The sequence below is a fragment of the Pseudomonas sp. GYB4201 genome, from assembly GCF_056312595.1.
In genome coordinates, this window is sequence record NZ_JBWGIG010000018.1 from 57,400 (window position 1) to 111,192 (window position 53,793).

Here is a 53,793-nt window from a genome sequence, read left to right on the forward strand (position 1 = left end):
TCGCCACCCAGGGCAGCCTCGGTGTAGCTGATCGGTACTTCGCAGTACAGGTGCTTGCCGTCGCGCTGGAAGATGTCGTGCTCGCGCACGTTGATCACCACGTACAGGTCGCCGGTCGGGCCACCCTGGGTGCCGGCCTCGCCTTCGCCCGACAGGCGGATGCGGTCACCGGTGTCGACGCCAGCCGGCACTTTCACCGACAGGGTCTTGTACTCTTCCACGCGGCCTTCGCCACGGCAGGATTCGCACGGGTCGGAAATGATCTTGCCCTGGCCATGGCAGCGCGGGCAGGTCTGCTGTACCGAGAAGAAGCCCTGCTGCATGCGCACCTGGCCGATACCACCACAGGTTGGGCAGGTGACCGGCGCGGAGCCTTTCTTGGCGCCCGAACCGTCGCACGGCTTGCAGTTGACCAGGGTCGGCACGCGAATGCTGACCGTGGTGCCGCGCACCGCTTCTTCCAGGTTCAGTTCCAGGGTGTAGCGCAGGTCGCTGCCGCGCTGGGCGCCGCCGCGGGAGCCGCCACGGCCGCCGCCACCGAAGAAGTCGCTGAATACGTCGCCGAAGATGTCGGAGAAGTTGGCACCGCCGCCGCCAAAGCCGCCACCGCCACCCATGCTTGGGTCGACGCCGGCGTGGCCATACTGGTCGTAGGCTGCGCGTTTGCTGGAGTCGGACAGCACTTCGTAGGCCTCGTTGGCCTCCTTGAACATGTCTTCCGACGCTTTGTCGCCCGGGTTACGGTCCGGGTGGTGCTTCATCGCCAGGCGGCGATAGGCCTTTTTCAGATCGGCTTCGCTGGAGCCGCGCTCGACCCCTAGAACCTCGTAATAGTCACGCTTTGACATAGTTCTATTGTCTCTTCAGGACGTCGGAGCGCACGAGGGCCTCCGACCGTGCCGACAGCATCCGAGTCAGTCGCATGCTGTAAAAATTCGTCTATTCCAGACACGCCAACGCGGGAGCAAGCCCCCGCGCGGCGACATCCTACCAGCGACTGCCAAAGGGCAGTCAACTGGCCGACAACAAGCAGTAATTACTTGTGGTCTTTGACTTCTTCGAACTCGGCGTCGACGACGTCGTCGTGCTTGCCGGCTTCTTCAGCAGGCTGGGCTGCCGCGCCTGCAGGCTGTTCGGCCTGTTCGGCGTACATCTTCTGGGCAACCGGCGCGCTGACTTTCGACAGCTCTTCGACCTTGGCGTCGATGGCAGCCTTGTCGTCGCCTTTGACAGCGGCTTCCAGGGCAACCACGGCCGCTTCGATAGCGGTTTTCTCTTCGGCGGTGACCTTGTCGCCCGCGTCGGTGACCATCTTGCGAGTCGAGTGCACCAGCGCGTCACCCTGGTTGCGGGCAGCGGCCAGTTCTTCGAACTTGCGGTCTTCTTCCGAGTTCGCTTCGGCGTCGCGGATCATCTGTTGAATTTCTTCGTCAGACAGGCCCGAGTTGGCTTTGATCACGATCGACTGGGTCTTGCCGGTAGCCTTGTCTTTCGCGCCTACGTGCAGGATGCCGTTGGCGTCGATGTCGAAGGTAACCTCGATCTGTGGAACACCCCGTGGGGCTGGCGGGATCTCGGACAGGTCGAACTTGCCCAGCGACTTGTTCTGCGCGGCTTGCTTGCGCTCGCCCTGCAGCACGTGGATGGTCACGGCGCTCTGGTTGTCGTCGGCAGTCGAGAACACTTGCGATTTCTTGGTAGGAATCGTGGTGTTTTTCTCGATCAGCGCGGTCATCACGCCACCCATGGTTTCGATACCCAGGGTCAGCGGGCTGACGTCCAGCAGCAGTACGTCTTTCACGTCACCGGCCAGCACGGCGCCCTGGATGGCAGCACCCATGGCAACGGCTTCGTCGGGGTTTACGTCCTTGCGAGCTTCTTTACCGAAGAAGTCGGTAACGGCTTTCTGTACCAGCGGCATGCGGGTCTGGCCGCCGACCAGGATCACGTCGTTGATCGAGCCAACGTCGATACCGGCGTCTTTCAGGGCAATGCGGCAAGGCTCGATGGTGCGCTGAACCAGGTCTTCAACCAGCGATTCCAGCTTGGCACGCGAGATTTTCACGTTCAGGTGCTTAGGACCGGTGGCGTCTGCAGTGATGTACGGCAGGTTGACGTCGGTCGACTGGCTGGAGGACAGCTCGATCTTGGCTTTTTCAGCGGCTTCTTTCAGACGCTGCATGGCCAGGGGGTCGCCCTTCAGGTTCATGCCGGTTTCTTTCTTGAACTCGTCGACGAGGTAGTCGATCAGGCGGATGTCGAAGTCTTCGCCACCCAGGAAAGTGTCGCCGTTGGTAGCCAGTACTTCGAACTGGTGCTCGCCGTCGACTTCAGCGATCTCGATGACCGACACGTCGAAGGTACCGCCACCCAGGTCGTAGACGATCACGGTGTGGTCGCCCTTGGCCTTGTCCATGCCGTAGGCCAGTGCGGCTGCGGTTGGTTCGTTGATGATGCGTTTTACGTCGAGACCTGCGATGCGACCGGCATCCTTGGTGGCCTGGCGCTGGCTGTCGTTGAAGTAGGCAGGCACGGTGATGACCGCTTCAGTCACTGCCTCGCCGAGGTAATCTTCGGCGGTTTTCTTCATTTTCTTCAGGATTTCGGCGGAAATCTGTGGCGGAGCCATTTTCTGGCCGTTCACTTCCACCCAGGCGTCGCTGTTGTCAGCCTTGACGATCTTGTAAGGGACCATCTGGATGTCTTTCTGCACGACTTCTTCGTCGAAACGACGGCCGATCAGACGCTTTACCGCGTACAGGGTGTTGTGCGGGTTGGTGACGGCCTGGCGCTTGGCCGACTGGCCAACCAGGATTTCGCCGTCGTTGGCGTAAGCGATGATCGATGGGGTGGTACGAGCGCCTTCAGCGTTCTCGATAACCTTGGCCTTGCCGTTTTCCAGAATGGAGACGCAGGAGTTGGTGGTCCCCAGGTCGATGCCGATAATCTTGCCCATGTTAACTCTCCCGAAACTTTGGATTTGGATGCCGCAGCAGTAGTGGCTGTCTGCGGTAGCACTTAAACGCTTGACATCAAAATGGGGGCCCTTGGAGGAATTTCAAGGCCACCCATTAACAGAAGTTTCACGCCTGCTCGTCGATCGATGGCGACACCGGCGCCGGGGCCTTGCTGACCACGACCATGGCCGGGCGCAGCAGGCGACCGTTGAGCTGGTAGCCCTTCTGGAACACTTTCAGCACGCTGTTTGGCTCGACGTCAGCGCTTTCCTGCATGGCCATGGCCTGGTGGTGCTCGGCGTTGAACGGCTGGCCGTGCGGGTCGATGGCTTCCAGGTTGTAGCGCTTGAGGGTGTCCTCGAACATCTTCAGCGTCAGCTGCATGCCTTCGCGCATCGGGCGCAGGGCTTCGTCATCGGCGCTGCTCAGCTCAACGCCACGTTCCAGGCTGTCCATGATCGGCAGCAGGTCGGAGGCGAATTTTTCCAGGGCGAACTTGTGCGCCTTTTCCACGTCCTGGTCGGCACGGCGACGCACGTTCTGCAGGTCGGCAGCCACGCGCAGCGACTGGTCCTGGGCGGCAGCCAGCTGCTCCTCGAGGGTTTTCACCCGCGCGGCAAGGTCTTCGGCGCCAGCTTCACCAGCCTGGTTTGCTTCGAGGTTCTGTTCGTCCAGAGTCTGTTCGTCAGCCATAAGGGTTCTCCTTTCAATTTCGTCTGCGAGCTCGACTCGCGCTTCTGCCCGCTATATGGGGTCGCAATTCTCAGCTTCAAGGGCCTTTGTGTTGCCGCGTGCACATTGGCAAATCACCGCTGGCGATTAAAAAAGTCGCCAGGCAAGCCAATGGTGCTAAGCGCAGGCATTGTCAGGGCAAATAAAAACACTGTATAAATAACCAGACCTTTTAGCCCAGGGAGCCGCCCCATGCTGGTGCACCTATCCGTACACAACTACGCCATCGTCGAACACCTGGACCTTGAGCTCGCGCGCGGCATGAGCGTGATCACCGGCGAGACCGGCGCGGGCAAGTCCATCATGCTCGACGCGCTGGGGCTCACCCTAGGTGACCGCGCCGACAGCGGCGTAGTTCGACCGGGTGCCGACAAGGCCGACATCCTCGCCACCTTCGACCTGGGCGACATTCCCGAGGCGCGCACCTGGCTGGCCGAGCGCGACCTGGACAACAACAGCCCGTGCATCCTGCGCCGGGTCATCACCGCCGAAGGCCGTTCACGCGGCTATATCAACGGCACGCCCTGCCCGCTCGGCGACCTCAAGGCGCTGGGCGAGCTGCTGATCGATATCCACAGCCAGCACGAGCACCAGTCCCTGCTGAAAACCGACACCCACCGGCGCCTGCTGGACGAGTACGCCGGCGCCACCGACCTGGCCCGCCAGGTGCAGCTGGCTGCGCAGAAATGGCGCCAGACCCGCCAGGAGCTCGACCGCCTGTCGAACTCCGGCGACGAGCAGCGCGCCCGCCACCAGCTGCTCAGCTACCAGCTGGAAGAGCTGGAAAACCTCAACCTGGGCGACAACGAGCTGGAGCTGCTGGAGCAGGAACACAAGAACCTGACCAACGCCGAGGCGCTGTTCGGCATCTGCCGCCAGGTCATCGACCATTGCAGCGAGAACGACTCGGGCAACGTGCTCAGCGCCCTCACCGCCAGCCTTAACCGCCTGACCGCGGTGCACAACGCCCCGCGCGCCTTGGGCGAGGCGGCCAGCATGCTGTCCAGCGCGCAGATCCAGGTAGAAGAAGCGGTGGGCGAACTGAACCGCTTTCTCGACCACTTCGACGCCGACCCGGCGCGCCTGCAGCAACTGGAAGAGCGCCTGGACACCATCTATACCCTGGCGCGCAAGCACCGCATCCACCCCACCGAGGTGGCGGCGCTGCAACAGAAGCTGCTCGACGAAATCGAGACGCTGAACGCCAACGACGAGGCCATCGAACGCCTGGCCGACGAGCTGAAAGCCTACGCCCGTCATTACCAGGAGCACGCCCGCGAACTCAGCGGCCTGCGCGCGCAAGCCGCCACCCAGCTGGCCGCCGCGGTGGAAGTGGAAATCCAGCGCCTGGGCATGCCGGGCGGGCGCTTCACCATCGAACTGCGCCCCCATGCCGGCGACGAACTGCTGCCCCATGGCCTGGAGCAGGTGGAACTGCTGGTCAGCGCCAACCCCGGCCAGCCGCTCAAGTCCCTGGCCAAGGTGGCCTCGGGGGGCGAGCTGTCGCGCATCAGCCTAGCCATCCAGGTGATCACCGCACAAACCTCGCGGGTGCCGACCCTGGTGTTCGACGAAGTGGACGTGGGCATCGGCGGCCCTACCGCCGAGATCGTCGGCCAGCTGCTGCGCCGCCTGGGCGAGCGCGGCCAGGTGCTGACCGTCACCCACTTGCCGCAAGTAGCAGCGCAGGGCCATCACCACCTGTTCGTGCACAAGCAGCGCGGCAGCGACGAAACCCGCACGGCAGTGGCTAGCCTTAATAAAGGAGAGCGCGTGGAAGAGGTGGCGCGGATGCTGGGCGGCATCGACCTGACCAAGGAATCCCTGGCCCACGCGAAGAAAATGGTAGTCACCGCCCGCTGCGGCTGAGCTGCCGCCGAACATCCTGTAGCCGCTGCCGCCAGGCTGCGCTGGCCCTGTTCCCCACTGAAAATCTCCAGGGTTCACACGGACCAGCGCAGCCTGGCGGCAGCGGCTACGAATCGGTGCGCCACTCCCAAAAAGCACGAAGGCGGCCCTAAGGCCGCCTTCGTTCGTCACGCAGGTCGATTACTTCTTCTTGCGTACGTGCAGTACCAGGTTATGGTCAACCAACTCATAACCATGACGCGCGGCGATGGCGTGTTGCAGTTTCTCGATTTCCTCGTCGACAAACTCGATGACCTCACCGGTATCCGCGTCAACCATGTGGTCGTGGTGGCCATTGTCAGCCAGCTCGAACACGGCATGGCCGCCATCAAAGTTATGGCGTACCACCAGGGAAGCAGCTTCGAATTGGGTCAGTACACGGTAAACCGTGGCCAGGCCCACATCTTCGCCTGCTTCCATCAGTGCCTTGTAGACATCCTCGGCACTCATGTGGCGTTGCTCTGCAGCGTCAAGCATTTGCAGGATCTTGACTCGAGGCAGGGTCACCTTGAGGCCGGCTTTTCGTAACTCGCTATTTTCAACCATGGTCAGCTTTCTCGCCGATGCTGCTTCGCAGCTTCTCTTAATGCGGGTATGATCGGGGTTTACGTTGTCCCAGCCAAGATAGTGGAAGTCGCCCACCGATGCAAAACACCAAGCACTTGCTATTCAGCCTCACCTTCGTGGGACTGCTCGCACTCGCCGGTTGTTCATTCCCCGGGGTTTACAAAATCGACATCCAGCAGGGCAATGTCGTCACGCAGGACATGATAGACCAGTTGCGCCCGGGAATGACCCGCCGGCAAGTACGGTTTATCATGGGCAACCCTCTGCTTGTCGATACGTTTCACGCCAATCGCTGGGATTACCTCTACAGTATCCAACCAGGTGGCGGTGAACGCCAGCAGGAACGGATGAGCGTTTTCTTCAACGAGAACGATCAACTGGCCAGCCTGTCGGGCGACTTCATGCCTGGCGTCAGCAAGGACCAGACCATCCTCGGTACCCCGGCCGCAGCGCCTGCCGAACCTGCCGAAAACGCGCCGCAGCCGGCCAAGGAAGCACCGGCCAAGCCGGGCTCCACCCTGGACCAGATCCAGCGCAGCGTCGACGACGTGAAAGTGGTGCCAGTGCCTACGCCAGCACCGATCGAAGCCAACCCGCAGTAAGCGGTTGGTACAAAAAAGCCCCGGCCAGTGCCGGGGCTTTTTTATTCGCTTGCGCGTAACCTCGCAGCTTCCGCGGCCTTGGCTGCGCGCATACGTCGCACCTCCTTGGGGTCGGCGATCAGCGGGCGGTACAGCTCGATGCGCTCCCCCGCCTCCACCGGGCGGGAGGGGTCCGCCACCACCTTGCCGAATACACCCATGGGGCAGGCCAGTACATCCAGCCCAGGGAAGTGCGCGGCAATGCCCGAACGCTCCACCGCTTCACGCAGCGAGCAACCCACCGGCACCTGCACGCTCAGCAGCACCTGCCGGTCCACGTCGGCAAACACCACTTCCACCTCCAGGCTTGCCTCAGCCATAGAGCTGCTTGGCGCGCTGGCAGAACGCATCGACCATGGTGTTGGCCGCCTGGTTGAACAGCGGGCCCAGGGTGGCGCGCACGATGGAGCCGGCGTAGTCGAAGGACATGTCGAGGCTGATCTTGCAGGCCTTCTCGCCCAGCGGCTTGAACACCCACAGGCCATGCAGCTGGGTGAACGGGCCTTCCTCGAGGTTCATCTCGATGGACCTGCCAGGCACCAGTACATTTCGTGTGACAAATTTCTGCGAGAGCCCGCCCTTGGCCACCTCGAGGCTGGCACGCATCAAGGTGTCAGTGTTTTCCAAAACCGTGCTGGACGAGCACCAGGGCAGGAACTGCGGGTAGTTAGCCACATCGTTGACCAGGTCATACAAGGCCTGCGCAGGGTAAGGCAGCAAGGCCGAACGTTGGATATGAGTAGTCATGAGTGCGTCATTTCCTCCGGTGCCTATCAGTCGACAGCAACCAGGCCCAGGTGATCAAAAAAGATCGCGCATTGTCCGGGATTCACCGCACGGGCTCAAGCACGTAGCTTCACCGTAGCCGACAACGTCGCGACTGCCTATAATGCGCCCCCTATGGCCAAACAAAAGAAACACCCCGAAGGGACTATCGCGCAGAACAAGAAGGCGCGACACGATTACTTCATCGAGCACAAGTTCGAGGCCGGTCTGGTCCTGTCCGGTTGGGAAGTAAAAAGTCTGCGTGCCGGCAAGGCGCAGTTGATCGACAGCTACGTCCTGCTCAAGGATGGCGAAGCCTGGCTGCTGGGCAGCCATATCACGCCCTTGACCGCGGCCAGTACGCACGTCATCGCTGACCCGGTACGTACCCGTAAACTGCTGCTGAACAAGCGCGAGCTGGAAAAACTGTTCACCCTGGTGCAACAGAAAGGCTACGCGTGCGTGGCGCTGTCCATGTACTGGAAGCAGCACCTGATCAAGTGCGAGATCGCGCTGGGCAAGGGCAAGAAGGAATACGACAAGCGCCATACCGAGCGCGAGCGCGATTCCGACCGCGAATTGCACCGCGCCGTGCGCACCAAGGGCAAGGACGAGTAACCAACACCACCCGTAGCAGCGGCCGCAGGCCGCGTCACGGCCGCCGCGCGATCATCAGGTGTATCGCGCGTGGGGGGTGACGCGGCCTGCGGCCGCTGCTACGGGGTGGGGTTACAGGCCTTTGCGCCGCTCGGCCCGCGCCACGCGCTGCACCTGCTGCCTGACTTCATCCAGCACTTCCTGCACATACAGGATATGCCGGCTGGAGATCTCCCGGGCGTCTTCGGCACGCCCCTCGATAATGGCCTCGTACAGCTCGCGGTGCTGGCTGATCAGCATGTCGCGGGTCTCACTGCGCTGCTGGTACATGCCACCAATGTTGATCACCACGTTGCGCTTGAGCAGGTCGAACAGCCCGCGAATGGTGTGCAGCAACACCGCGTTGTGGCTGGCCTCGGCAATGGCCAGGTGGAAATTGGCGTCGGCCGCGCCCTCCTCGGCCCGGGTTACGTTGTCTTCCCGCGCATAGCAATCCAGCAACGCCTCGAACGCTACCTTCAACCGCTCCCGGTCCAGCTCGGTGGCGCGCTTGGCCGCGTAAAACGCGCAGGACGCCTCCAGGGTGTGGCGAAACTCCAGCAAATCGCGCTGGGACTCGGGGTTGCTCTCCAGCAGCTGCATCAGCGGGTCGCTGAAGGTAGACCCCAGCGACTCCACTACATAGTTACCACCCCCCTGCCGGCTCATCAGCATGCCCTTGGCCACCAACTTCTGGATGGCCTCGCGCAACGACGGCCGTGACACGCCAAACTGCTCCGCCAACGCCCGCTCGGCAGGCAGCCGCTCACCGGCACGCAGGGTGCCTTCCAGAATCATCCCTTCCAGCCGCTCGACGATATCGTCGGACAGACGGCGCTGCCGCACCTGATCAAACGCCATGAACCACCTCACCACTCATCCAACTGCGACCAAAGTTTCAGGGTGACAAATTGACACACTGACAGCAGGGCCTCTAACCTAGCACACATGCATTGTAAATTGGTATTACCAATTTGCCAATGCCAGTGCAGTGCCTGACCAACAACAATTAGGGGCCACCCCACATGCAAACCTGGCAACAACTCTACAGCCCGCTCGGCAGCCTCGGTTTATCCGCCCTCGCCGCCGTCATCCCGATCGTCTTCTTCTTCCTCGCCCTGGCCGTGTTGCGCCTCAAAGGCCACGTGGCCGGCAGCATCACCCTGGTGCTGGCGGTGCTGGTGGCGATCTTCGCCTTCGGCATGCCCGCCGACATGGCCCTGGCGGCCGCCGGCTACGGCTTCATCTACGGCCTGTGGCCCATCGCCTGGATCATCGTGGCGGCGGTGTTCCTCTACAAGCTCACCGTGAAGAGCGGCCAGTTCGAAATCATCCGCAGCTCGGTGCTGTCCATCACCGACGACCAGCGCCTGCAGGTGCTGCTGATCGGCTTCTGCTTCGGTGCGTTCCTGGAAGGCGCCGCCGGTTTCGGCGCGCCCGTGGCCATCACCGCGGCGCTGCTGGTGGGCCTGGGCTTCAACCCGCTGTACGCCGCCGGCCTGTGCCTGATCGCCAACACCGCGCCCGTGGCGTTCGGCGCCCTGGGCATCCCGATCATCGTCGCCGGCCAGGTCACGGGCATCGACGCCTTCAAGATCGGCGCCATGGCCGGCCGCCAGCTGCCGCTGCTGTCGGTGTTCGTGCCGTTCTGGCTGGTGTTCATGATGGACGGCATGCGCGGCGTAAGGGAAACCTGGCCAGCCGCCCTGGTGGCCGGCGCCAGCTTCGCCATCACCCAGTACTTCACCTCTAACTTTATCGGCCCGGAACTGCCGGACATCACCTCGGCGCTGGTCAGCCTTGTCGCCCTGACCCTGTTCCTGAAAGTCTGGCAGCCGCACCGCAGCGCCGGCGACCACATTGCCGGCACCGCCGAGGGCGCATCGGCCGTGGCCAGCGTCGGCGGCTTCGGCAAGCCACGCACGCAACTGGTCTCGCCCTACAGCCTGGGCGAGATCTTCAAGGCCTGGTCGCCGTTCCTGATCCTCACCGTGCTGGTGACCATCTGGACCCTGAAACCCTTCAAGGCCCTGTTCGCCGCCGGCGGCGCCATGTACTCGACGGTGTTCAACTTCGCCATCCCGCACCTGGACCAACTGGTGATCAAGATGGCGCCGATTGCCGCCACGCCAACGCCCATCGCCGCGGTGTTCAAGCTGGACCCGATCGCCGCCACCGGCACCGCCATTTTCCTCGCCGCGCTGATCTCCATGGCCGTGCTGAAGATCAAGGCGAAGATTGGTCTGACCACTTTCTTTGAAACCCTGTTCGAGCTGCGCTGGCCCATCCTGTCCATCGGCATGGTGCTGGCCTTCGCCTTCGTCACCAACTACTCGGGCATGTCTTCGACCATGGCCCTGGTGCTGGCGGCCACCGGCGCGGCGTTCCCGTTCTTCTCGCCGTTCCTGGGCTGGCTGGGGGTGTTCCTGACCGGTTCCGACACCTCCTCCAACGCGCTGTTCAGCTCGCTGCAGGCCACCACCGCGCACCAGATCAACGTCAGCGACACCCTGCTGGTGGCCGCCAATACCAGCGGCGGCGTGACCGGCAAGATGATCTCGCCGCAGTCCATCGCCGTGGCCTGCGCCGCCACCGGCCTGGTGGGCAAGGAGTCGGACCTGTTCCGCTTTACGCTCAAGCACAGCCTGTTCTTCGCCACCATCGTCGGCCTGATCACCCTGGCCCAGGCCTACTGGTTCACCGGCATGCTGGTGCATTGATGCAACACGCCCGGCGCTGCCCTGGGCGGCGCCGGTACTGATAACCCCGGCCCTCGCGGCCGGATAACCGGGCCAACCCGGAGACAACGCCTGATGAGCGAGCTTTTCCACAACGCCATGCCCAACGCCACCCGCGTTGCGCCCCCCATTCCGCAGCCGCGCCGCTACCCTGCGGCGAAGCCTGCGCGGGTGTACCTGTTCGGCACCTGCGTGGTCGACCTGTTCTACCCCGAGGCCGGCATGGACGCGATCCGCCTGCTGGAACGCGAAGGCATCCGCGTCGATTTCCCCCAGGGCCAGACCTGCTGCGGCCAGCCGGCCTACACCAGCGGCTACACCGACCAGGCCCGCGAAGTGGCGCGCGCGCAGCTCAAGCTGTTCGCCAACGACCAACCGGTGGTGGTGCCCTCGGGCTCCTGCGCCGGCATGCTGCGCCAGCACTACGCCGACCTGTTCAAGGACGAGCCTGAAATGTTCGAGCAGGTGCAGGCCCTGGCCGAGCGCACCTATGAGCTGGCCGAATTCCTGCTGCACGTGTGCAAGGTGCAGCTCAAGGACCGGGGCCAACCGGTGAAAGTGGCGCTGCACACCTCCTGCTCCGCCCGCCGCGAAATGAACACCCACCTGCACGGCCGCGCGCTGCTGGCGCAGCTCGGCAACGTCGAGCGCGTGGAGCACAGCCATGAAAGCGAATGCTGCGGCTTCGGTGGGACGTTCAGCGTGCGCATGCCGGACATTTCCGGCGCCATGGTGGCCGACAAGACCCGCAACCTGAAGGAATCCGGCGCCCACCAGGTGCTCAGCGCCGACTGCGGCTGCCTGATGAACATCAACGGCGCCCTGGAAAAGCAACGCGAAGCCCTGCGCGGCCAACACCTGGCCACCTTCCTGTGGCAGCGCAGCGGGGGTAGCCAATGACCAGCCAGGCACGCATTCCCGCCGTCGAAATCGAAGACGACTTCCGCGCCCGCGCCCACCAGGCCCTGGGCGACACGCAACTGCGCAACAACTTCCGCACCGCCATGGACTCGCTGATGACCAAGCGCGCCGTGGCCTTCGCCGACCCCGACGAGCGCGAGCAACTGCGCGCCCTGGGCAACGCCATCCGCGCCCGCGCCCTGTCCAAGCTGCCCGACCTGCTGGAAACCCTGGAGCGCAACCTCACCCGCAACGGCGTCAAGGTGCACTGGGCCGAGACCGTGGACCAGGCCAATGCCATCGTCCAAGGCATCATCGACGCCCACGGCGCGCGCCAGGTGATCAAGGGCAAGTCCATGGTCAGCGAAGAAATGGAAATGAACCACGCCTTGGAGGCCCGCGGCATCGAATGCCTGGAGTCCGACATGGGCGAGTACATTGTCCAGCTGGACCACGAGAAGCCGTCCCACATCATCATGCCGGCCATCCACAAGAACGCCGGCCAGGTGGCGTCGCTGTTCCACGACAAACTGGGCGTGGAATACACCAATGACGTCGACCAGCTGATCCAGATCGGCCGCCGCGTGCTGCGGCAGAAATTCTTCGAGGCCGACATCGGCGTGTCCGGCGTCAACTTCGCCGTGGCCGAGACCGGCACCCTGCTGCTGGTGGAAAACGAAGGCAACGGCCGCATGACCACCAGCGTGCCGCCGGTGCACATCGCCGTCACCGGCATCGAGAAGGTGGTGGAAAACCTGCGCGACACCGTGCCCCTGCTGTCGCTGCTGACCCGCTCGGCCCTGGGCATTCCCATCACCACCTACGTCAACATGATCAGCGGCCCGCGCAAGGCCGACGAGCTGGACGGCCCCCAGGAAGTGCACCTGGTGCTACTGGACAACGGCCGCAGCCAGGCCTTCGCCGACAGCGAACTGCGCCAGACCCTCAACTGCATCCGCTGCGGCGCCTGCATGAACCACTGCCCGGTGTACACCCGCGTTGGCGGCCACACCTACGGCGAGGTGTACCCCGGCCCCATCGGCAAAATCATCACCCCGCACCTGGTGGGCCTGGCCAAGGTGCCGGACCACCCCAGCGCCTCGTCGCTGTGCGGCGCCTGCGGTGAAGTGTGCCCGGTGAAAATCCCCATCCCGGCCATCCTGCGGCGCCTGCGCGAGGAAAACGTCAAGGCGCCGGACAGTCCAAACCCAGTGATGCGCGGCCAAGGCAGCAAGTATTCGCGCAAGGAACGCTTCATCTGGAACGCCTGGGCCACGCTCAACCGCTCGCCGCTGCTGTACCGCGCGTTCAGCTTCTGCGCCACGCGCCTGCGCCGCCTGGTGCCGAGCAACGTTGGCCCCTGGACGCAAAACCACAGCGCCCCACAACCCGCCGCGCGCTCACTGCACGACCTGGCCCGCGACCACCTGGGAGACTCGAAATGAGCGCCAAGCAGAACATTCTCGGGAAACTGCGGCAAAGCCTGACCGGCACCACGCCCATTGTGGATAACTTCGACGAAGCCCTGGTCACCCGCCCGTGGACTTATCCACAAGCCGAGCGCCTGGCCCAGCTGCGCAGGCTGATGGAAGCCGTACACACCGAAATCCACCTGACCACCGACGCCGCTTGGCCAGCGTTGCTGGCGCAGCTGCTGCGCGACCGCCAACTGCCCAACCTGCTGATCGCCCCCGGCACGCCCCACGGCCAGCGCGTCAGCGCCCATTGGCAAAGCGAGCCTGGCCTGCCGGCCCTGAAAGCCTACGACCGCCCCGTGGAAGAGTGGAAAGCCGAGCTGTTCAACGACACCAGCGCCGGCCTCACCAGCACCCTGGGCGCCATCGCCGCCACCGGCAGCCTGATCCTGTGGCCAACCCGCGAAGAACCGCGGCTGATGAGCCTGGTGCCGCCGGTGCATTTCGCCCTGCTGAAGGCCAGCCAGATCCACGACAACCTCTACAGCGTGCAACGCCAGTTCAACTGGGCCGCCGGCATGCCCACCAACGCACTGCTAATCTCCGGGCCATCGAAGACTGCCGACATCGAACAGGTGCTGGCCTATGGCGCCCACGGGCCCAAGGACCTGGTGGTACTGATTCTGGAGGACCAATGAGCCTGCCCGCTGCCTTCCTGCGTGACGCCTGCCAGCTGATACCGGCCGCACGCCGTTTCGACGACCCCACCTCCACCCTGGCCTTCGGCACCGACGCCAGCTTCTACCGGCTGATTCCCAAGCTGGTGATTCGCGTCGAGTCCGAAGACGAAGTGGTAGCGTTGCTCAAGCTGGCGCACCAGCACCAGGTGCCCGTCACCTTCCGCGCCGCTGGCACCAGCCTGTCCGGCCAGGCCATCAGCGACTCGGTGCTGCTGGTGCTGGGCGACAACTGGAACGGCCGCGAAATTCGTGGCCAGGGTACGCAGATCCGCCTGCAGCCCGGCGTCATCGGCGCCCAGGCCAACGCCTGGCTGGCACCGTTCGGGCGCAAGATCGGCCCCGACCCGGCCTCGATCAACGCCTGCAAAATCGGCGGCATCGTCGCCAACAACGCCAGCGGCATGTGCTGCGGCACCGCGCAAAACACCTACCACACCCTGGCCGGCATCCGCCTGGTGCTGGCCGACGGCACGCGCCTGGACAGCGAAGACCCGGCCAGCGTCGCCGCCTTCCGCCACAGCCACGGCGCCCTGCTCGACCGTTTGGCGGAACTGGGCCGCGAGACCCGCGCCAACGCCGAACTGGCCGCGCGAATCCGCCACAAATACCGTCTGAAAAACACCACCGGCCTGTCGCTCAACGCCCTGGTGGACTACGACGACCCGCTGGACATCCTCAGCCACCTGCTGGTCGGCTCCGAAGGCACCCTGGGCTTCATCAGCGCCGTCACCTACGACACCGTCATCGACCACCCTTTCAAGGCCTCGGCGCTGATCGTCTTCCCCAGCGTGGAAACCTGCTGCAACGCCGTCACCGTGCTCAAGACCCAACCGGTGGCCGCCGTGGAACTGCTGGACCGCCGCAGCCTGCGGTCGGTGCAGAACATGAAGGGCATGCCCGCGTTCGTCCGCGAATTGTCCGACGGCGCCTGCGCCTTGCTGATCGAAAGCCGCGCCGCCAGCCAGGCCCTGCTGCACGAACAACTCGCGCTGATCATGGCCGCCCTGGCGCCGTTCCCGGTGGAACGCCAGGTCGACTTCAGCGAAGACCCGGTGGAAAACGCCCGCCTGTGGGCCATCCGCAAAGACACCTTCCCGGCCGTGGGCGCCGTGCGCCAGACCGGCACCACGGTGATCATCGAAGACGTGACCTTCCCGGTCGAACAGTTGGCCATCGGCGTCAACCGCCTCATCGCCCTGTTCGACAAACACCGCTACGACGAAGCCATCCTGTTCGGCCACGCCCTGGAGGGCAACCTGCACTTCGTCTTCACCCAGGGCTTCAACAACCCCGCGGAAGTGGCGCGCTACCAGGCCTTCATGGACGACGTGGCGCAGCTGGTGGCGGTGGAGTTCGGCGGCTCGCTGAAAGCCGAGCACGGCACCGGCCGCAACATGGCGCCCTTCGTCGAACTGGAATGGGGCCACGACGCCTACCAGCTGATGTGGCAGCTCAAGCGCCTGCTCGACCCCACCGGCATCCTCAACCCTGACGTGGTGCTCAGCGAAGACCCACAGATTCATCTGAAAAATCTGAAGCCACTGCCCGCCGCCGACGACATCGTCGACAAGTGCATCGAGTGCGGCTTCTGCGAACCGGTGTGCCCGTCCAAAGGCCTGACCCTCAGCCCCCGGCAGCGCATCGTGATGTGGCGCGACATCCAGGCGAAAAAACGCGCAGGCACCGACACCACCGCCCTGGAACAGGACTTCCAATACCAGGGCATCGACACCTGCGCCGCCACCGGCCTGTGCGCCCAGCGCTGCCCGGTGGGCATCAACACCGGCGAACTGGTGAAAAAACTGCGCGCCCGCAACGCCCACAACCTCAAGGCCGCCACCTGGCTGGGCGAACACTTCAGCACCGCACTCAAGGGCGCGCGCTTCACCCTGCACGTGGCCAACGGCGCACGCCTGCTGCTGGGCGCGCCACGCCTGGCCAGCCTGTCCGCCAGCCTCACCCGCGCCTCCAAAGGCCGCGTGCCGCAGTGGACCGCCGCCATGCCGCAACCGGAAAACGCCATCCGCCTCACCCCGCCGGTCACCGACGCCCGCCCCCGCGTGGTGTACCTGGCCGCCTGCGTGTCCCGCGTCATGGGCCCGGCCGCCAGCGACCGCGAACAAATGTCCCTGCTCGACAAAACCCGCGGCCTGCTGGAAAAAGCCGGCTACCAGGTCATATTCCCCGCCAACCAGGACAGCCTCTGCTGCGGCCAGCCCTTCGCCTCCAAAGGCTACCCCGAGCAGGCCGAACACAAACGCCAGGAACTCATCGCCGCCCTGCTCACCGCCAGCCGCGGCGGCCTCGACCCCATCTACTGCGACACCAGCCCCTGCACCCTGCGCCTGGTGCAGGACCTGGCCGACACCCGCCTGGACCTCTACGACCCGGTGCGCTTCATCCGCACCCACCTGCTGGACAAACTGGTGTTCACCCCGCAAGCCACGCCCATTGCCGTGCACGTCACCTGCAGCACCCAGCACCTGGGCGAAAGCCAGGCCCTCATCGACCTGGCGCGGCGCTGCAGCACCCACGTCGTCATCCCCGAAGGCATCCACTGCTGCGGCTTCGCCGGCGACAAAGGCTTCACCACCCCCGAACTCAACGACCACGCCCTGCGCACGCTAAAAGATGCAGTCCAGTACTGCGAAGAAGGCATCTCCACCAGCCGCACCTGCGAAATAGGCCTGAGCAGCCACAGCGGCATCGACTACCACAGCCTGGTCTACCTGGTAGACCGCGTCACCCGCCCACGGGCACTCTGAGGTCTGAACCACGCCGACCCCGTAACCGCTGCCGCCAGGCTGCGCTGGCCCTATGACTCCCTGAAAATCTTCAGGCTTCATACCCAGCGCAGCCTACCGCAGCGGCTACAGAAGTATTCTGTTGCAATTGAAATGGCTTTTTCACACTATCGCCGCGCAAATATTTCGAACCCCTTCCACCCCCCAAAGTCCATCTTTCAAGGCCTGCTAAAAAGGCTCAATCACGCTCGGTGCCTGAGCCTTTCCCGGTCGGCGCTGCCGAGTCTTCCACGTCGAGGAGACTTACCATGAAACGCCTTACCCTGACCGGCCTGTGCATGGCCGCCGCCCTGATGACCTCCCACGCCTTCGCCGCCGACGACCTGTGCGCCGCCAACCTGCAGAAAATCGACGACGCCGACAAAACCGCCGGCAGCGCCTCCGCGCAAATCATGGAAAGCAACAAGGAAGACATCCAAAAGGCCCAGGCCGCCCAAGCCGCCGGCGACAAGAAAACCTGTATCGCCCTGTCCCAGCGCGTGTGGGAAGCCATCGACAAGTCCACCGGCACCGACAGCAAAGGCCAGTGACAGCCAAAGCATGACAGACGGTCGACTCTGGCCACGTTTTGCCGTACACTGAGCGTCCTGCCCGCTAGCGCGGACAGGCAAGAGCAGAAAGCGGGGCCGATTAGGATTCGACGCCGGTAACGAAACTCTAGGTGCATGCCGAGTGGGTAACAGAACTCGTAAATCCACTGTTGCAAACTTTATAATTGCCAATGATGACAATTACGGGGAATTCGCTCTCGCCGCGTAAGCGGTGTTAGCTTTCCCTTCTGGTAGCTTCGGCTCCAGCAATCGTTAGAGGATGTCTGTAAACTCGAAGCGATTGTCATATAGAACAGAATCGTCGCCTAGTACGTTGTGGACGAAGCGCCTAAAACTTACACAACTCGCCTGAAGCACCCTGCCCGTCGGGCGGCCGAGGGTTAACTTAGTAGACACGGCTAAGCATGTAGAACCGACAGCAGAGTACTGGCGGACGGGGGTTCAAATCCCCCCGGCTCCACCAAACAAAGCGTCACGAAAAAGGCACCTCTAGCAGGTGCCTTTTTTTGTTTCCGGGTGATTGTTTTCGCGCCCTTCATCCCGCCAGAGATCACTGCCCATGCTCCAAGAACGACTGGAATTGCTGAAGCTTCCCAAGCCTGCACGCGGGGCGATTGATGACCTGGTGCGGGCGTTGAATGCGGCGAGTACGCGGGAGGATCTTGAACGTGAGGCGGCGTTGCAGATCGACGTGATCGCCGAGCTGGCGAACGGCCGGAAGGTGCGCCCTGCGGATGTCGAGACGCTGTACATCATCTTCGATGATGCCGTGCAAGAGCGCTTGCAAGCGCTCCAGTAATAGACCCGCTCAGCACCATTCCCGTAGGAGCCGAGCTTGCTCGCGATAACTCCCGCCTGACCACCACGCATCCCCGCTACCAACCCTGTGGGAGCGGGCTCTGCCCGCGAAAAACCCACCGCGAACCGTAGCCGCTGCCGCAGGCTGCGCTGGCCTTCGGCTTCCTCACAAATCCTCAGCTAGGAGGCAATGCTCAGGCATTAGAACTGCAGAGCGAAAGCCGCTAACGCTTGCTTCCACCGCACCGCCGCACACCCCGAAACTAGCACCCGTTACATGTTGTTAGCCGCCAGAGCCCTGGAGATCTCCCACCAGACATATCGGTACCGGTAACGAAGCCACCGCACCCGCACGCTATCGCACCAACGCTTCCACCGGCTCAGCTCACGCGCTCTAAGCATCGTGGCAATATCCGCTTCAAGCTCTTCGCGATTGAAGCAGAGCCATACTCCGGGAAGCACGCTTTCCAGGTTGTAATGGCAGACGGGGGCGACCTCGGAGAATAGGACCTCTCTGACATAGGCAGGATCGAATGTCTGGAGCTGCTGGGCCATTGCGGAGTAGTCGACCTCGTTGTCGACAAAGGCGTCCGACAGGATCCACCACAGCTTTGTACGTTGCTGGTCGATCAATTGGGGGCCTTCCTCAAGGTGATCATACATTCCATCGGCAGTGAGGCCTCCTACACCATCCTAAAGATACTGCCCGCCAGCACAACGTTGAAACCTGTCGATCATGTTTCGATGATGGCGTGTAGGCGCCTCAGAGCCATTCCCTCAGCCCAACAGCCACCCCACCCGTAGCCGCTGCCGAAGGCTGCGCTGGCCAGTAGCCCCACCAAAAATCCCCAGCACACCCAACCTTGCGACAAACCCCATCCCCCGTTACCCTTCCTTCCGCCGCTGCCAAATCAGCGACCTGGGCGTAGGAACCCGGAACAAAACTAGGCGCGCACGTGCCAACCGTATCGACTGCAAGCGCTCACGCGCACCTGCAGCACGCTATGGCAGCTGTGCGTGGGCACGCTCGCGCGTGGCCGGTTGCCTAGAGTTCCGGTATTCCTACCCCACGTACAGCTGCCACCCAAAGCCCGTAGGAAGGCCTGTGGCAGCTCCATAACTCTGAGAGCTAGACCATGAATCATGATGTTCAGGAATTGACTGTCGAGCAGCTGCTTTTCGATATTGATGGGATATTGCGGGCTGCGAAGGCTACGGCTTATGAGAATGCTGATGAGCTGGTGGGGGATCGGCGGGATCATGCGTTTGCGGTGGTGCATTTGATTGAGGTGACGCGGGGGAAGGTGGAGGTGGCTTTGCAGGTGCAAAACACTGCAGACATCCAAAATCCTAATTAGCAGACCCACTTAATCATCAACCCAGCCATTCACAAGCAACACATGGCTGGCCGGGCCCATGGATACATTTGTAACTATCTCTTCGTCTTGTTTTCTTACAAAACAGTGCCAGCTCTCACGTTGAATAAAATCGCAGGGGGTTGATGCGCTCACGGACGCTGGATCCAACCGTGTAATTTGTACAAGAGTAGTTAGGATGACCAATGACGGGCCTGGCCTAATGCCAAGAGTGCCCCAGCGGGCACGGAGCAACGCACAAGAAAAAAGACCCCCTCCAGAGCCGAGATCAATCCCCGAGCCAATACGCCAAAATACGGAAAAACCTCTACCCCGTCCTCGGCCTGAAGGATGTGTTTTTGCAAAATCCTGTAACCTGCCTGACTCGGTCTTCAACTATGCCCAACCAGGCGTAATTACTACTGACTACATTACTAAGTATGGCGACATCGCCATTCTGGGCGGCCGCAACACCTCTGCAAATGGTGTCCTGCCGCTCAAAAAGATTTCCCGCGCCCCCATCCCACCAGGTCTGGGCTCCTTTGCACTAAGCGGAGCCTCTATTGCTTCAGTTGGGGCGTCCTGCGGGGGGCTTTGCATGGCTGGGCCCAGTGCTGCCGTGGCCGTCCAGACTGGCGCAGCAAGTACATCGACGCTAGCGGGTACGGCCACAGGAGGCGTCGTTGCGGGGGCCTTGGTTGGAGTGCTCGCTTTGCTATGGCCATCGAGCCTGGGTGACGCTTCCCTGTACTCAGAAAGCCAACTAAGGAATCTGACCAAAGCACGAACGCGGGTTCGGTTGCGTGTAGAAGAACAGCCCCACGGTTCACTCAAAGGCTACGGCTACTACACCGGCTTGAACCGGGATTGGGAAACGGTGGACGTGATTCAGTTCAAGCCCCAAGGCGCCCAGCAGGTCGCAGATTTTGGTGGTGGCGTTGAACTGCTATGGACGCCTGCGGTGAACCCCAACGACACGCTGGGTATTCCCGATTTAGAAGCAGCACCCAACGCGCCGCACATATGGGTTTTTCCGCCGAGTGAAGATTCCGATCGCATCATTGTGAACCCGTTGTACCCGCCGGAGTATAAGGACTTCATCCTGGTGTTCCCTGCTGACTCGGGGTTGAAGCCGCTGTACGTTGTCCTAAGCGTCCGTGATGAGCCTGGCGTTGTAACCGGCCAAGGGCAGCCCGTAACCGGTACGTGGCTTGCCGACGCGGGCCGCGGATTAGGCGCTCCCCTGCCCTCAGCTATCGTGGATACACTTAGGGGGCAGCGTTTTACCAGTTTCGATGCGTTCCGCAAGGCGTTCTGGATCGCGGTGGCACAGAATGAGGAACTGAAGCAGCAGTTTGGCTCTCGGAATCTCGCAAGCATGCTCAAAGGCTTAGCTGCAGCGGCGCCGAAAGCAGAGCATGTTGGAAAAAGAATAGCCTACGAGCTTCACCACGTAGAGTTCATCAAAGATGGCGGAAGTGTTTATGATGCCGACAACCTTCGAGCCGTGACACCCAAGCGCCACATCAACATACACCGAGGCAGTGACCAATGACCTTAAAAAGCAACATTTCCGATTACACTGAACTGGAATTCATTGAGCTTATTTCAGCCATCGACAATGCAACCTCCGAAGAAGCACGCGGCGAACTTGTTGAGCACTTCAATACTTTAGTCCCCCACCCAGCAGGCAGCGACTTATTATTTTACCCAGAAGAAGGCGCTGATGACTCAGCTGAAGGCGTCACTAAGGTAGTACGAGAATGGTTAGCAAGCCATGGGTTGCCGGGTTTCAAACAGCTATAAACCGAGCAGCCTCACAACTAAAACCCTGTAGCCATTGGTACTCCGAAAATGAAAAAACACTTCTCTGACATTACAGAGACCGAATTCAAAGCCTTGATAAAAGAAATCAATATTGCAAATGACAGTGCATCTGACGCCATTCTCAATTGCTTGCTAGAAGAGTTTGAAAGGATTACTCAGCATCCAGCAGGGGCTGACTTATTCTATTACCCGAAGCAAGGAGCAGATCAATCCGATGAAGGGATAGCAAGGGCGGTCATTGAATGGCGAGCGGTTCATGGTTTGCCAGGGCTAAAGGAGCATTGAGGCATTGCACGACAGGACGCATGCTCAGTGAGAGTGGTCGCGAGCCGCACATTAATATTCGAACACCGGATAATGATCAAATTTCTAGCTCGAGCATCTTACGCTTTGCTGTAAGCATTTACGTAGGGGCGTCGAGATTGGGCAAGCACATACTCCCCGGCCTGCAAGGCGGTTGACTAAAAACCAGATCAGCAGAATTATAGTTTAAAACCCACCAAAATACATGCAAGGACACCAATGGACAAGGCAAACAAACTAATTATCGGATCTATTTCTGGATGGGCTGTTCTAATTCTCAGCGGAGTATGGAGCTTCACACAATTCGTCACACCTAAGCTGAATGAGGGTGCCCGGCTTGATGCTGAGAACGCTTACCTCAAGGAGCAGCTTATTCAAATGAAGGAAGATAAAGGCTCATTGCAGAAAACACTGGATGCATTGACAATTTCAAGCGTAGCGAGCGCCAGCCAGGTTGCTAGAAATCAAGACAAATTGGATCAATGTAACGCTCAACTACACGAAGCCAAAGACCAGCTCTCAGTTGTTTCCAGCTTAAACTCGAAGCTCACTGTCGCTGCGGAGAGCACTCAGCGATGCGCCCCGTATCGCAAGGAAATTGATAACCTACAACAAGAAATGGCGGGCAGAACGTTTGAGACTCTTGGTAATCCGCCGGAAGCTGAGCGCAAAGCTGAGTTGAAAGCCTTGATTGCGCAGCATCAGCAGACGTTGCAGACATGCCTGTCTGCCGGTAGGTAGCTACGTCAATGCGGGCCTCCGAGTGTTCGTGCGGTGGTCAGTAGTGGTCTAATAAAACCGGACACCCATTTAGGCGAGAATGTTCGCCATAGAGGGGTGTCCGATGACCAAGCAACGCCGTACCTTTACCCCTGAGTTCAAGCGCGAGGCGGCGTGCCTGGTGCTCGACCAAGGCTACAGCCATACCGAAGCAGCCCGTTCGCTCGGGCTGGTTGAGTCGGCTATGCGTCGTTGGGTGAGCTAGCTCCAGCAGAACGTGGCGGTGTTACTCCGACCAGCAAAGCCCTGACGCCTGAGCAGCAAAAAATCCAGGAACTCGAAGCCCGTATCAATCGGCTAGAACGGAAAAAATCGATCTTAAAAAAGGCCACCGCGCTCTTGATGGCCGAGGAACACAAGCGTTCGCGTTAATCGATCAACTGCGGGCTCACGAGCCTGTTGATCTGTTGTGCTCGGTATTTGATGTCACCCGAGCTTGCTACTACGCGTACTGCCGGAAACGTCGGTATCCGGATGCCGAACGAGTAGTCTTGCGTAGTCGCATGAACGAGTTGTTTACGCAAAGCCAAAGCGCTGCGGGCAGCCGGAGTATCATGCTGATGATGAAAGAGGACGGCATGCAGATCGGGCGATTCAAGGTACGTGGGTTGATGCGCGATCTGAACTTGATCAGCAAACAGCCGGGCTCCCATGCCTACAAAAAGGCTACCGTGGAGCGGCCTGATATCCCGAACTTGCTTGATCGCGGGTTCAGCGTGGCATCCCCGAACAAGGTCTGGTGCGGTGACATTACGTACGTCTGGGCTGGAGGCCAATGGCACTATCTGGCGGCTGTCATCGACCTTTGTGCCCGCCGTGTTGTAGGTTGGGCGTTCTCAGCCAAGCCTGATGCCGACCTGGTGATCAGGGTATTGGATATGGCCTATGAGCAGCGTGGCCGGCCTCAGAATGTGCTGTTTCACAGCGACCAGGGCAGCCAATATGGCAGCCGGAATTTCCGCCAGAGACTTTGGAGATACCGCTTCACGCAGAGCATGAGTCGGCGCGGCAATTGCCACGACAACGCGCCGATTGAGCGGCTGTTTCGCAGCCTGAAGACTGAAGGGATACCGACGGTGGGCTACATGAGCGCTGTGCTGGCACAGCAAGATATCAGTCGGTTTTTGATGGAGCGGTACAACTGGCGGCGACCGCATCAATTCAACGAAGGGCTACCGCCTGCGGTCGCAGAGGAAAAACTCAATTCAGTGTCTGGGATCCGTTGACCACTACATGTCCTTCTCACCAGACGATGTGGAGGCAATTTTTTCTGGATTTATCTACTAAGGCGTAGTCCCAAATGACCGGACCAAAGCGTATCCGTATTGGTTCTGGATGCCCCTGGTAGGCTATTTCACAGGCGCCCGCACTAACGAGATAGCACAACTTGATACGAGCGACATCAAGGAGGTATTTGGCTATCCATGCTTCGACTACTGTGCTGCCGACCCGAAGATCCCCGAAGCAAAGCGGATCAAGACCGACGAGGCCCGGCAAGTGCCGATTCATCCTCGCCTGATTGAGCTTGGCTTCCTTGAGTATGTGGACAGTCAGCGACGAGAGAAACAGAAGAAACTGTTTGGCGATGGCCTCACATACCTTCACTCGCGGAGTGGTGCTACAGAGCACAATAAGGAAGGCTGGGCCAAAGCTGCTGGCAAACTTTTCAATGAGCAACCCAAAGGGTATTTAGTCGCCATTAGCGTCCATGATCCTCACGATGGAAAAAACCTCTACTCATTTAGACATACGCTGGAAAGCACCCTATGTAATGCCAAGCGGGACGGAAAACGACTCGATCAGTCGGTAATCTCATGCCACTGAAACGATCGCTGAAAAGCACTATGACGGCGGTGCCACGGTAGAGCAAATGCTTGCAGCGCTAATGCTCCTCCCAACTCCCCCTCAATGAAAAACATTACAAGCTACAAAATAATTCTTGAAGAACGTTTTGGCAGCACTCTAGTTAAAAGCATACTCACGCACAGAAAATGATACAACCGCTCATTCAAATGACGACAACTCTTATCAACCAATAAATCAGGGGCTATAAAAAGCCCCCCCGATTTTAAGTTACGACCTTTCCTCCTGCTGCTTTATAATTCGCTCTGCGTGTCGTTCATATGAGCCTGCAAGCTCCCGAAGTGATGCGGCAAATCGAGGATACCCTGCATCTTCAACAGCATTTGCCTTCTTGCGCCAATTGTTAGCCAACTCTCTCTCTGGACTACCAGTTGGATTAACCCAATGAGCTCCTCTGGAATTAAAAACCTCCGTACAAAACCCACTTCTGATCGACTCTCCATCCCGAGAGTTCAAAACTCTAGCAACACTCTCTGATATCCAAAGCCCATTGGGGTCGGCAGGACAGTAAAACAAAACTTCACCAAGCTTCACCATTGCCACATCAAGATGGCCCGACTCAACACATTGTTCTTTAACACTACTAAACCAGCTATCAAACTCCGCAGTAGAGAAGCTATTATCGGCGTGCAAACCTGGAGGCCATTCCCACTCGTTTAGAAGGCGCCACGCATTAGTGGCAATGGCTTTCGCCTGCTCCGTCAGCTCCTCGACATCATCGCTCTGATCTTTTTTAGACCTAAATATAAGGCGAATTAACTCACAGAAAAAATTCGGTTGGGTAGCTAATTTTTCCTGAAGCAGCTTTGGTTTTGCTTCACTATAAGCACCAAGCATTGGCAGGTAAGCCCACTCAACACGAAACAGATCATCAGGGTCTGTTGCAGGATCACTCTGCAATGCTTTGATAAGCTCTGCCACATTGTATGAATCCATGCCACTTGATGAGTCTTCCTTGACTGCACTAATGAGAGCTGCGGCAGTTCGTTTACTATCAAATGGAAGCTGCTTGTGAAACCTGGCACTAAGACACTCTATAGCTTGTTGAGGGCGAGACACTCTTAACAAATTATCAACAGCGACTAACAAATCGCTTTCAGTTGGATAAGGATTTACGGGCACAGCCTGCCAATATTTATCTTTTTCCACCCCTAGCCATTGATCTACTAGAATCCAAGTCGTCAACTCAAAGGGCAAATACATTAGAAACTGGCAAGATTGTTCAGCAGTCCAGTCTTGACGGTCGAGACCCTCAATCCAGACGTCCTTACCTAAAAAATTTCTACTCCAAATGTAGGACCCAATAAATTTTTTATAGTTATCATTTTCGGTCATTAGAAAATCCGGAAGCAGTTCCGCATCAACTTCAGCACCAGCGGCAACACCTAAGGCCCATCCAACCAAGGTAGGAGCCTCAATAGAGTCTAAAAATCTCACAACTCCTTCAACGCCATGCTCATCAAGTATTTCTTTTACTGCTTGCTTTCTTCGCTCCTCAAGCTTTTTCCGCTGCCCCTCCCAATCACCTTTTTCTTCATAAAGATCGAAGTCTCTTGCACTAAAAAGTCGACGATACAACACATCCTTACTAATTGGAGCAAGGTAGCCAGCAACCTCATCGATTTTGCATACAACCTCTTCGTCCAAAGACCATTCCGCATCAGAGAAACGGCGGTGCTTTGCCACAAATTCAGTCAATGTACTCCAGATTGTCAGACGCTCAGATTCTGAAAGTCCCCGCACAGCATCTGAGGAGAGGTGAGCTAAAAAACGATCGAAAGACGACTGTGGCAGATTATCTAAATTTTTCACTAGTTCCTTGAGTCGTTCCAAATCACCGAAGGACATCTCGACCGCTATTTCTGCATACGCCGCAACTTGATCTCGATATTCTTGATTAGAAACTTTTGGTTCCCAACCTTCTGGAACCACTTCGAGCCATCTAGGCTTGTATGTGCCAGTTGACGTCTGATGTTGATTTGGCAACAAGCTTTTCAACACATTCCATGCAATATCTGGAAACTCTGCTTTTACCGCCCGGACTGAAACGATTCGCTTTTCAGCACCAGCCATAGTTTGAGGAAACCAAGGTAAAATCATTGTCTTAAGGGTATTTACAGGTCTGTTACCGTGATTACCACCCGGGTCGATTGAGGCCAACTCAGCCAAGATTACAACCACGCGCATAAAATTCTCTTCGGACCATCCCAGAGCCTCCAAAGCCCAAAGAAGACCTGCCATGTAATTCCTACCACCAAACCCTTTTCTTCCTTCAGAGAACAATTTCACAAATGGAGTATGCGCACATTGCAAGGAGCTTTCTACGCAATTCAAAAACTCATTTGGGGCAGCCTCAGCAATATTTGGCAGCAAATCATTCAAACTACCCCACAGTCGCCAGTCCGCCTGCGCTAATAGCTCATGAACAACATTAACCGCAGTATTTTCTGGCTTGTGCTGAGAGCAGTTGGTGAGAGCTTTACCCTCGGCGCCCAAAAGCGCTAATGTTTCAGACATCCCCCGCCTTAAATCTGTCGAGTACCGCAGGGTCTTTCCAAACATGATTGCAGACGGGCGATCTTCAACATCCAACTCAAATTGAGGATCAATCTCTGAAAGAACTTCTATAAAGCTAATTCTTAGCTTTTCTAAATGGGTGTCAAAAACCCTGCCACCTACACTTTTCCAAAGCGCCTTCCGGTCCACAACCTCCCAGTGACCGTTGCGTATTTGCAAAGGGTTTTCCTGCTCTTGAACCAAGGATCTTAGATTGGCAATCCAGATATTAAAATCCATCGACTAACCCCCGTACCATCTCAAGATCACACTCATTACTCTCATTCCATCTGCCAAGCAGAGCTGCCACAGTCAATGAGACCAGTTGCTCTTGATCCTGTACGAGTGCAACAGCCTTTGGTGAACGCGGGACCGCCAATGACGGTGGTATCTCCTCAATTTTCCTCTGTCTGAATACCAACAGAAGATCTTCTGGCAAATTATCAACAAAGATAGTTCCAGCGTTCTGGTTGGCCGATTGGACTTCGCCTACAAGCCTCGCCCAAGTAGATTCAACGTTATCAGTTGAGTACAGCCCTATTAGAGAGTGAAGTAGCGCAAGAGTAACTCCTGCCTTAATATCAAGATCATAACCCAGCAAATGAAAACGGCGAAGAAACTCAAAAATCTCTTCCTGCGTTAAATCCACATCGTTATTAGCCGCCTTCAAATGCAACTTAAATGCTTGCAGCTTTGCTCTCTTCGCAGCACTACTAAAATGCGCCAACTCGACCTTTTCAAAAAACTCTTTAGAATTTTCTGCATGCCTCGCCCAGTCTAGGATTGTCCGAACATCCCCAGTATCCGTAGCACTCAGCGGACCTGTAATAAGGGCTATAACATCGCTGCGCTTATTGAAAAGCTCTTCATTATTGAAGTCACTCCATGCTGACTGAATCACCTCACCAAATACCGCATCACCATCTGTTATCGTGATGAAGTGTTTTACCTGACCAAGTAATTTATGTCCGTCTGCACCATCGACCCCTTGTGTAAAAACGATCAAATCGTCGGTACTGTACCCAGAAAATTTCCCCTGGAGCTTAATTTTGCTGATTGGTCTGCAAGGTAAACATGGCGCGTACCCCCCAGTCAGCATCAAAGCCACAAAGGATGCCTGTACGTGCGACTCAAAATAGCCTCCGCCACCTCCAGTCGAGAACGGGTTACTAAGCTTCTTACCTTTGCTAGTCATACCCACCTCAAATTCAGGAGAGGCATGCACCTAACAGTACACAATCTAATTTCCTTAGAAACAGGCATAAAGCCTCCACTGGACGGTCCCTTTAACGCCACCTTATCAGGCACTGCTGTCCGATCACAAAATATGCCTAGAGGAATCATCAAACGACCGAGTACTTCAGACTGTTTCACCTAGCCTCACAGCCCAACGCACAGGCGATGAGTATTAGACTGGATCACGACACCGCTGAAGCAGCTCTGTGCGCTCCGAGAGGCCCGGCCGACTACCTTGCTGACATAATCAGGCGCACGCTCAAAAAGCTCGGGATTGAAACTGAGATGGCTTTCAATCTGGAGTTCATCCACGGCGCCAGCAAAGAGAACCACAGTCTCGACATTCATGGAGTCTTACGCATCCCTCATGAGCGCATTCCGGAGATCGAAGAGGCCCTCAGGATCGCGCTGGCGCTAGGTTACAGAGTTCGCTGGAACAACGTGGCGATTTTGCTTGAGCCACTCCAAACCGCTCGTGGGCCTCTTACTGTGTGAAAGAGTACGACATCACTTCGATGATGCTGGAGGCACAGTCCGGCAAAAAATGGAGCCCTAGCTTCTCAACCCGACGACTGACTCAGTGTGCAAAATTTTTTACGAAAACACCGGGGGGATTGACCGAATCAGAGCAGATTGCGTCCTACGTGAGAACGGCGTTATCCCCATCGAATAGCCGCCTTTCGGCTGTGAGGGTAGCATGAGGCAAAGGGAACCCGTTTCAGGCCTGTCTTGGCGATAGAACAGTACTGTAAGGGCTTCCCGTAGGTTGGGTGGACTGGATTAGATTAAGGAAAGCAATGCCAACATCAGCGGAACATCAGTTTATAGCGGAAGAGCTTGGCTCCGTCCTTGAGCAGTACTCAAGGACCCGGTTGCTTGGGGTGTTGGAAGCTGATCGAAAAAAACACGATTATGCCTGCGTGCTGGAACGAGACTGCGAACGACCATTGGTGGCGCAAGTACTCTGGTCCCACACCGAGGGGGTTCACAAAGACCTGATGGCGCTGTTGCATGATCGAGAGGCGACACTCAAAGTGTACCTCGTAAAAGACACTACAAAGCACCGTCTGAAGATTGATGAGGTCATTTCCGATTATCGGAATAACGATGCGACAAAAGGACTTCTTCAGGGACTGAAGCTCATTTTCCTACCGTCAGAGTTTGACGCTGACCGACCTGCCGAGCAGCAGTTGATGTCGAACTTTATCTCGCGCACCCTGTGCAGAGATCTCCTGTTTTCCACGGTTTTCGGACGTTTGACCCCGTTCGACGTCAGATTGTTTTCGAATCATGGTGGCCCGTTGGGGTTGAAATACACCGTGTTGGCGGAAATTAGTCAGAATGGGTTAACTCATAACCCAACCTTTAAAAAAAATATTGGCTACGCAAGCAACTCTCCTCTACGGGAAGCCACAACAATGTTGTCATCGTTAGGGTTGGTGCGAAGCGTAGACAGAATGAACGTCTACCTGCCGACGCTGAAGGGGCGTATGTTCTTGGACTTGACCCGGCACCTACTCTACGAAGACTCACATCCTGAGCACGCACTCGGAGAACTGGGGATGGTTAAAGATATCCTGTTTGGCAACCCAGGTGCAGCGGGATTTGATTACCGACAGGAAATGGTAAGTTCTGCCAACCACTGCAAATCCCAATTTGGTCGTGATCTATTGGAAGGGGTTTCAGATTCGGAGCCAACCTTCCACTCCCGCTATGAGTGGAAAGACCTCTACGATAAGTTGAATGCGCTTTCGGACAGGAAGTTCGAAAAGGATCTGTTTATTGATCCGGACTGTTGTTTTAACGTGCCTTAGGTCGGCTACGCGATGCCCGATGGTGCGGCCTTTGCATGTGATCGCTGGAGCGATTCTGTTTGACGATAAGGATTCGGCGTCATCCATTGAGGTGTGGCATCTGATAGCTGGCGCACGAAAATTTGGCCTTAGCGGCGTCTACGGAACCATGATCGACTTAGGCGGGTGATTCCAGATTCAAATCCCTCGCAGCCCTAAACGGACAAGTGTCGCAGAACTCATCTCAGGAGCTCATGACGAGCTGGATCAGACCTTTTGATACCGATTTAACGGACGGTGGCTCAACTGCCTTTTTTGAGCATTTTCGTATGCAACCCACCTTGTGGATTAGGAGCGGAAATCGTAAGGCCAATGCTCTGCCATTCATCAGCTCCACCAGGGTGTGACACTGTCGATGCAGGCGCGAGGGTTAGGGCAAGGAATCAGAGGGCATGAACGAAGCCGTTGTGTAAGGTTTCCAATCCCCCCGGCTCCACCAAACAAAGCGTCACGAAAAAGGCACCTCTAGCGGGTGCCTTTTTTTGTTTCTGGGCGGTTGTTTTCGCGCCCTTCATCCCGCCAGAGATCACCGCCCATGCTCCAAGAACGACTGGAATTGCTGAAGCTTCCCAAGCCTACACGCGGGGCGATTGAAGACCTGGTGCAGGCGTTGAATGCGGCTAGTACGCGGGAAGATCTCGAGCGTGAGGCGGCGCTGCAGATCGAAGTGATCGCCGAGCTGGCGAGTGGGCGGAAGGTGCGGCCTGCTGATGTCGAAACCCTGTACATCATCTTCGATGATGCCGTGGAAGAGCGGTTGCAAGCGCTTCAGTAATAAGCCGTCCGTGGGAGCGGGCTCTGTCGAGAACCGTAGCCGGTGCCGAAGGCTGCGCTGGCCCTTCCCGCCCCCCCCCAAAAAAAAGGCCCTAGCTCGCGCAACCGCCAGCGCCCTTGACCTTTCGGACCAGACATAACGGCAAACGAGGCAATGCTTTGCTGTTGCCCGGATCGACACAGGAACAGCTTACGAGTCGATCGGGGCCTCGGCCACACCCATGAGTTCCCCCGGCTCGAACCCATGGGCATTCAGGTGCCACGCAAAATATTTCCGATGCCTATAGCTCCAGCCTGCCATTTTTTTATTGAGCACACTATCGACGTAACCGGCCGTAGCCTTGGTCATTTCACGCGAAGGGTGCTTGACCACAACCCCTTCTCTGACCGATAGGTAGCCGTGTTCAAACAGCGGATCACAGCCGAGGCGACACATCGCGACAGCAATATTCTCGATGTCCAGCTTCTCTTCAGTTTTGCACACTGAACGCTTCTTGATATGTGCGGCCACCAGTAGATGGCGGGGATACTCGTTTAGACAGATACAGCAACGGCCAGTAGGCAATCCTTGGAAAAGGTGTCGAACGATATACTTATGCTCCAACCGGGTGGGCCTGCTACCCGTCCCATCGGTAATCTGGTTTTTAATGTCCTGCTGGGCCTCTGTCAGCGTGACATCGCTAACCGCATAGTCGTAGTCAAGGCTTGGAAAGCGCTCCAGAATAGCTTCGCTTTGCTCAGCTCCGTACCGATAGAAAGATCGATCCTGCCAATGCTGGATGTGTGTCTGGATGGCTTTGAACTGAATGGCCTGATGGCGAACATCCGTCAAAAAATAGATATTTTCCCAAGTAGTTTTCTCTATTGGGTCCGCCCAACCCCAAAGTCTCAACGCAAGTTCGCGATTGTGGGTGCGATGAGTAAAGCATGCACTTACGGTAATGATGGTCTTGGTATTGAAAATGACGGTGTCACCAGGCTCCATGGCAAGCCAGGCGTCGCGGGTTCGAGGGGAGGCGAGCCCCCAGATGAACAACCTGCCGTCGGGATAAGCAGCTTGAAGCTCAGCTCGAAGCTCTGGCTCAAGCAAGTCCGCCACTTCGCTGAACTGCACCGGATTGAGAATTGTCGTCTGCAGATTTTTACGCGCAACGTCCTGAGAACAAGGCTGGTAGACCACACGCGCCGTCATTTGCGCCTCCGAGAAGACTTGACGGCATTGCCCTTGGCTTCATCAACAGGGTACTTCTCACCATTCAACCGCAGCTTGGCTTGCGCAACAGCGCCTAGGTCGACATTGAGGCGATCCGCAAGACGCACGAGGTAGAGCAGCACATCGGCCATCTCTTCCTCGATGGCTTGCAGCGCCTCGCTCGACAGGCCGTCTCGTTCGCTTTGCTCTGGCGTCAGCCATTGGAAGCGCTCGACAAGCTCGCCGGCTTCTCCAGAAAGTGCCATTGCCAGGTTTTTGGGGGTGTGGAACTGATCCCAGTCACGTTCGGACGCGAAGGTGGCCAGTTCCGTCTGCAGGAGTTTCAAGACGTCCATGAGGGGGTAGTGAGTGCTTTTGCCGTAGGAGTCTGGACGTTATCTTGTAGGAATTTTCCTGTCTAGGTTGATCCCACCGATTACGTCGCAACGCTAGACATGGACGCGGTCACAGCTACCAACGTTGAACCCATCCCCTCAGGTGATTAGCATGTGCCATCACTCAAGGAAGCCTCCCCATGGCAAGACGCCTGGCACGACCCAACGCTGAGTCCTACCTGATCAACGCGGCTGCGGTGGCGGTCATCGCCATTGCCTTCCATTTCGCCCGGCTCGCGGTGCTGGAGTATGTTGCCACCCAGCAGATCAAACAGATCGAGGCCACGCTGCAGCAGGCTCAAGCTCAGCAGCAGCGCCAGTTGATGCTGGCGCAGCAAAAGAAGGCGGCGGACGCGCAGGCCGCGCGGTTGGCGAGGCAGCAGTATGAGGAGCAGGCGCAGCGCCAGGCTATCGAGGATCGGGCCAAGAACGTTGCCTGGGACCGCTATTACCATGACCCCGAAGGGTGTGATAACTGGCGGACGGATGCGCAGATGGTGAAGTGCCTGACGTACAAGACCAACGAGAAGAATGAGTTTGATCGACGCTGGGCTGCGGGGGAGTTTCGGGGGGCTAGCCTCAGCCGTTTGGGGCAGTGAGGTGAGGCTGCGCTGGGGGCTTTGCTTTGCTTGGGTTTGTTGGCGTAGGCAAGGCCCAGCGCAGCCTTCGGCAGCGGCTACGCGGTGTGGCAGCCTGGGCTACCGTGCCTTGGGCAACCCCGCAATAGCCGCCTCCACCAACGCCCGCGCTATTTCACTCACGTGCTCCACGTTTCGCGCCAACGCGCGCCATTCCTCTGGGCAGTTTTCCACCAGTTCGGTGGCGCCGGCACTGGCGCTGCGCAGGTAGGCGCTGGCTTGTACCAGGACTTCTTCGAGTGGCATGCCTTCGCGTACGGCGAAGATGGGCATGTCGCCTACGCAGGGGCCGAAGGCGTGGTGGGCGGTGACGTGGGGGCTCAGGGGGACGGGGTGGGTGTAGGGGGAGATGCCTTCGGCGGCGGAGGTTTCGGGTGGCGCGGGTGGATCGGGGACCGGCTTGAACATGGTGTACCTCTGGCTGGTGCAACTGAAGCCGCCTCCTTCGCGACTAAACGAAGGGAGGCGACCGTACGCGGGTTAGTCGACCGGTAGCCAGGCACCCGGCGCGCCGAAGCGCCCCACGTACGATCACCATAAAACGTTGCTGGCAAACCTGCCGGCAACACTTCAGGAGGACGCTTTACGCGCCTGGCTCCGTTCCGAGCGACTAAACCCGACCGCTGATAAGCAGCGGCGACCGGAGAGTAGCCCCAGAAAAAAACCAGCGCAAGCGCCAATCATGAAAGCGAAACATGGAAACTTTTAGCAATCATTTCAAAGCCGTAAGGCGATTATCGCAGATCTTGTAGGATCTGTCCTACACCTTTCCACTGTCCCAAACAGATCAAGCTTTAGGCAACGCCACCAACTCAACCTGCGCCCCCCACGGCGTCTGGAAGTAGAACCAACGAATCCCATCCGGGTTGGTGATCGGCTCGTTGAGAATGGTCACGCCCCTGCCCTTCAACAGCGCCAGGCTGCCGTCGATGTCGTCGGTCTTGAGCGCAACGTGGCTGGCACCCGCATCATCACCATGGGGCTGCTGGCGGTTGATTTCGGTGCCGCGGTATTGGAACAGTTCAAGCTTGGCGCCGCCCTGCAGTTGCAGCATCACGAAGCGCTGCAGGTCGCTGGAAGCATGCCAGCGGAACTGCGCTTTCCACTGGTCCGGAATGCTGCCCGGCTGCATGTCGGAGATGACCTTGGCGCCCATCAGGTCGGTGAAGAAGCGCGTGGCGGCGTCGATGTCGGGCACGTTCATGCCGACGTGGTCGATGGTGGACACCGCCAGGATGGGCGGGGTGGCGGCTTGGGCGGCGGTGCCCAGCAGCAGGCTGAGGGTGAGTGCGGCGAGTTTTGGCAAACGCATGTGAAGCACCTCCTTTTGAGTGGGCGGGCGGCCTGTGCTGGGCCGCCCGGCGCGTGGGTCAGACCTGGGCTTGGCCGCCATCCACGAACAGTTCAATGCCGTTGACGAAGCTGGCGTCGTCGGAGGCCAGGAACAGCGCGGCGCTGGCGATTTCTTCGGCTTCGCCGACGCGGCCCATGGGGATGAGCGAGGCCAGGTAGTCGAGCAGGCCTTGCTGTTGCGCAGCGTCCGGGCCGGCCAGGTCGACCAGGCCGGGGGTGCGGGTGGCGCCGGGGCTGATGGTGTTGATGCGCACGTGGCGGTCTTTCAGGTCCAGTATCCAGTTGCGGGCGAAGGACCTTACGGCAGCCTTGGAGGCGGCGTAGACGCTGAAGGCGGCGGTGCCCGAGCTGCCGGCGGTGGAGCCGGTGAGGATCACCGAGGCGTTCTTGGCCAGCAGTGGCAGGGCCTTTTGTACGGTGAACAGTACGCCTTTGACGTTGCGGTCGAAGGTGTCGTCGTAGTGCTGTTCGGTGATTTCGCCCAGGGGCACCATGGAGCCGCCGCCGGCGTTGGCGAACAGCACGTCGAGGTGGCCGTGGGTGGCGCCGATCTGGGCATACAGGCTGTCCAGCTGGTCCAGGCGGGTGGAGTCGACTTGCACGCCGGTGGCGTTGCCGACTTCGGCCACGGCGGCGTCGAGTTCGGCCTGACGGCGGCCGGTGATGTAGACGTGGGCGCCTTCGGCGGCGAAGCGTTTGGCGGTGGCCAGGCCGATGCCAGTGGTGCCGCCGGTGACCAGTGCGATTTTGCCTTCAAGTTTGCGAGCCATGATGTTTCTCCAGGGTTGAATCGTTAGGTTGTGTTGCGGTGTGGGAGAAGCATATCGACGGCTGCTGCGTTTCAAAATAGAATCATCTGAAACTCATCATTGCAGATTTGAAATGAGCAAACTTCCCGATTTCGAAGGTCTGGCCATGTTCGCCAAGGTGGCGGAGGAAGGTTCGTTCGCGGCGGCGGCGCGGGTCATGAGTGTGTCGGTGCCCACGGTGTCGCGCGCGGTGGCGCGGCTGGAGGAGCGTTTGGGCGGGCGGCTGTTCAACCGTACGTCGCGGCAACTGTCGCTGACCGAGTTCGGCGCCAGCATGGCGGCCAAGGCGGGGGACATTTACCGCCAGGCTGAAGAGGTGGAAAGCGAGGCCCAGGAGTTGTCGGTGCAGCCGCGTGGGCAGGTGCGGCTGGCGGTGCCGATGTCGTTCGGGCTGCGCTGGGTGGCGCCGCTGATGCCGCAGTTGATGCGTCAGTACCCGGAGTTGTCGGTGGACCTGCACCTGTCGGATGCCGCGGTGGACCTGATTGCCGAGGGCTTCGATGCGGCGCTGCGCATTGCGGTGATGCCTGACTCGTCCCTGGTGGCGCGGCGCATTTGTGCGGTGACGCAGTATTTGGTGGCGTCGCCGGCCTACCTGGCGGCGCACGGCACGCCGCAGCACCCGCGCGAGCTGGCGAGCCGGGCCTGCCTGAGTTACGCCTACCGCGCGCGCAGCCAGGTGTGGCGCTTTACCCATGCAAGCGGCACTGAAGAAGACGTGGTGCCCAGCGGGCCGCTGCGGGTGACGAACTCGGACGCGTTGTTGCCGGCGTTGCTGGAAGGCCTGGCGATTGCCGAGTTGCCGGAGTTCATTGCCAGCGAGTACCTGGCGGATGGGCGCCTGGTGGCGCTGCTGCCGGAGTGGAGCATGGCCCGTGGCGGGCTGTATTTCGTAACGCCGTCGGCGCGCACGCGGCCGGTGAAGATCAAGGCGCTGTCGGATTTCTTTGCACAGCACCTGGCGGAACCGGTGTGGCGCTGGCCTAAAGGAAACGAACAAAAATGAAATGATGACTTTCTATAATTGCCGTTTTAACTAGAAGGCGGCTCCCTTACTGTGAGCGCACAGGCACACTGCAACGTGCCCACCTCAAGGGAGAACGCCACCATGAAAAACGCCGTCGAACTGCTTCAGTCGTATCTTGAATCCATTCAGTCACCCCAGGCCGCCGCTGCGCTGTTCGCCGACGATGGCGTGCTGGAGCTGCCGTACCTGCAGTCGCTGGGCATTCCCCACCATGTGCAGGGGCCGGAGGCGATCGCCGGGTTTATCGGGTCGTTGCTGGGCAAGGTGCCCGGGTTCAAATTTCACAATGTGCGGTTCTTGATCGACACGCCTGACCAGGCGTTTGCCGAGTACAGCGTGGAGGCCCTGGTGCCGGCGACTGGGCGGGTGTATCGCCAGCTGTATGCCGGACGGCTGGTGGCGCGCGATGGCAAGATTCAGTTGCTGCGCGAGTCGTTGGACACGATGGCGGCGGCGCAGGCCTTCGCGCCGGTGGAATAAGATGCCCCACCGGCAGCCCGGGTAACCGCAGCTGCCGGTACCGTTTGCGCAATTTCTATTACATGGTTTTACCCGGCTCTGGCACCATGCATCCCATGGAAACACCGTAACGCCCTCCAGCCTGAGCAAACACCATGAACCGTCGCAAGAAAATCAATCAAATCCTCAAAGCCAACGCCAAGAAGGCCAACGCCAAGCTGGCGCCCAAGAGCAAGCCGCAGTACATCAGCAAGGCGGACCGGGCGAAGCTGGCGTTGGAGGCTGAGCAGGTTGCGGGGGATGCCGCTGAAGTTTGAGCTGGCCTGCTCAGGTGCCCGACAACTTTTGTTTAAGCGATGCTAGCGTGCGCTTGAGCCGGCTGGGCGGCTGCGGGGGATAATCTTCGGGGTGCTCACGGCAACGGATGATCAAATCGACGATTTGGCCGATGGTCTCGATGACTTGCCATTCTTCGCGGGGGGCGTTCAGGGGGAATGCCTTCTGCACCTCCAGGACAAATACCGTCAGGTCATCGTCGATGATGTTGAAGTCGGTCAGGAAGCGGGTGTGCTCGTTGACCTTGTCGCGCGGGATGAAGCCGATGGTGCTGACGAAAATATCGATGACTGCGGTGACCAGCGCTTGCCTGGGGGTATCACTTTGCATTTTTGGCCTCGTATGCACACAGACCGATGCTGATTAAATCGAATACTGCCAGGCGATGATTTGCGAAGAAGGCGCCAGTTTCAGGCCGGTCCGCCGCAGCTCATCCACGCCCAATAAAACTGACATCGGCAGGTCTTTCTCATGCAGCATGCAACATCCTTTTAATTTTCTCCGTGGAGCCGCAGAGAGTAACACCCCCTGCTTTTGCGCATTCGCGTAGAAATTGTAACTGCTGATTTGAGTCGTACTCTGCACGTGGGGGTTACAGCAAGGGCCAGCGCAGCCTGGCGGCAGCGGCTACGCGTTGGTTACGCAGCCTCCATCTCCAGCAACCGCCCCACCAACACCTGCGCCGCTTCCATGGCATGTACCACGGCCAAGGCCAATCCTCCGGCGTTGAAGCCCGGGTTTTCCGTCAGATCGTAAGCGGCCGCCTCCCCCACCCGCAGCACTTCCGACAGATGCAGCAGCACCTCCTCGGCGCTGACGTCATCACGCACGCGGAAGAGAGATGCAGGGAGGGCTCGATTCGTTAAAGAGTCATTCATGGACATCTCCGTATTTCCTGAACCAACGTAAAGCGCCAACCACCCAAGCCTTCTCACAGAGTTGGGAGGCAGCGGCACGCAGGGTGAGAACCAGGGAAATACGGGAAACCCGGTCGGGCCGAGGCCCGCCCGCGTGCAGCTGCCATAGAGCGAGCATGCAGCGACAGAACAGCCAGCTGGATGGCTGGCTGCGTTCCGATTTTCCGACGGGTTCTCACACCCGACCGCTGGTTTTCAGCGGCAGGAGAAGGCTATCACCGGGGATTGCGGACGCCTGTCGGACGGTGCCTATGCTAGCGCACTACCGAGCCGGGATTGGTGTAGGGCATAACCACGAAGGATGTGGGAAATGTCTGCGAAGGCTTTGCCTGGCAGGGGATTTCGGCGGCAGCGCCTAGGTGCGCACCCAACACCGTCCCGTAGCAGCGGCCACCAGGCCGCGTCAGCAAGCACCGCGCATTTCCAGGAACACCCCATTGCCCCAGACGCAGCCTGCGGCAGCTGCTACGGGCGTCGTGCATCAGCACTGCGCTTCCATTTACCGTTTATCACCACCGCCCTTCGAACAATCGCCCCCCGCCCGCAGTCTTAACCAAGTAACCGGTGCCAACTGCTGCCACCGCCCACGGCACTGGATTCACAGGTGGCATCGTCTAGACGGAGCCCTGCGTGGGCTCGGGAGTGGTGATCATGCAAGCGTTGCGATTACTCACGCTGTCCGGCGTCATTCTGGCAGGCCTGGCCTGCGGCCCGGTGCAGGCGGCCTGCACTGAAGCGGTGGACCCTGCCGGGGTGCACCTGGAGCCGATGAACCAGAACGGCGTCGCGTATATGTCCGGCGGCATTGGCATCGATGAGTCGTGTGCCATCCAGAAAGAGCACGGCTACAGCCTGCAGCTGACGTTCTCCGCAGGGGCGGACAACAAGTATGAGTCAGGCATCAAGGTCAGCATTCAGAACGCCCAGGGCAAGCAGCTATTGAGCGTGGATGATGTGGGGCCGATGTTGCTGGTGCAGCTGCCCGCCGGGAAGTACCAGGTGGTGTCGCAGTTGGATGGCCATGAAATGCGCACCCCGGTCGACCTGAGTACAGGCAAGCATCAGGCAGTGAACGTGCACTGGAAAGCCATGTAGCCCCGTAGCAGCGGCCGCAGGCTGCGTCAGGCAGGCACCGCGTTTTACCGGTGTATGCGCGGCGCCAAGGACGCGGCCTGCGGCCGCTGCTACACCGGTTCGGCAGGCTTGCGGCGCAGGCCCTTCGGCGCCAGGGTCTCGCTCAACACAAAAAAGAGACCGACGCACCCTGCCATGGCCATGGCGCCTTTCGTTGTCATCGCCAAGGCCAGCATGCCCGGGCTAAACGCAGAAATTGCCAGCACAACGAAAGGGGCGATCGTCGTGCCGTTCAGAAATGCAAATACGCATTCATCCTTATGGATGCGCCACCCTTGCTGTCCCCACCGCAGCACTACGCTGCAGAGGCCGGTTACCACGCTCCAGGAATCCAGCGTCCAGTGTTCCAGCAACGTGGATACCGTAATGGACATCAACGTGCCGTTAGCTTGATGGCCGCAAACGCCGCTACTGCACCCCCAATGCAGGCCAAGGTCATGCCCATGCCCTGCGAAGTATCCACCCCAGCCCAGCCGGCTACTGCCAGGCCAACGATGCCGCCCGAAAACATCAGCCTTATCAAGCGCAAATTCATGATCACAGATTTCTCCATGGCCCATGGTTTCGCCTAAATGCGTTGGGCCTTGGAGAACTGTGCAACGAACCACCCGCAATTTCCAGCCAGCGAATCGCCCTGAAACACATTAGCGAGGAGGCTCAATTTCCGCCGGAAAAAATTCATTCAAACCCGTCGGAAATGCCCTGCTTCATTCCTGCTAAATGACCATCACCTCCACCGCCCGCCCCACTGGGCCGACCGGTGCCTGGGCCTGCCTGCTGGCCATCGGCCTGATCCACACGGGACTGATGTCGACACTACTCTACGGGGCGCTGCAGAAAACTCCGACAGCCCTGGTCGGCGCGCTGTCGTTTATCTACCCGGTGGTGGCGGTGCTGGTGGACCGGCTGGCGCTGGGCCACAGCCTGTCAGTGGGGCAATACGCTGGCGGGGTGTTGATTCTGGCGGCCGCAGCCGGCATGACCTTGCAGCCAAAGCAGCGGCGGTGACCAACCACCTGCCACCACCGCCTTGCTCAAGCCTTACTCTTCCTCTTCTTCCTCTTCCATGTTGTACCCGGCTTCATGGCGCAGGTAGCCTGCTGCCCCTCCGCGCGCGGTGCCCCATGGCTGTTCTATCACTTCCCCGCTGTCCCATTCCTGGTACAGATTTTCCCTGACCACTGCGCTATCCATAGCGGCCATACGTGAACGATCACTGTTTGAGCGGTCCATAACCACCTCCTTTGGTTGAAAGGAAAAGCCTAGCAAAAGGTCGGAAAAATGGTTTTCGACAAGGCTGCCGCATGTCGGAATGTCGGACAAAAACGCCAACCACCAGCACGAAAGTTCATCGAAGGTCGGCTTGTTGGCGGGGATGGCGCTCTGACATAATCCGCGCCCTGATTTGCGGCCCAGCGCTTGAAAACGCGCCCCTCCTGCTGCCGCAGACTGCGTAACGGACTACGTTGATGAGCTACTTTTCGATCGAATTCGGTCTCTGCTTCATTGTATTTTTCCTGCTGTATTGGTGCCTGAACTTCAGCCTGCGCGTGCAGAACCTGTTGTTGCTGACGGCCAGCTACGGGATTCTGGCCAGCTTCAACCTGAACTTCCTGTACATCCTGCTGGGCTATACCGCAGCGGTGTTCGGGCTGGGGCAGCTGAGCGCGCGCTACCCTGGCCGGCGGCTGACCTATGGGGCGATCCTGGCGCTGGTGCTGGGCTGTTTCTACTTCTTCAAGTACCAGGACTTCTTCGTCAGTGGCGCGCAGCAGGGCTTGCAGGCCATGGGCCTGGATGTGGCGCTGCCGCTGATGGAAGTGCTGCTGCCGGTGGGGATGTCGTTCTACATCTTCCACTCGGTCAGCTACCTGATGGGCATCAACCGCGGCACGCTGAAGCCGGCGACGCCGCTGGACCTGGCGCTGTACCTGGCGTTTTTCCCCAGCCTGATCGCCGGCCCGGTGAACCGCGCCGAGCACCTGCTGCCGCAGATCCGCCCCACGGCGCCGCGCGAGGTGCTGGAGCCGCAACGGGCCCTGGGCCTGGTGGCGCTGGCGGTGGTGAAGCTGTTCCTGTTCAGCACCTGGCTGGCGAACAACTGGGTGGACCCGGTGTTCGACACGCCCACCGGCTTCTCGCCGGAACAGATCCTGCTGGCCATCTACGGCTACTCGCTGCAGATCTACTTCAACTTCAGCGGCTACACCAACCTGGTCACCGGCATCGCCCTGCTGCTGGGCTTCCGCCTGCCGCGCAACTTCGACTACCCGTACCTGGCGCGCAACCTCAAGGAATTCTGGGACCGCTGGCACATCAGCCTGTCGAAGTTCATCCGCGACTTCGTCTACATCCCCCTGGGCGGCAACCGCCGCGGCTTCTGGCGCAGCAACCTGAACCTGTTCGCGGCCATGGTGATCTCCGGGCTATGGCACGGCGCCAGCGTCAACTTCCTGATCTGGGGCGCGCTGCACGGGCTGGGGCTGATCGTCTACAAACTGTACAGCCGCGCCTTCCCGGGTGAGCGCAGCTGGCCGGGCGCCGACCTGCTGGCGCGGCTGCTGACCTTCCACTACGTGGCGTTCGCCTGGATCTTTTTCCGCAGCGCCACCCTGGAAGACACCCAGGACATGCTGGCCGGCCTCACCCACCTGTCGTTCAGCGGCGTGGCCCAGGGGCCGTGGGGCGGCATCCTTGCCTGCCTGGCACTGGTGGCCGCCTACCCTTGGCTGGTGCGCAGCCTGCGCAAGGCGTTCGCCGCCAGCCAGCACATACCCTGGCTGGTGTACCCGGTGCCCTTGGGCGTGTTCATTTCCATGGTCATCTTTGCCTCACCGTCGGGCGTGCCGGGGTTCATCTATGCAAGCTTCTAACGTGGTGGCCCGCCAGTTCATCAAGGCGTTGCAGGTGGCCGCCGGGCTGGTGGTGGCAGCGGTGATTCTGCTGTGGCTGAACCAGACCTCCGTGCGCCTGTACTGCCAGCAGAAATACCACGCCGACTGCAGCGTGCCGGGCCTGGGCGACAACCTCGCGTGGAGCGCGGGCGCGCAATTGACCGAGGCCATGGACGACGCCCGCACGGCGTTTTTCGCACGCCTGGATGACACCCCGCCGCCGGCTCCGGTGGTGGTGGCCGAAGCGGAGCCGGTGCCTGAGCCAGTGCCCATGCCCGTAGTGGTACCGGCAGTAAAAACGCCGGAGCCGGTGAAGATCACGCCGCTGACCATCGCCAACCTCAGCACCAGCGACGAGGTGTTCTTCGTCGGCGACTCGCTGATGCAGGGCGTTGCGCCGCACATGGCCAACACCCTGCTCAAGCGCTACAAGATCAACAGCGTCAACCTCAGCAAGCAGAGCACCGGCCTTGCCTACCCGGGCTTCTTCAACTGGCCACTGACGGTGCAGCAGACCCTGCAGGCCAACGCCAATATCCGCCTGATCGTGGTGTTCCTGGGCCCCAACGACCCGTGGGACATGCCGGTGGCCAAGGGCAAGCCGTTCCTGCGTTTCCATAGCGCCGACTGGGAAGCGTCCTACCGCCAGCGGGTGGAAAGCATCTTCGAACTGGCCAAGGCCCACCACGTGCAGGTGATCTGGGTAGGCCCACCGAACATGCGCAAGGACAAGCTGTCCACTGCCATGGCCTACCTGCGCGACCTGTACAAGAGCGAGGCCGAGCACTACGGCCAGCTGTACCTGTCGGCCAACGACGTGCTGGGTTACCACGACGACGCGTTCTCGCCCTACCTGGAGAGCGCCGACGGCAAGAAGGTCAAGACCCGTGTCGATGACGGCATCCATTTCACCACCACTGGCCAGAAGCTGATCGCGGAGCGCGTGATGTCGCTGATCAATGTCCAGACCCATGACTTAACGGAGCGTTGAATGAACCGACTGCCTGGCCCCATGACGCTGCTGAGCGCCCTGCTGTTGAGCGGCTGCAGCCCGGTCTCGGCCGTCGCCACGCAAACCGCGCCAAGCCCCGCGAAAGTGGTGCGGGTGAACAAGGCCGCCGACGCCGAGCCTAACCTGCGGCTGCTGCAGAACAAGCTGAAGAACGCCCAGCGCCAGGCGGTCACCATCGTGCAGCTGGGCGACTCGCACACCGCCGCCGACCTGCTCACCGGCGAGCTGCGCACGCGCTTCCAGCAGGACTACGGCAACGGCGGCATCGGTTTTATCTCCGCCACGCCGGTGCCGGGCACCCGCTATGACCAGGTGCGCCTCACCGCGGCCAAGAGCCAGTGGGCGCTGACCTCGGCGCGCAACCAGCACAGCGACCGCTTCCCGCTGGGCGGCTACCTGTCGGTGCCGCAGACCGCCGGCGCCCACGTGCATCTGGAGCCCACGCCGCCCACTGACCTGCGCTACCGGGTCTCGACCCTGTACCAGGCCGGCAGTAACAACACATTGCAGGCGCGCGACGACTACACCCAAACAGCGCGCCCGCTACCGGCGACCAATGGCCAGTGGCGCTTCAGCCCGGCCATCGGCAACCTGGCGCTGCCGCTGGACCTGACCTTCGCCAGCAGCCAGAACCTGGCCGTGGGCGGCTGGAACGTGCTGGGCCAGAACAACAGCGGCGTGGTGTTCTCGACCCTGGGCATCAACGGCGCGCAGTTCAGCGTGGTGGACAAGTGGCAGCCCGGCTGGCTGGACACCTTGAAGGCGCTCAAGCCTGACCTGCTGATCATCGCCTACGGCACCAACGAAGCCTTCGACGACGACCTCGACCTGGGCCTGTACGAGAGCCAACAGAACCAGCGCATCCAGCAACTGCGCCAGGCGCTGCCGGGCACGGTGTTGCTGGTTGTCGGCGCGTCGGACTCGATCAAGAACAAGGGCGCCAGCGGCTGCCAGGCGCGCCTGCCGCGCAGCCTGCACGGGGTGATCGACACGCAGCGACGCGTGGCCAGCCAGAACCGCACGCTGTACTGGAGCTGGCAGGCGTTCATGGGCGGTGACTGCTCGATCAACAGCTGGCAGGCCCAGGACCTGGCGCGGCCGGACCTGGTGCACTTCACCAAGGAAGGCTACATCAAGGTGGCGGATGGGCTGTACGACTACCTAAAAGGCGTAATTCGCTAACGCAACCACCCCCGTAGCAGCGGCCAAAGGCCGCGTCCCCAAACGCCGCGCACTTCCAGACACCCCCCGCGTTTACCATGACGCGGCCTTCGGCCGCTGCTACGAAATCTATCCCGCCCATCTGCTCCCACACCACACGCCGCGCACTTCCAGACACCCCCGCGTTTACCGTGACGCGGCCTTCGGCCGCTGCTACGGGATCTATCCCGCCCATCTGCTCCTTCTTGTCCCCCCGCCTCCTGCGCTATGATTCTTGGAATGTCATCTTCTGGCATACCGAATACCTTTTGTCGCCCCGCCCTGCCCTCACCTTGCACAAAGGGGCTTGCACGCAGAATATTATGGTATACCATCATACAACAACACCAATCCCATCCATAAAATGGAGCAGGCCATGAGTTTCGAAATCCGCAAGATCGTCAGCTACACCGAGGAAACCCTCATCGAAGGCGGCAAGGCCACTGACAAGCCGGTAACCATGGTCGGCCTGGCCGTGGTGATCAAGAACCCCTGGGTGGGCAACGGTTTCGTCGAAGACCTGAAGCCGGTGATCAAGGCCAACTGTTCCGAGCTGGGCGCGTTGATGGTCGAGCGCCTGACCGCTGCCATCGGTGGCGCCGACAAGATCGAGGCCTACGGCAAGGCTGCCGTGGTGGGCGCCGACGGCGAGATTGAACACGCCTCCGCGGTAATCCACACCCTGCGCTTCGGCAACCACTACCGCGAAGCAGTGAAGGCCAAGAGCTACCTGAGCTTCACCAACAAGCGCGGCGGCCCGGGCACCTCCATCCAGATCCCGATGATGCACAAGGATGACGAAGGCCTGCGCTCGCACTACATCACCCTGGAAATGCAGATCGAAGACGCCCCGCGCGCCGACGAGATCGTGGTGGTGCTGGGCGCCGCCAACGGTGGCCGCCTGCACCCGCGCATCGGCAACCGCTACATCGACCTCGAAGAACTGGCCGCTGAAAAAAACAATTAAGGCTTGCAGGAGCGTTCCATGATTCGGCCTACCGCTGAAACTACCCCGGCCGGCACCAGTTACCTGGCGACCGGCCAAGGCCACCCGGTGATACTGATTCACGGCGTGGGCCTGAACAAAGAAATGTGGGGCGGGCAGATTGTCGGCCTGGCGCCGCATTACAGTGTCATCGCCTACGACATGCTGGGCCACGGCGCCAGCCCGCGCCCGGCCAGCGGTACGCCGTTGGGCGGCTATGCCGATCAATTGCTGGAACTGCTCGACCACCTGCAGATCCCCCAGGCCATCGTCATCGGCTTCTCGATGGGCGGCCTGGTGGCCCGCGCCTTTGCCCTGCACCACCCCACCCGCTTGTCGGGGCTGGTGGTGCTCAACAGCGTGTTCAACCGCAGCGCCGAACAGCGTGCCGGCGTGATCGCGCGCACCGCCCAGGCCGCCGAACACGGCCCGGACGCCAACGCCGAGGCGGCCCTGTCGCGCTGGTTCAGCCGCGAGTACCAGGCGGCCAACCCGGCGCAGATCGCCGCCATCCGCCAGACCCTGGCCAGCAATGACCCCCAAGGTTACCTCACCACCTACGAACTGTTCGCCACCCAGGACATGTACCGCGCCGACGACCTGGCCAATATCCAGGTGCCGACGCTGATCGCCACCGGCGAGCTGGACCCCGGCTCCACGCCGCTGATGGCCCGCCAACTAGCCGAGCGCATTCCCGGCGCGCAGGTTGCCGTGCTGGACGAACAACGGCATATGATGCCGGTAGAGTCGCCGCGCCTGGTGAACCAGGTGCTGCTGGACTTCCTCGCCCACGCGCTCGTTACCCAGAACCCAGCCAAGGGGATAGTTGCATGACGCTCGAACGTTTTCAGATGTGCATCGATGGCCAATGGGTCGATGCCCTGTCCGGCAAGACCTTCGACAGCCTCAACCCGGCCACCGCCCAAGCCTGGGCGCAGTTGCCCGACGCCGACGAAGCCGATGTGGAGCGCGCCGTGCAAGCGGCGCAAACAGCCTTTGAAAGCCCGGCCTGGCGCGGCCTGACCGCCACCGCGCGGGGCAAGCTGCTGCGCCGCCTGGGCGACCTGATTGCCGAGAACAAGGAACAGCTGGCGCAGCTGGAAAGTCGCGACAACGGCAAGCTGATCCGCGAGACCCGCGGCCAGGTGGGCTACCTGCCGGAGTTCTTCCACTACACCGCAGGCCTTGCCGACAAGCTGGAAGGCGGCACCCTGCCGCTGGACAAGCCCGACCTGTTCGCCTACACCGTGCACGAGCCCATGGGCGTGGTGGCCGGCATCATTCCGTGGAACAGCCCGCTGTACCTCACCGCCATCAAGCTGGCCCCGGCGCTGGCCGCCGGCAACACCATCGTGCTCAAGCCGTCGGAGCACGCCTCGGCGACCATCCTGCAGCTGGCGCGCCTGGCGCTGGAAGCCGGCATCCCGCCGGGCGTGGTCAACGTGGTCACCGGCTACGGCCCCAGCACCGGCGCGGCGCTGACCCGCCACCCGCTGGTGCGCAAAGTCGCCTTCACCGGTGGCGCCGCCACGGCCCGCCACGTGGTGCGCAGCAGCGCCGAGAACTTCGCCAAGCTGTCGCTGGAGCTGGGCGGCAAGTCGCCGAACATCATCTTCGCCGACGCCGACCTGGACAGCGCCATCAACGGCGCCGTAGCCGGCATCTATGCCGCTTCGGGCCAGAGCTGCGTGTCCGGCTCGCGCCTGCTGGTGCAGGACGAGATCTACGACGAATTCGTCGCCCGCCTGGTGGAACGTGCCCAGCGCATTCGCATCGGCAACCCGCAGGATGAAACCAGCGAGATGGGCCCCATGGCCACTGCGCAACAGCTGGCCGTGGTGGAAGGCCTGGTGGCCGCGGCCATCGCCGAAGGCGCCACCCTGCGCACCGGCGGCAAGCGCGCCGACACCGGCAGCGACGGCTGGTATTACGAGCCGACGTTGTTCGAGTGCGACAGCAACTCGATGAAGATCATGCAGGAAGAAGTCTTCGGCCCGGTGGCCTCGGTCATCCGCTTCAAGGACGAGGCCCAGGCGCTGGCCATCGCCAACGACTCGCAGTTCGGCCTGGCCGCCGGCATCTGGACCCGCGACCTGGGCCGCGCCCACCGTTTGGCCCGCGACGTGCGTTCGGGCATCATCTGGGTCAACACCTACCGCGCGGTGTCGGCCATGGCGCCCATCGGCGGCTTCAAGAACAGCGGCTACGGCCGCGAGAGCGGCATCGATTCGGTGCTGGCCTATACCGAGCTGAAAACGGTATGGATCAACCTCTCCCAGGCGCCCATGCCTGACCCCTTCGTGATGCGTTAAGAGACCCGCTGCCATGATCGAACCCGGCATCTACAAAGAAGTAATGGCGTCCTTCCCCTCCGGCGTCACGGTGGTCACCACCCTGGGCCCGGACGGCGGCATCGTCGGCATCACCGCCAGCGCCTTCAGCGCCCTGTCCATCGAGCCTGCGCTGGTGCTGTTCTGCCCCAACTACGCCTCCGACACCTACCCGGTGCTGCGCGACAGCAAGCGCTTCGCCATTCACCTGCTGTCGGCCGACCAGAAGGCCGAGGCCTACGCGTTCGCCGGCAAGGGCAAGGACAAGGCCGCCGGCATCGAGTGGCACCTGAGCGAGCTGGGTAACCCGCTGCTGGCCAAGGCCACGGCGATTATCGAGTGCGAGCTGTGGCGTGAATACGACGGCGGCGACCACGCCATCATCGTCGGCCAGGTGAAAAACCTGATCCTGCCCACCGAGCCGGTGACGCCGATGGTGTACCACAAGGGTAAATTGGGCGCCCTCCCCACCATCACCTGACTCTTGTGGCGATCGCACAACCCGTAGCCGCTGCCGCCAGGCTGCGCTGGCCCTCACGTTCACGCGAGATCTCCAGCGAGGCACCCGGCCAGCGCAGCCTAATGGCAGCGGCTACGTTGCGTGGCATTCGCATGGTAAACTCGCCCATGATTTTCGGCCCTTGTCCGGCCCGCATTCCGGCCCTGAGGTACCCCCACAACTAATCAGAGCGGACCCGATGAAACGCCTGCCCCTCGACGACAGCTTCAAGGTCAATCGCAACCCGGTCACCCTGCGCGAAATCGTGCTGGATAAACTGCGCAGCGCCATCATGAATTTCCAGCTGCTGCCCGGCGACCGCCTGGTGGAGCGCGACCTGTGCGAACGCCTGGGCGTGAGCCGCACCTCGGTGCGTGAAGCCCTGCGCCACCTGGAATCCGAAGGCCTGGTGGAGTTCGCCGACGCCAAGGGCCCGCGCGTGGCCATCATCACCCTGGAAGACGCCCGCGACATCTACGAGCTGCGCTGCGTGCTCGAAGGCCTTATCGTGCAGCTGTTCACCCTGAACGCCAAGGCCAAGGACATCCGCGCCCTGGAAAAAGCCCTGGACGAGAACCGCAAGGCCCTCAACGAAGGCGAGCTGACCCAGGTGCTGGACTCGGTGCAAGGCTTCTACGACGTGCTGCTGGAAGGCTCGGGCAACCACATCGCCGCCACCCAGCTGCGCCAGTTGCAGGCGCGTATCAGCTACCTGCGTGCCACCTCGGTGTCCCAGGAAAACCGCCGCGGCGCATCCAATGAAGAGATGGAGCGCATCGTCGCCGCCATCAAGAGCGGCGACCCGCTGGCCGCCCACCAGGCTTCGGTGGACCACGTGCGCGCCGCCGCCAAGGTGGCCCTGGACTACCTGCGCCTGAAGCAGAACGACACCAGCAAGCTGCGTGACATCGCCACCCCCATCGTCCAGAAAGAACCCCGCATAGGGAGTTGATCATGCCCAGCCCGCGCTTCTGCCCGCAATGCGGCGCCGCCAGCCTGGCCAACCAGGTGCCCGCCGGCGACACCCATGAACGGCTGATGTGCACGGGCTGCGGCTACATCCACTACATCAACCCCAAGATCATCGCCGGCTGCATCATCGAGCAGGACGGCAAGTACCTGCTGTGCCAGCGCGCCATCCCGCCGCGCCCCGGCACCTGGACCCTGCCCGCAGGCTTCATGGAGGCCGGCGAGACCACCGAGCAGGCAGCCGTGCGCGAGGTGTGGGAAGAGACCGGCGTGCGCGCCGACATCGTCTCGCCCTACTCCATCTTCAGCGTGCCGCGCATCAGCGAGGTGTACATCATCTTCCGCGCCATCGCCGTAGAGATCACCGGCGCCTTCGGCCCGGAAACCCTCGACTACCGCTTCTTCGCCCCGGACGAAATCCCCTGGGACGCCATCTACTATCCGGCCATCCGGCAGATCCTCGAACGCTATATCGAGGAACGCCAGGCTGGGGTCTACGGCATCTACATGGGCAACGACGACAGCGGCAAGATCCACTTCATCCGCTGACTACACCGCGTCGTCGTCCCCCAGCGGGTACCCCTCGACTATGATGATTTCAGCCGTGGCCACCCCTTGGCGGTGGGCCTTGGCCTGCTGGTATTCCGGCGAGTTGTAGCAGTCTATCGCGTGCTGGTACGAGGGAAACTCGATGACCACGCTGCGCTGCGGCGTCTCGCGTCCTTCCATGGCAATGCTGCGCCCGCCCCGCGCCAGAAACTTTGCCCCATACAGGGCAAAGGCCGTGGGCGCGCGCTGGGTGTATTCGACGTATTGCTCGGGGTCGGTGACATCGACCTGGGCGATCCAGTAAGCCTTCATTACTACCTCGACAGTTTCGACTCAAGTTGTATTATGGTATACCAGAATAACGTTACAGCCTGCCAGTCATAGTGAGACAACACATGGCCTTCAATAGCACCGAAGAAATCATCGAGGACTTCCGTCAGGGCAAGATGGTGTTGCTGGTCGACGATGAGGATAGAGAAAACGAAGGCGACCTGCTGCTGGCAGCCGACCGCTGCACCGCCGCCGACATCAGTTTCATGGCCCGCGAAGCCCGTGGCCTGATCTGCCTGACGCTGACCGACGAACACTGCCAACGCCTTGGTCTTGAGCAGATGGTGCCGGCCAACGGCAGCGTGTTCGCCACTGCCTTTACCGTGTCCATCGAGGCCGCCACCGGGGTGACGACCGGTATCAGCGCCGCCGACCGCGCGCGCACGGTCCAGGCCGCCGTGGCCGCTGGCGCCAGCGCCAACGACATCGTCCAGCCGGGGCATATCTTCCCCCTGCGCGCCCGCGAAGGCGGCGTGCTGACCCGCGCCGGCCACACCGAGGCGGGCTGCGACCTGGCGCGCCTGGCCGGCTTCACCCCGGCTGCCGTCATCGTGGAGGTGATGAACGACGACGGCACCATGGCCCGCCGCCCGGACCTGGAAGTGTTCGCGCGCAAGCACGGCATCAAGATCGGCACCATCGCCGACCTGATCCACTACCGCCTTAGCACCGAGCACACCATCGTGCGCAACGGCGAACGCGACCTGCCCACGGTGCACGGCACCTTCCGCCTGGTCACCTACGAGGACCGTATCGAAGGCGGCGTGCACATGGCCATGGTGATGGGCGACATCCGCCGCGACGACCCCACCCTGGTGCGCGTGCACGTGATCGACCCGCTGCGCGACCTGGTCGGTGCCGAGTACAGCGGCCCCAGCAACTGGACCCTGTGGGCCGCCCTGCAACGGGTGGCCGAGGAAGGCCGTGGCGTGGTGGTGGTGCTGGCCAACCATGAATCGTCCCAGGCGCTGCTGGAACGCGTGCCGCACCTCACCCAGCCACCGCGGCAGTACAGCCGCTCGCAGTCGCGGATCTATTCCGAGGTGGGCACCGGCGCGCAGATCCTGCAGGACATTGGCGTAGGCAAGCTGCGCCACCTGGGGCCGCCGCTGAAGTATGCGGGGCTGACGGGCTATGACCTGGAGGTGGTGGAAAGCATTCCGTTTACCGGGTGACGGTAGGGACACGGCCCCTGTAGCAGCGGCCACAGGCCGCGTCCAGCGATAGCCGGTAAGGCGAAACTCTTGTACAAATCTTGGAATACCATAATATGATATTCCAGTAGACCGAAAGAATGTGTCAGGTGCGCCCGCCAGGGACAGCACAAACAACAAGCCCTGACGCGGTCGACCATTACCAGGTCCCCCTGGACCCACTGCTCCCGAAAGGCGGGCGTTGCTACAGCCCGCTCAAAACACAACAAATGAGGGCGTACAAATGGTGTTCAACAAAGGTGCTACCGCGGTTCTCGCCGCCGGCATTCTGGCCGTATCCACGAGCGTTGCATTTGCCGCCGACAGCATGAGTTTCGTCAGCTGGGGTGGCAGCACCCAGGACGCGCAGAAAGCCGCCTGGGCCGAGCCGTTCAGCAAGGCTGCCAACATCAAGGTGGTGCAGGACGGCCCCACCGACTACGGCAAGCTCAAGGCCATGGTCGACAGCGGCAACGTGCAATGGGACGTGGTGGACGTAGAAGCCGACTTCGCCCTGCGCGCCGCTGCCGAAGGCCTGCTCGAACCGCTGGACTTCAAGGTCATCGACCGCGACAAGCTCGACCCGCGCTTCGTCGGCGACCACGGCGTGGGCTCGTTCTACTTCTCCTTCGTGCTGGGCTACAACGAGGGCAAGCTGGGCGCCGGCAAGCCCCAGGACTGGACCGCCCTGTTCGACACCAAGACCTACCCCGGCAAGCGCGCCCTGTACAAATGGCCGAGCCCTGGCGTGCTGGAACTGGCGCTGCTGGCCGACGGCGTGCCCGCCGACAAGCTCTACCCGCTGGACCTGGACCGCGCCTTCAAGAAACTCGACACCATCAAGAAAGACATCGTCTGGTGGGGCGGCGGTGCGCAGTCGCAGCAGCTGCTGGCCTCGGGTGAAGCCAGCCTCGGCCAGTTCTGGAACGGCCGCGTCTACGCCCTGCAACAGGACGGCGCGCCGGTGGGCGTGAGCTGGAAACAGAACCTGGTCATGGCCGATTTCCTGGTCATCCCCAAGGGCTCGAAAAACAAGGACGCGGCGATGAAGTTCCTGGCCAATTCCAGCTCGGCCAAGGGCCAGGCGGACTTCGCCAACCTCACCGCCTATGCCCCGGTGAACAAGGACAGCGTGAGCCTGCTCAAGCCTGAACTCGCGCCCAACCTGCCCACTGCCTACGCTAAGGATCAGATCACCCTCGACTTCGCCTACTGGGCCAAAAACGGCCCGGCTATTGCGACACGGTGGAACGAATGGCTGGTCAAATGAAGATGACGGCGGCTTCCCACCGTCACGGCACCGACAGCGCCCCCAGCGCTGCCGGCGCACCCCACGGCAAGGCGCCTGCCATGAACACACCGACCCTGGCCCAACGCTGGCGCGGCAGCCGCAACCTGCTGCCGGCCCTGCTGTTCCTGGGCCTGTTCTTCTTCGCACCGTTGATCGGCCTGCTGCTGCGCGGCGTGCTGGAGCCGGTGCCGGGCCTGGGCAATTACCAGGAGCTGTTCGCCAACTCGGCCTACGCCCGGGTGCTGTTCAACACCTTCTCGGTGGCGGGCCTGGTGACCCTGTTCAGCGTGCTGCTGGGCTTCCCGCTGGCCTGGGTGATTACCCTGGTGCCGCGCGGCTGGGGGCGCTGGCTGCTGAACATCGTGCTGCTGTCGATGTGGACCAGCCTGTTGGCACGCACCTACTCCTGGCTGGTGCTGTTGCAGGCCAGCGGGGTGATCAACAAGGCACTGATGGCCGTGGGCATCATCGACCAGCCGCTGGAGATGGTGCATAACCTCACCGGCGTGGTCATCGGCATGAGCTACATCATGATCCCGTTCATCGTGCTGCCGTTGCAGGCCACCATGCAGGCCATCGACCCGATGGTGCTGCAGGCCGGTGCCATCTGCGGCGCCAGCCCCTGGACCAACTTCTTCAAGGTGTTCCTGCCGCTCTGCCGCTCGGGGCTGTTCTCCGGGGCCTTGATGGTGTTCGTGATGTCTCTGGGGTACTACGTGACGCCGGCGCTGCTGGGCGGTGCGCAGAACATGATGCTGCCAGAGTTCATCGTCCAGCAGGTGCAGTCGTTCCTCAACTGGGGCCTGGCCAGCGCGGCGGCGGCGTTGCTGATCGTCATCACCCTGGTGCTGTTCTACTTCTACCTGAAGCTGCAACCGGAAAGCCCGGTCGGCTCCAGCAACGCGAGGTAAGCCGACATGCTGCTGACCCCCAATGCCATGAGCACGCGCCTGCGTGTCGGCCTGTACACCACCACGGGCATCATCGCGCTGTTCCTGTTGCTGCCCATCGTGTTCATCGTGCTGCTGTCGTTCGGCTCGTCCCAGTGGCTGGTGTTCCCGCCACCGGGGTGGACGCTGAAGTGGTACGTGCAGTTCTTCTCCAACGCCGACTGGATGGACGCCGCCGTGTCGAGCCTGAAGGTGGCGATACTCACCACCTTCTTCGCCGTGGCCCTGGGCCTGCCCACCGCCTTCGCGCTGGTGCGCGGCAAGTTCCCCGGCCGGGAAATGCTCTACGGGCTGTTCACCCTGCCGATGATCGTGCCGCTGGTGATCATCGCCGTGGCGGTGTACGCGCTGTTCCTCAAGCTGGGCTACACCGGCACGCTGTTCGCCTTCGTGGTCAGCCACGTGATCGTGGCGCTGCCGTTCACCATCATTTCCATCATCAATTCGCTGAAGCTTTTCGACCAGTCCATCGAGGACGCCGCGGTGATCTGCGGCGCCTCGCGCTTGCAGGCGATCTTCAAGGTGACCTTCCCCGGCATCCGCCCGGGCATGGTGGCCGGCGGCCTGTTCGCCTTCCTGGTGTCGTGGGATGAAGTGGTGCTGAGCGTGATGATGGCCAGCCCTACCCTGCA

At 60.6% G+C, this 53,793-nt stretch carries 58 protein-coding genes, 1 other RNA gene and 2 pseudogenes (2 of these 61 cut by a window edge); 40 read left to right on the forward strand and 21 right to left on the reverse strand.

All coding sequences use genetic code 11. From position 1 onward, the window contains the following. The 3 genes from dnaJ to grpE form a co-directional block, all read right to left on the reverse strand. Positions 1-848, reverse strand: the 5' portion of a protein-coding gene (gene dnaJ, locus AC0Z2B_RS18120; RefSeq protein ID WP_416422393.1) for a molecular chaperone DnaJ. Its footprint begins 283 nt before the window's first position; 848 of the gene's 1,131 nt are visible here — the first part of the coding sequence; the start codon lies at positions 846-848; its stop codon lies off the left edge, out of view. A gap of 188 nt (positions 849-1,036) precedes the next feature. Continuing rightward, positions 1,037-2,956, reverse strand: a complete 1,920-nt coding sequence (dnaK, locus tag AC0Z2B_RS18125; RefSeq protein WP_416422392.1) for a molecular chaperone DnaK — start codon at positions 2,954-2,956, stop codon at positions 1,037-1,039. 127 nt (positions 2,957-3,083) lie between these two features. Next, positions 3,084-3,650, reverse strand: coding sequence for a nucleotide exchange factor GrpE (gene grpE, locus AC0Z2B_RS18130; protein ID WP_416422391.1), 567 nt, complete (start codon positions 3,648-3,650; stop codon positions 3,084-3,086). A gap of 231 nt (positions 3,651-3,881) precedes the next feature. On the opposite strand from grpE, the gene recN reads away from it, so the two are divergent. Then, positions 3,882-5,558, forward strand: a complete 1,677-nt coding sequence (gene recN, locus AC0Z2B_RS18135; protein ID WP_476298473.1) for a DNA repair protein RecN — start codon at positions 3,882-3,884, stop codon at positions 5,556-5,558. A 180-nt stretch (positions 5,559-5,738) separates the two neighbouring features. Here recN and fur read toward each other — a convergent pair whose 3' ends face one another. Further along, positions 5,739-6,143: a ferric iron uptake transcriptional regulator gene (fur, locus tag AC0Z2B_RS18140; RefSeq protein WP_473006810.1), complete on the reverse strand. Its 405-nt coding sequence runs from the start codon at positions 6,141-6,143 to the stop codon at positions 5,739-5,741. A gap of 98 nt (positions 6,144-6,241) precedes the next feature. Here fur and AC0Z2B_RS18145 point away from each other — a divergent pair, with 98 nt between their 5' ends. Next, positions 6,242-6,766, forward strand: coding sequence for an outer membrane protein assembly factor BamE (locus tag AC0Z2B_RS18145; protein WP_416422388.1), 525 nt, complete (start codon positions 6,242-6,244; stop codon positions 6,764-6,766). Between the two features lie 41 nt (positions 6,767-6,807). Here AC0Z2B_RS18145 and AC0Z2B_RS18150 read toward each other — a convergent pair whose 3' ends face one another. Continuing rightward, positions 6,808-7,125, reverse strand: coding sequence for an RnfH family protein (locus AC0Z2B_RS18150; protein WP_476298475.1), 318 nt, complete (start codon positions 7,123-7,125; stop codon positions 6,808-6,810). After that, positions 7,118-7,552 (reverse strand): type II toxin-antitoxin system RatA family toxin, encoded by a 435-nt coding sequence (locus AC0Z2B_RS18155; RefSeq protein WP_416422386.1) that lies wholly within the window; start codon positions 7,550-7,552, stop codon positions 7,118-7,120. Before AC0Z2B_RS18155 ends, AC0Z2B_RS18150 begins: the two co-directional genes overlap by 8 nt. 153 nt (positions 7,553-7,705) lie before the next feature. Here AC0Z2B_RS18155 and smpB point away from each other — a divergent pair, with 153 nt between their 5' ends. Beyond that, positions 7,706-8,188 carry an SsrA-binding protein SmpB gene (gene smpB, locus AC0Z2B_RS18160; protein WP_008373856.1) on the forward strand — a complete coding sequence of 161 codons (483 nt, stop codon included), beginning with the start codon at positions 7,706-7,708 and terminating at the stop codon, positions 8,186-8,188. A 111-nt stretch (positions 8,189-8,299) separates the two neighbouring features. Here the strand turns inward: smpB and AC0Z2B_RS18165 are convergent, their stop codons facing one another. Beyond that, positions 8,300-9,067 (reverse strand): GntR family transcriptional regulator, encoded by a 768-nt coding sequence (locus AC0Z2B_RS18165; protein WP_416422385.1) that lies wholly within the window; start codon positions 9,065-9,067, stop codon positions 8,300-8,302. Positions 9,068-9,231: 164 nt separating this feature from the next. Here AC0Z2B_RS18165 and AC0Z2B_RS18170 point away from each other — a divergent pair, with 164 nt between their 5' ends. The 8 genes from AC0Z2B_RS18170 to AC0Z2B_RS18205 all read left to right on the forward strand — a co-directional run bounded on the left by AC0Z2B_RS18170 (position 9,232) and on the right by AC0Z2B_RS18205 (position 18,153). Continuing rightward, positions 9,232-10,926 carry a lactate permease LctP family transporter gene (locus AC0Z2B_RS18170; protein WP_476298477.1) on the forward strand — a complete coding sequence of 565 codons (1,695 nt, stop codon included), beginning with the start codon at positions 9,232-9,234 and terminating at the stop codon, positions 10,924-10,926. A 93-nt stretch (positions 10,927-11,019) separates the two neighbouring features. After that, positions 11,020-11,844, forward strand: a complete 825-nt coding sequence (locus AC0Z2B_RS18175; protein WP_476298479.1) for a (Fe-S)-binding protein — start codon at positions 11,020-11,022, stop codon at positions 11,842-11,844. After that, positions 11,841-13,289: a LutB/LldF family L-lactate oxidation iron-sulfur protein gene (locus AC0Z2B_RS18180; RefSeq protein ID WP_476298481.1), complete on the forward strand. Its 1,449-nt coding sequence runs from the start codon at positions 11,841-11,843 to the stop codon at positions 13,287-13,289. Before AC0Z2B_RS18175 ends, AC0Z2B_RS18180 begins: the two co-directional genes overlap by 4 nt. Further along, positions 13,286-13,957: a LutC/YkgG family protein gene (locus tag AC0Z2B_RS18185; RefSeq protein WP_476298483.1), complete on the forward strand. Its 672-nt coding sequence runs from the start codon at positions 13,286-13,288 to the stop codon at positions 13,955-13,957. Before AC0Z2B_RS18180 ends, AC0Z2B_RS18185 begins: the two co-directional genes overlap by 4 nt. Beyond that, entirely contained in the window at positions 13,954-16,764 is a 2,811-nt protein-coding gene (locus AC0Z2B_RS18190) for an FAD-binding and (Fe-S)-binding domain-containing protein (RefSeq protein WP_476298485.1), read from the forward strand. The genes AC0Z2B_RS18185 and AC0Z2B_RS18190 overlap by 4 nt, the downstream gene beginning before the upstream one ends. Before the next feature lie 287 nt (positions 16,765-17,051). Further along, positions 17,052-17,333 (forward strand): hypothetical protein, encoded by a 282-nt coding sequence (locus AC0Z2B_RS18195; protein ID WP_476298487.1) that lies wholly within the window; start codon positions 17,052-17,054, stop codon positions 17,331-17,333. Between the two features lie 92 nt (positions 17,334-17,425). Further along, positions 17,426-17,817: a transfer-messenger RNA gene (gene ssrA / locus AC0Z2B_RS18200) on the forward strand. Positions 17,818-17,913: 96 nt separating this feature from the next. After that, positions 17,914-18,153, forward strand: a complete 240-nt coding sequence (locus AC0Z2B_RS18205) for a hypothetical protein (protein WP_476298489.1) — start codon at positions 17,914-17,916, stop codon at positions 18,151-18,153. A 272-nt stretch (positions 18,154-18,425) separates the two neighbouring features. Here AC0Z2B_RS18205 and AC0Z2B_RS18210 read toward each other — a convergent pair whose 3' ends face one another. Continuing rightward, on the reverse strand, positions 18,426-18,785 hold the full coding sequence (locus AC0Z2B_RS18210; protein WP_476298491.1) for a DUF7079 family protein: 360 nt from the start codon (positions 18,783-18,785) through the stop codon (positions 18,426-18,428). Between the two features lie 503 nt (positions 18,786-19,288). On the opposite strand from AC0Z2B_RS18210, the gene AC0Z2B_RS18215 reads away from it, so the two are divergent. The 7 genes and pseudogenes from AC0Z2B_RS18215 to AC0Z2B_RS18245 all read left to right on the forward strand — a co-directional run bounded on the left by AC0Z2B_RS18215 (position 19,289) and on the right by AC0Z2B_RS18245 (position 24,241). Next, positions 19,289-19,510: a DUF6124 family protein gene (locus tag AC0Z2B_RS18215; protein ID WP_476298493.1), complete on the forward strand. Its 222-nt coding sequence runs from the start codon at positions 19,289-19,291 to the stop codon at positions 19,508-19,510. A gap of 595 nt (positions 19,511-20,105) precedes the next feature. Next, positions 20,106-21,062 carry an S-type pyocin domain-containing protein gene (locus tag AC0Z2B_RS18220; protein ID WP_476298557.1) on the forward strand — a complete coding sequence of 319 codons (957 nt, stop codon included), beginning with the start codon at positions 20,106-20,108 and terminating at the stop codon, positions 21,060-21,062. Further along, positions 21,059-21,313, forward strand: coding sequence for a bacteriocin immunity protein (locus AC0Z2B_RS18225; protein WP_476298495.1), 255 nt, complete (start codon positions 21,059-21,061; stop codon positions 21,311-21,313). Before AC0Z2B_RS18220 ends, AC0Z2B_RS18225 begins: the two co-directional genes overlap by 4 nt. A gap of 48 nt (positions 21,314-21,361) precedes the next feature. Then, a complete protein-coding gene (locus AC0Z2B_RS18230) occupies positions 21,362-21,619 on the forward strand; it encodes a bacteriocin immunity protein (protein ID WP_476298497.1) in 258 nt (85 codons plus the stop codon). Positions 21,620-21,856: 237 nt separating this feature from the next. Further along, on the forward strand, positions 21,857-22,378 hold the full coding sequence (locus AC0Z2B_RS18235; protein ID WP_476298499.1) for a hypothetical protein: 522 nt from the start codon (positions 21,857-21,859) through the stop codon (positions 22,376-22,378). A 103-nt stretch (positions 22,379-22,481) separates the two neighbouring features. Further along, positions 22,482-23,643: pseudogene (locus AC0Z2B_RS18240) on the forward strand (IS3 family transposase). Positions 23,644-23,752: 109 nt separating this feature from the next. After that, positions 23,753-24,241 (forward strand): site-specific integrase, encoded by a 489-nt coding sequence (locus tag AC0Z2B_RS18245; protein WP_476298501.1) that lies wholly within the window; start codon positions 23,753-23,755, stop codon positions 24,239-24,241. Between the two features lie 249 nt (positions 24,242-24,490). On the opposite strand, the gene AC0Z2B_RS18250 is transcribed toward AC0Z2B_RS18245, so the two are convergent. Together AC0Z2B_RS18250 and AC0Z2B_RS18255 are read right to left on the reverse strand one after the other, a co-directional pair. Then, positions 24,491-27,076, reverse strand: a complete 2,586-nt coding sequence (locus AC0Z2B_RS18250; protein WP_476298503.1) for a hypothetical protein — start codon at positions 27,074-27,076, stop codon at positions 24,491-24,493. Continuing rightward, complete coding sequence (locus AC0Z2B_RS18255; protein ID WP_476298505.1) at positions 27,066-28,031, reverse strand: hypothetical protein; 966 nt, start codon at positions 28,029-28,031, stop codon at positions 27,066-27,068. The genes AC0Z2B_RS18250 and AC0Z2B_RS18255 overlap by 11 nt, the downstream gene beginning before the upstream one ends. 206 nt (positions 28,032-28,237) lie before the next feature. Between AC0Z2B_RS18255 and AC0Z2B_RS18260 the strand changes: the two genes are divergently transcribed. From AC0Z2B_RS18260 to AC0Z2B_RS18270, 3 genes are all read left to right on the forward strand, one after another. After that, the gene (locus tag AC0Z2B_RS18260; protein ID WP_476298507.1) at positions 28,238-28,567 is read left to right on the forward strand and encodes a hypothetical protein; all 330 of its coding nucleotides are present in this window, start codon (positions 28,238-28,240) and stop codon (positions 28,565-28,567) included. A 302-nt stretch (positions 28,568-28,869) separates the two neighbouring features. Next, entirely contained in the window at positions 28,870-29,886 is a 1,017-nt protein-coding gene (locus AC0Z2B_RS18265; protein WP_476298509.1) for a hypothetical protein, read from the forward strand. A gap of 574 nt (positions 29,887-30,460) precedes the next feature. After that, entirely contained in the window at positions 30,461-30,700 is a 240-nt protein-coding gene (locus tag AC0Z2B_RS18270; protein ID WP_476298511.1) for a hypothetical protein, read from the forward strand. A gap of 189 nt (positions 30,701-30,889) precedes the next feature. Here AC0Z2B_RS18270 and AC0Z2B_RS18275 read toward each other — a convergent pair whose 3' ends face one another. After that, positions 30,890-31,891: a hypothetical protein gene (locus AC0Z2B_RS18275; protein WP_476298513.1), complete on the reverse strand. Its 1,002-nt coding sequence runs from the start codon at positions 31,889-31,891 to the stop codon at positions 30,890-30,892. Further along, positions 31,888-32,247, reverse strand: coding sequence for a nucleotide pyrophosphohydrolase (locus AC0Z2B_RS18280; protein WP_476298514.1), 360 nt, complete (start codon positions 32,245-32,247; stop codon positions 31,888-31,890). The genes AC0Z2B_RS18275 and AC0Z2B_RS18280 overlap by 4 nt, the downstream gene beginning before the upstream one ends. Before the next feature lie 179 nt (positions 32,248-32,426). On the opposite strand from AC0Z2B_RS18280, the gene AC0Z2B_RS18285 reads away from it, so the two are divergent. Beyond that, the gene (locus AC0Z2B_RS18285; RefSeq protein WP_476298516.1) at positions 32,427-32,885 is read left to right on the forward strand and encodes a hypothetical protein; all 459 of its coding nucleotides are present in this window, start codon (positions 32,427-32,429) and stop codon (positions 32,883-32,885) included. A 99-nt stretch (positions 32,886-32,984) separates the two neighbouring features. Here AC0Z2B_RS18285 and AC0Z2B_RS18290 read toward each other — a convergent pair whose 3' ends face one another. From AC0Z2B_RS18290 to AC0Z2B_RS18300, 3 genes are all read right to left on the reverse strand, one after another. Then, positions 32,985-33,332: a DUF6124 family protein gene (locus tag AC0Z2B_RS18290; protein ID WP_476298518.1), complete on the reverse strand. Its 348-nt coding sequence runs from the start codon at positions 33,330-33,332 to the stop codon at positions 32,985-32,987. 379 nt (positions 33,333-33,711) lie between these two features. After that, positions 33,712-34,236 carry a VOC family protein gene (locus tag AC0Z2B_RS18295; protein WP_476298520.1) on the reverse strand — a complete coding sequence of 175 codons (525 nt, stop codon included), beginning with the start codon at positions 34,234-34,236 and terminating at the stop codon, positions 33,712-33,714. 58 nt (positions 34,237-34,294) lie between these two features. Continuing rightward, complete coding sequence (locus tag AC0Z2B_RS18300; protein ID WP_473005306.1) at positions 34,295-35,047, reverse strand: SDR family oxidoreductase; 753 nt, start codon at positions 35,045-35,047, stop codon at positions 34,295-34,297. 112 nt (positions 35,048-35,159) lie between these two features. On the opposite strand from AC0Z2B_RS18300, the gene AC0Z2B_RS18305 reads away from it, so the two are divergent. The 3 genes from AC0Z2B_RS18305 to AC0Z2B_RS18315 all read left to right on the forward strand — a co-directional run bounded on the left by AC0Z2B_RS18305 (position 35,160) and on the right by AC0Z2B_RS18315 (position 36,889). Continuing rightward, positions 35,160-36,092, forward strand: a complete 933-nt coding sequence (locus AC0Z2B_RS18305; RefSeq protein ID WP_476298522.1) for a LysR family transcriptional regulator — start codon at positions 35,160-35,162, stop codon at positions 36,090-36,092. 102 nt (positions 36,093-36,194) lie between these two features. Then, positions 36,195-36,593 carry a nuclear transport factor 2 family protein gene (locus AC0Z2B_RS18310; protein WP_416422354.1) on the forward strand — a complete coding sequence of 133 codons (399 nt, stop codon included), beginning with the start codon at positions 36,195-36,197 and terminating at the stop codon, positions 36,591-36,593. 134 nt (positions 36,594-36,727) lie between these two features. Next, a complete protein-coding gene (locus tag AC0Z2B_RS18315; protein ID WP_416422353.1) occupies positions 36,728-36,889 on the forward strand; it encodes a DUF2986 domain-containing protein in 162 nt (53 codons plus the stop codon). Positions 36,890-36,899: 10 nt separating this feature from the next. On the opposite strand, the gene AC0Z2B_RS18320 is transcribed toward AC0Z2B_RS18315, so the two are convergent. Both AC0Z2B_RS18320 and AC0Z2B_RS18325 read right to left on the reverse strand, forming a co-directional pair. Next, the gene (locus tag AC0Z2B_RS18320) at positions 36,900-37,238 is read right to left on the reverse strand and encodes an acyl carrier protein (RefSeq protein ID WP_416422352.1); all 339 of its coding nucleotides are present in this window, start codon (positions 37,236-37,238) and stop codon (positions 36,900-36,902) included. A 308-nt stretch (positions 37,239-37,546) separates the two neighbouring features. Beyond that, entirely contained in the window at positions 37,547-37,786 is a 240-nt protein-coding gene (locus AC0Z2B_RS18325) for a DUF6124 family protein (protein ID WP_476298524.1), read from the reverse strand. Positions 37,787-38,476: 690 nt separating this feature from the next. On the opposite strand from AC0Z2B_RS18325, the gene AC0Z2B_RS18330 reads away from it, so the two are divergent. Continuing rightward, positions 38,477-38,920, forward strand: coding sequence for a hypothetical protein (locus AC0Z2B_RS18330; protein WP_416422350.1), 444 nt, complete (start codon positions 38,477-38,479; stop codon positions 38,918-38,920). An 89-nt stretch (positions 38,921-39,009) separates the two neighbouring features. Here the strand turns inward: AC0Z2B_RS18330 and AC0Z2B_RS18335 are convergent, their stop codons facing one another. Continuing rightward, positions 39,010-39,333, reverse strand: coding sequence for a hypothetical protein (locus tag AC0Z2B_RS18335; protein WP_473005301.1), 324 nt, complete (start codon positions 39,331-39,333; stop codon positions 39,010-39,012). Further along, a complete protein-coding gene (locus tag AC0Z2B_RS18340) occupies positions 39,333-39,500 on the reverse strand; it encodes a hypothetical protein (RefSeq protein ID WP_473005300.1) in 168 nt (55 codons plus the stop codon). The genes AC0Z2B_RS18335 and AC0Z2B_RS18340 overlap by 1 nt, the downstream gene beginning before the upstream one ends. Positions 39,501-39,703: 203 nt before the next feature. Here AC0Z2B_RS18340 and AC0Z2B_RS18345 point away from each other — a divergent pair. Next, positions 39,704-39,967, forward strand: a pseudogene (locus AC0Z2B_RS18345) (DMT family transporter); the annotation flags it as partial. 33 nt (positions 39,968-40,000) lie between these two features. Here AC0Z2B_RS18345 and AC0Z2B_RS18350 read toward each other — a convergent pair. Continuing rightward, positions 40,001-40,192 (reverse strand): hypothetical protein, encoded by a 192-nt coding sequence (locus AC0Z2B_RS18350; protein WP_416422346.1) that lies wholly within the window; start codon positions 40,190-40,192, stop codon positions 40,001-40,003. A 236-nt stretch (positions 40,193-40,428) separates the two neighbouring features. Here AC0Z2B_RS18350 and AC0Z2B_RS18355 point away from each other — a divergent pair, with 236 nt between their 5' ends. From AC0Z2B_RS18355 to AC0Z2B_RS18395, 9 genes are all read left to right on the forward strand, one after another. Further along, positions 40,429-41,832: an MBOAT family O-acyltransferase gene (locus tag AC0Z2B_RS18355; protein WP_476298526.1), complete on the forward strand. Its 1,404-nt coding sequence runs from the start codon at positions 40,429-40,431 to the stop codon at positions 41,830-41,832. After that, positions 41,819-42,844 carry an SGNH/GDSL hydrolase family protein gene (locus tag AC0Z2B_RS18360; RefSeq protein ID WP_476298528.1) on the forward strand — a complete coding sequence of 342 codons (1,026 nt, stop codon included), beginning with the start codon at positions 41,819-41,821 and terminating at the stop codon, positions 42,842-42,844. Before AC0Z2B_RS18355 ends, AC0Z2B_RS18360 begins: the two co-directional genes overlap by 14 nt. Further along, positions 42,845-44,047: an SGNH/GDSL hydrolase family protein gene (locus AC0Z2B_RS18365; RefSeq protein WP_476298530.1), complete on the forward strand. Its 1,203-nt coding sequence runs from the start codon at positions 42,845-42,847 to the stop codon at positions 44,045-44,047. A 394-nt stretch (positions 44,048-44,441) separates the two neighbouring features. Continuing rightward, on the forward strand, positions 44,442-45,032 hold the full coding sequence (locus AC0Z2B_RS18370; protein ID WP_416422342.1) for an amino acid synthesis family protein: 591 nt from the start codon (positions 44,442-44,444) through the stop codon (positions 45,030-45,032). A gap of 18 nt (positions 45,033-45,050) precedes the next feature. Further along, a complete protein-coding gene (locus tag AC0Z2B_RS18375; protein WP_416422341.1) occupies positions 45,051-45,884 on the forward strand; it encodes an alpha/beta fold hydrolase in 834 nt (277 codons plus the stop codon). Further along, positions 45,881-47,362 (forward strand): aldehyde dehydrogenase family protein, encoded by a 1,482-nt coding sequence (locus AC0Z2B_RS18380; protein WP_473005296.1) that lies wholly within the window; start codon positions 45,881-45,883, stop codon positions 47,360-47,362. Before AC0Z2B_RS18375 ends, AC0Z2B_RS18380 begins: the two co-directional genes overlap by 4 nt. 13 nt (positions 47,363-47,375) lie before the next feature. Then, positions 47,376-47,861, forward strand: a complete 486-nt coding sequence (locus AC0Z2B_RS18385) for a flavin reductase family protein (RefSeq protein WP_475507164.1) — start codon at positions 47,376-47,378, stop codon at positions 47,859-47,861. A 217-nt stretch (positions 47,862-48,078) separates the two neighbouring features. Then, the gene (locus tag AC0Z2B_RS18390) at positions 48,079-48,831 is read left to right on the forward strand and encodes a GntR family transcriptional regulator (RefSeq protein ID WP_416422338.1); all 753 of its coding nucleotides are present in this window, start codon (positions 48,079-48,081) and stop codon (positions 48,829-48,831) included. A gap of 2 nt (positions 48,832-48,833) precedes the next feature. After that, positions 48,834-49,397 carry an NUDIX hydrolase gene (locus AC0Z2B_RS18395; protein WP_416422337.1) on the forward strand — a complete coding sequence of 188 codons (564 nt, stop codon included), beginning with the start codon at positions 48,834-48,836 and terminating at the stop codon, positions 49,395-49,397. Here AC0Z2B_RS18395 and AC0Z2B_RS18400 read toward each other — a convergent pair whose 3' ends face one another. Next, positions 49,398-49,709, reverse strand: a complete 312-nt coding sequence (locus AC0Z2B_RS18400; protein WP_416422336.1) for a DUF1330 domain-containing protein — start codon at positions 49,707-49,709, stop codon at positions 49,398-49,400. Positions 49,710-49,792: 83 nt separating this feature from the next. On the opposite strand from AC0Z2B_RS18400, the gene ribBA reads away from it, so the two are divergent. From ribBA to AC0Z2B_RS18420, 4 genes are all read left to right on the forward strand, one after another. Continuing rightward, the gene (ribBA, locus tag AC0Z2B_RS18405) at positions 49,793-50,902 is read left to right on the forward strand and encodes a bifunctional 3,4-dihydroxy-2-butanone-4-phosphate synthase/GTP cyclohydrolase II (protein ID WP_476298533.1); all 1,110 of its coding nucleotides are present in this window, start codon (positions 49,793-49,795) and stop codon (positions 50,900-50,902) included. 262 nt (positions 50,903-51,164) lie between these two features. Next, the gene (locus tag AC0Z2B_RS18410; protein WP_476298535.1) at positions 51,165-52,190 is read left to right on the forward strand and encodes an ABC transporter substrate-binding protein; all 1,026 of its coding nucleotides are present in this window, start codon (positions 51,165-51,167) and stop codon (positions 52,188-52,190) included. After that, positions 52,175-53,122: an ABC transporter permease gene (locus AC0Z2B_RS18415; RefSeq protein WP_476298537.1), complete on the forward strand. Its 948-nt coding sequence runs from the start codon at positions 52,175-52,177 to the stop codon at positions 53,120-53,122. The genes AC0Z2B_RS18410 and AC0Z2B_RS18415 overlap by 16 nt, the downstream gene beginning before the upstream one ends. Before the next feature lie 6 nt (positions 53,123-53,128). Next, a protein-coding gene (locus AC0Z2B_RS18420) for an ABC transporter permease (protein WP_476298539.1) crosses the window boundary here: on the forward strand, positions 53,129-53,793 show its 5' portion. 157 nt of this gene lie beyond the right edge of the window; 665 of the gene's 822 nt are visible here — the first part of the coding sequence; its start codon is at positions 53,129-53,131; its stop codon lies beyond the right edge, outside the window.

What these genes read in the sequence shown, in the direction of transcription:
- AC0Z2B_RS18410 (WP_476298535.1), top strand. Translation starts at nt 51,165, where the DNA reads ATGGTGTTCAACAAAGGTGCTACCGCGGTTCTCGCCGCCGGCATTCTG.
- AC0Z2B_RS18400 (WP_416422336.1), bottom strand. Translation starts at nt 49,709, where the DNA reads ATGAAGGCTTACTGGATCGCCCAGGTCGATGTCACCGACCCCGAGCAA.
- AC0Z2B_RS18390 (WP_416422338.1), top strand. Translation starts at nt 48,079, where the DNA reads ATGAAACGCCTGCCCCTCGACGACAGCTTCAAGGTCAATCGCAACCCG.
- AC0Z2B_RS18265 (WP_476298509.1), top strand. Translation starts at nt 28,870, where the DNA reads ATGCCAACATCAGCGGAACATCAGTTTATAGCGGAAGAGCTTGGCTCC.
- AC0Z2B_RS18255 (WP_476298505.1), bottom strand. Translation starts at nt 28,031, where the DNA reads ATGACTAGCAAAGGTAAGAAGCTTAGTAACCCGTTCTCGACTGGAGGT.
- AC0Z2B_RS18305 (WP_476298522.1), top strand. Translation starts at nt 35,160, where the DNA reads ATGAGCAAACTTCCCGATTTCGAAGGTCTGGCCATGTTCGCCAAGGTG.
- AC0Z2B_RS18155 (WP_416422386.1), bottom strand. Translation starts at nt 7,552, where the DNA reads ATGACTACTCATATCCAACGTTCGGCCTTGCTGCCTTACCCTGCGCAG.
- AC0Z2B_RS18275 (WP_476298513.1), bottom strand. Translation starts at nt 31,891, where the DNA reads ATGACGGCGCGTGTGGTCTACCAGCCTTGTTCTCAGGACGTTGCGCGT.
- AC0Z2B_RS18180 (WP_476298481.1), top strand. Translation starts at nt 11,841, where the DNA reads ATGACCAGCCAGGCACGCATTCCCGCCGTCGAAATCGAAGACGACTTC.
- AC0Z2B_RS18230 (WP_476298497.1), top strand. Translation starts at nt 21,362, where the DNA reads ATGAAAAAACACTTCTCTGACATTACAGAGACCGAATTCAAAGCCTTG.
- AC0Z2B_RS18290 (WP_476298518.1), bottom strand. Translation starts at nt 33,332, where the DNA reads ATGTTCAAGCCGGTCCCCGATCCACCCGCGCCACCCGAAACCTCCGCC.
- AC0Z2B_RS18300 (WP_473005306.1), bottom strand. Translation starts at nt 35,047, where the DNA reads ATGGCTCGCAAACTTGAAGGCAAAATCGCACTGGTCACCGGCGGCACC.
- AC0Z2B_RS18190 (WP_476298485.1), top strand. Translation starts at nt 13,954, where the DNA reads ATGAGCCTGCCCGCTGCCTTCCTGCGTGACGCCTGCCAGCTGATACCG.
- AC0Z2B_RS18235 (WP_476298499.1), top strand. Translation starts at nt 21,857, where the DNA reads ATGGACAAGGCAAACAAACTAATTATCGGATCTATTTCTGGATGGGCT.
- AC0Z2B_RS18250 (WP_476298503.1), bottom strand. Translation starts at nt 27,076, where the DNA reads ATGGATTTTAATATCTGGATTGCCAATCTAAGATCCTTGGTTCAAGAG.
- AC0Z2B_RS18245 (WP_476298501.1), top strand. Translation starts at nt 23,753, where the DNA reads ATGCCCCTGGTAGGCTATTTCACAGGCGCCCGCACTAACGAGATAGCA.
- AC0Z2B_RS18195 (WP_476298487.1), top strand. Translation starts at nt 17,052, where the DNA reads ATGAAACGCCTTACCCTGACCGGCCTGTGCATGGCCGCCGCCCTGATG.
- AC0Z2B_RS18280 (WP_476298514.1), bottom strand. Translation starts at nt 32,247, where the DNA reads ATGGACGTCTTGAAACTCCTGCAGACGGAACTGGCCACCTTCGCGTCC.
- AC0Z2B_RS18395 (WP_416422337.1), top strand. Translation starts at nt 48,834, where the DNA reads ATGCCCAGCCCGCGCTTCTGCCCGCAATGCGGCGCCGCCAGCCTGGCC.
- AC0Z2B_RS18175 (WP_476298479.1), top strand. Translation starts at nt 11,020, where the DNA reads ATGAGCGAGCTTTTCCACAACGCCATGCCCAACGCCACCCGCGTTGCG.
- AC0Z2B_RS18150 (WP_476298475.1), bottom strand. Translation starts at nt 7,125, where the DNA reads ATGGCTGAGGCAAGCCTGGAGGTGGAAGTGGTGTTTGCCGACGTGGAC.
- AC0Z2B_RS18310 (WP_416422354.1), top strand. Translation starts at nt 36,195, where the DNA reads ATGAAAAACGCCGTCGAACTGCTTCAGTCGTATCTTGAATCCATTCAG.
- recN (WP_476298473.1), top strand. Translation starts at nt 3,882, where the DNA reads ATGCTGGTGCACCTATCCGTACACAACTACGCCATCGTCGAACACCTG.
- AC0Z2B_RS18315 (WP_416422353.1), top strand. Translation starts at nt 36,728, where the DNA reads ATGAACCGTCGCAAGAAAATCAATCAAATCCTCAAAGCCAACGCCAAG.
- AC0Z2B_RS18350 (WP_416422346.1), bottom strand. Translation starts at nt 40,192, where the DNA reads ATGGACCGCTCAAACAGTGATCGTTCACGTATGGCCGCTATGGATAGC.
- AC0Z2B_RS18260 (WP_476298507.1), top strand. Translation starts at nt 28,238, where the DNA reads ATGAGTATTAGACTGGATCACGACACCGCTGAAGCAGCTCTGTGCGCT.
- AC0Z2B_RS18165 (WP_416422385.1), bottom strand. Translation starts at nt 9,067, where the DNA reads ATGGCGTTTGATCAGGTGCGGCAGCGCCGTCTGTCCGACGATATCGTC.
- AC0Z2B_RS18220 (WP_476298557.1), top strand. Translation starts at nt 20,106, where the DNA reads ATGGCTGGGCCCAGTGCTGCCGTGGCCGTCCAGACTGGCGCAGCAAGT.
- AC0Z2B_RS18325 (WP_476298524.1), bottom strand. Translation starts at nt 37,786, where the DNA reads ATGAATGACTCTTTAACGAATCGAGCCCTCCCTGCATCTCTCTTCCGC.
- AC0Z2B_RS18375 (WP_416422341.1), top strand. Translation starts at nt 45,051, where the DNA reads ATGATTCGGCCTACCGCTGAAACTACCCCGGCCGGCACCAGTTACCTG.
- AC0Z2B_RS18415 (WP_476298537.1), top strand. Translation starts at nt 52,175, where the DNA reads ATGGCTGGTCAAATGAAGATGACGGCGGCTTCCCACCGTCACGGCACC.
- AC0Z2B_RS18335 (WP_473005301.1), bottom strand. Translation starts at nt 39,333, where the DNA reads ATGTCCATTACGGTATCCACGTTGCTGGAACACTGGACGCTGGATTCC.
- AC0Z2B_RS18270 (WP_476298511.1), top strand. Translation starts at nt 30,461, where the DNA reads ATGCTCCAAGAACGACTGGAATTGCTGAAGCTTCCCAAGCCTACACGC.
- AC0Z2B_RS18370 (WP_416422342.1), top strand. Translation starts at nt 44,442, where the DNA reads ATGAGTTTCGAAATCCGCAAGATCGTCAGCTACACCGAGGAAACCCTC.
- ribBA (WP_476298533.1), top strand. Translation starts at nt 49,793, where the DNA reads ATGGCCTTCAATAGCACCGAAGAAATCATCGAGGACTTCCGTCAGGGC.
- AC0Z2B_RS18145 (WP_416422388.1), top strand. Translation starts at nt 6,242, where the DNA reads ATGCAAAACACCAAGCACTTGCTATTCAGCCTCACCTTCGTGGGACTG.
- AC0Z2B_RS18185 (WP_476298483.1), top strand. Translation starts at nt 13,286, where the DNA reads ATGAGCGCCAAGCAGAACATTCTCGGGAAACTGCGGCAAAGCCTGACC.
- AC0Z2B_RS18215 (WP_476298493.1), top strand. Translation starts at nt 19,289, where the DNA reads ATGAATCATGATGTTCAGGAATTGACTGTCGAGCAGCTGCTTTTCGAT.
- dnaK (WP_416422392.1), bottom strand. Translation starts at nt 2,956, where the DNA reads ATGGGCAAGATTATCGGCATCGACCTGGGGACCACCAACTCCTGCGTC.
- AC0Z2B_RS18225 (WP_476298495.1), top strand. Translation starts at nt 21,059, where the DNA reads ATGACCTTAAAAAGCAACATTTCCGATTACACTGAACTGGAATTCATT.
- fur (WP_473006810.1), bottom strand. Translation starts at nt 6,143, where the DNA reads ATGGTTGAAAATAGCGAGTTACGAAAAGCCGGCCTCAAGGTGACCCTG.
- AC0Z2B_RS18385 (WP_475507164.1), top strand. Translation starts at nt 47,376, where the DNA reads ATGATCGAACCCGGCATCTACAAAGAAGTAATGGCGTCCTTCCCCTCC.
- AC0Z2B_RS18360 (WP_476298528.1), top strand. Translation starts at nt 41,819, where the DNA reads ATGCAAGCTTCTAACGTGGTGGCCCGCCAGTTCATCAAGGCGTTGCAG.
- smpB (WP_008373856.1), top strand. Translation starts at nt 7,706, where the DNA reads ATGGCCAAACAAAAGAAACACCCCGAAGGGACTATCGCGCAGAACAAG.
- AC0Z2B_RS18285 (WP_476298516.1), top strand. Translation starts at nt 32,427, where the DNA reads ATGGCAAGACGCCTGGCACGACCCAACGCTGAGTCCTACCTGATCAAC.
- AC0Z2B_RS18365 (WP_476298530.1), top strand. Translation starts at nt 42,845, where the DNA reads ATGAACCGACTGCCTGGCCCCATGACGCTGCTGAGCGCCCTGCTGTTG.
- AC0Z2B_RS18330 (WP_416422350.1), top strand. Translation starts at nt 38,477, where the DNA reads ATGCAAGCGTTGCGATTACTCACGCTGTCCGGCGTCATTCTGGCAGGC.
- grpE (WP_416422391.1), bottom strand. Translation starts at nt 3,650, where the DNA reads ATGGCTGACGAACAGACTCTGGACGAACAGAACCTCGAAGCAAACCAG.
- AC0Z2B_RS18205 (WP_476298489.1), top strand. Translation starts at nt 17,914, where the DNA reads ATGCTCCAAGAACGACTGGAATTGCTGAAGCTTCCCAAGCCTGCACGC.
- AC0Z2B_RS18320 (WP_416422352.1), bottom strand. Translation starts at nt 37,238, where the DNA reads ATGCAAAGTGATACCCCCAGGCAAGCGCTGGTCACCGCAGTCATCGAT.
- AC0Z2B_RS18355 (WP_476298526.1), top strand. Translation starts at nt 40,429, where the DNA reads ATGAGCTACTTTTCGATCGAATTCGGTCTCTGCTTCATTGTATTTTTC.
- AC0Z2B_RS18380 (WP_473005296.1), top strand. Translation starts at nt 45,881, where the DNA reads ATGACGCTCGAACGTTTTCAGATGTGCATCGATGGCCAATGGGTCGAT.
- AC0Z2B_RS18170 (WP_476298477.1), top strand. Translation starts at nt 9,232, where the DNA reads ATGCAAACCTGGCAACAACTCTACAGCCCGCTCGGCAGCCTCGGTTTA.
- AC0Z2B_RS18295 (WP_476298520.1), bottom strand. Translation starts at nt 34,236, where the DNA reads ATGCGTTTGCCAAAACTCGCCGCACTCACCCTCAGCCTGCTGCTGGGC.